The organism is Streptomyces sp. NPDC058045, assembly GCF_042885635.1.
Lineage (GTDB): Bacteria > Actinomycetota > Actinomycetes > Streptomycetales > Streptomycetaceae > Streptomyces.
Genome location: NZ_JBHVRR010000001.1, coordinates 234,411 through 291,274, shown reverse-complemented (window position 1 = coordinate 291,274; position 56,864 = coordinate 234,411). Strand labels below are relative to the sequence as shown.

General features: G+C 71.4%; 54 protein-coding genes, 1 pseudogene and 1 riboswitch (2 of these 56 cut by a window edge). Of the genes and pseudogenes, 38 read left to right on the top strand and 17 right to left on the bottom strand.

All coding sequences use genetic code 11. From position 1 onward, the window contains the following. A protein-coding gene (gene nfi / locus ACFVST_RS01375) for a deoxyribonuclease V (RefSeq protein WP_390145651.1) crosses the window boundary here: on the top strand, positions 1–106 show its 3' portion. 626 nt of this gene lie to the left of the window's left edge; the window shows 106 of its 732 coding nt (coding positions 627–732); its start codon lies off the left edge, out of view; its stop codon occupies positions 104–106. A 44-nt stretch (positions 107–150) separates the two neighbouring features. On the opposite strand, the gene ACFVST_RS01370 is transcribed toward nfi, so the two are convergent. The 4 genes from ACFVST_RS01370 to ACFVST_RS01355 all read right to left on the bottom strand — a co-directional run bounded on the left by ACFVST_RS01370 (position 151) and on the right by ACFVST_RS01355 (position 3,112). Beyond that, complete coding sequence (locus ACFVST_RS01370) at positions 151–504, bottom strand: hypothetical protein (RefSeq protein WP_390145649.1); 354 nt, start codon at positions 502–504, stop codon at positions 151–153. Further along, positions 504–1,181 carry a DUF6232 family protein gene (locus ACFVST_RS01365; RefSeq protein ID WP_390145647.1) on the bottom strand — a complete coding sequence of 226 codons (678 nt, stop codon included), beginning with the start codon at positions 1,179–1,181 and terminating at the stop codon, positions 504–506. The genes ACFVST_RS01370 and ACFVST_RS01365 overlap by 1 nt, the downstream gene beginning before the upstream one ends. Before the next feature lie 104 nt (positions 1,182–1,285). After that, positions 1,286–2,512, bottom strand: a complete 1,227-nt coding sequence (locus tag ACFVST_RS01360) for a saccharopine dehydrogenase family protein (protein ID WP_390145646.1) — start codon at positions 2,510–2,512, stop codon at positions 1,286–1,288. 150 nt (positions 2,513–2,662) lie between these two features. Continuing rightward, positions 2,663–3,112 carry a DUF523 domain-containing protein gene (locus tag ACFVST_RS01355; RefSeq protein WP_390145644.1) on the bottom strand — a complete coding sequence of 150 codons (450 nt, stop codon included), beginning with the start codon at positions 3,110–3,112 and terminating at the stop codon, positions 2,663–2,665. 181 nt (positions 3,113–3,293) lie between these two features. Between ACFVST_RS01355 and ACFVST_RS01350 the strand changes: the two genes are divergently transcribed. The 4 genes from ACFVST_RS01350 (at position 3,294) to ACFVST_RS01335 (ending at position 9,205) form a co-directional block, all read left to right on the top strand. Then, entirely contained in the window at positions 3,294–4,487 is a 1,194-nt protein-coding gene (locus ACFVST_RS01350; protein ID WP_390145642.1) for a CaiB/BaiF CoA transferase family protein, read from the top strand. A 60-nt stretch (positions 4,488–4,547) separates the two neighbouring features. Further along, positions 4,548–5,690, top strand: coding sequence for an acyl-CoA dehydrogenase family protein (locus ACFVST_RS01345; RefSeq protein WP_390145726.1), 1,143 nt, complete (start codon positions 4,548–4,550; stop codon positions 5,688–5,690). Between the two features lie 87 nt (positions 5,691–5,777). Next, positions 5,778–6,992, top strand: coding sequence for an acetyl-CoA C-acetyltransferase (locus tag ACFVST_RS01340; protein WP_390145639.1), 1,215 nt, complete (start codon positions 5,778–5,780; stop codon positions 6,990–6,992). A 41-nt stretch (positions 6,993–7,033) separates the two neighbouring features. Then, on the top strand, positions 7,034–9,205 hold the full coding sequence (locus tag ACFVST_RS01335) for a 3-hydroxyacyl-CoA dehydrogenase NAD-binding domain-containing protein (protein ID WP_390145637.1): 2,172 nt from the start codon (positions 7,034–7,036) through the stop codon (positions 9,203–9,205). Positions 9,206–9,285: 80 nt separating this feature from the next. Here the strand turns inward: ACFVST_RS01335 and ACFVST_RS01330 are convergent, their stop codons facing one another. Continuing rightward, a complete protein-coding gene (locus ACFVST_RS01330; protein ID WP_390145635.1) occupies positions 9,286–10,017 on the bottom strand; it encodes a MerR family transcriptional regulator in 732 nt (243 codons plus the stop codon). Between the two features lie 153 nt (positions 10,018–10,170). Between ACFVST_RS01330 and ACFVST_RS01325 the strand changes: the two genes are divergently transcribed. Further along, entirely contained in the window at positions 10,171–11,100 is a 930-nt protein-coding gene (locus ACFVST_RS01325) for an oxygenase MpaB family protein (protein WP_390145633.1), read from the top strand. A 16-nt stretch (positions 11,101–11,116) separates the two neighbouring features. On the opposite strand, the gene ACFVST_RS01320 is transcribed toward ACFVST_RS01325, so the two are convergent. The 4 genes from ACFVST_RS01320 to ACFVST_RS01305 all read right to left on the bottom strand — a co-directional run bounded on the left by ACFVST_RS01320 (position 11,117) and on the right by ACFVST_RS01305 (position 15,807). Then, positions 11,117–12,067 (bottom strand): FAD-dependent oxidoreductase, encoded by a 951-nt coding sequence (locus ACFVST_RS01320; protein WP_390145631.1) that lies wholly within the window; start codon positions 12,065–12,067, stop codon positions 11,117–11,119. Between the two features lie 88 nt (positions 12,068–12,155). Beyond that, positions 12,156–14,630, bottom strand: a complete 2,475-nt coding sequence (locus tag ACFVST_RS01315) for a Tex family protein (protein ID WP_390145630.1) — start codon at positions 14,628–14,630, stop codon at positions 12,156–12,158. Positions 14,631–14,814: 184 nt separating this feature from the next. Beyond that, positions 14,815–14,952 (bottom strand): hypothetical protein, encoded by a 138-nt coding sequence (locus ACFVST_RS01310; protein WP_390145628.1) that lies wholly within the window; start codon positions 14,950–14,952, stop codon positions 14,815–14,817. Between the two features lie 63 nt (positions 14,953–15,015). Continuing rightward, the gene (locus ACFVST_RS01305; protein ID WP_390145627.1) at positions 15,016–15,807 is read right to left on the bottom strand and encodes an enoyl-CoA hydratase/isomerase family protein; all 792 of its coding nucleotides are present in this window, start codon (positions 15,805–15,807) and stop codon (positions 15,016–15,018) included. Positions 15,808–16,055: 248 nt separating this feature from the next. Between ACFVST_RS01305 and ACFVST_RS01300 the strand changes: the two genes are divergently transcribed. Beyond that, complete coding sequence (locus ACFVST_RS01300; RefSeq protein WP_390145625.1) at positions 16,056–16,628, top strand: ATP-binding protein; 573 nt, start codon at positions 16,056–16,058, stop codon at positions 16,626–16,628. Here ACFVST_RS01300 and idi read toward each other — a convergent pair. Then, positions 16,594–17,187, bottom strand: coding sequence for an isopentenyl-diphosphate Delta-isomerase (idi, locus tag ACFVST_RS01295; protein ID WP_390145623.1), 594 nt, complete (start codon positions 17,185–17,187; stop codon positions 16,594–16,596). The two genes, ACFVST_RS01300 and idi, sit on opposite strands and share 35 nt — an antisense overlap. 186 nt (positions 17,188–17,373) lie before the next feature. Next, a complete protein-coding gene (gene galE / locus ACFVST_RS01290; RefSeq protein WP_390145621.1) occupies positions 17,374–18,420 on the bottom strand; it encodes a UDP-glucose 4-epimerase GalE in 1,047 nt (348 codons plus the stop codon). 328 nt (positions 18,421–18,748) lie between these two features. Between galE and ACFVST_RS01285 the strand changes: the two genes are divergently transcribed. From ACFVST_RS01285 to ACFVST_RS01205, 17 genes are all read left to right on the top strand, one after another. Next, on the top strand, positions 18,749–20,632 hold the full coding sequence (locus ACFVST_RS01285; RefSeq protein ID WP_390145724.1) for a DUF5941 domain-containing protein: 1,884 nt from the start codon (positions 18,749–18,751) through the stop codon (positions 20,630–20,632). After that, complete coding sequence (locus tag ACFVST_RS01280) at positions 20,629–21,381, top strand: sugar phosphate nucleotidyltransferase (RefSeq protein WP_390145620.1); 753 nt, start codon at positions 20,629–20,631, stop codon at positions 21,379–21,381. Before ACFVST_RS01285 ends, ACFVST_RS01280 begins: the two co-directional genes overlap by 4 nt. Then, entirely contained in the window at positions 21,369–22,430 is a 1,062-nt protein-coding gene (locus tag ACFVST_RS01275; RefSeq protein ID WP_390145618.1) for an iron-containing alcohol dehydrogenase family protein, read from the top strand. Before ACFVST_RS01280 ends, ACFVST_RS01275 begins: the two co-directional genes overlap by 13 nt. Positions 22,431–22,588: 158 nt before the next feature. Next, positions 22,589–23,443 (top strand): glycosyltransferase family 2 protein, encoded by an 855-nt coding sequence (locus ACFVST_RS01270; RefSeq protein WP_390145722.1) that lies wholly within the window; start codon positions 22,589–22,591, stop codon positions 23,441–23,443. 95 nt (positions 23,444–23,538) lie between these two features. Next, positions 23,539–24,468, top strand: coding sequence for an ABC transporter permease (locus ACFVST_RS01265; RefSeq protein WP_390145616.1), 930 nt, complete (start codon positions 23,539–23,541; stop codon positions 24,466–24,468). After that, positions 24,461–25,261, top strand: coding sequence for an ABC transporter ATP-binding protein (locus tag ACFVST_RS01260; protein WP_390145614.1), 801 nt, complete (start codon positions 24,461–24,463; stop codon positions 25,259–25,261). Before ACFVST_RS01265 ends, ACFVST_RS01260 begins: the two co-directional genes overlap by 8 nt. Before the next feature lie 371 nt (positions 25,262–25,632). Then, on the top strand, positions 25,633–26,550 hold the full coding sequence (gene hpnC / locus ACFVST_RS01255) for a squalene synthase HpnC (RefSeq protein WP_390145612.1): 918 nt from the start codon (positions 25,633–25,635) through the stop codon (positions 26,548–26,550). Next, positions 26,547–27,497, top strand: coding sequence for a presqualene diphosphate synthase HpnD (gene hpnD / locus ACFVST_RS01250; RefSeq protein WP_390145610.1), 951 nt, complete (start codon positions 26,547–26,549; stop codon positions 27,495–27,497). Before hpnC ends, hpnD begins: the two co-directional genes overlap by 4 nt. A 130-nt stretch (positions 27,498–27,627) precedes the next feature. Continuing rightward, positions 27,628–29,043, top strand: a complete 1,416-nt coding sequence (hpnE, locus tag ACFVST_RS01245) for a hydroxysqualene dehydroxylase HpnE (RefSeq protein ID WP_390145608.1) — start codon at positions 27,628–27,630, stop codon at positions 29,041–29,043. Next, positions 29,040–30,191, top strand: a complete 1,152-nt coding sequence (locus ACFVST_RS01240; protein ID WP_390145606.1) for a polyprenyl synthetase family protein — start codon at positions 29,040–29,042, stop codon at positions 30,189–30,191. Before hpnE ends, ACFVST_RS01240 begins: the two co-directional genes overlap by 4 nt. A gap of 132 nt (positions 30,192–30,323) precedes the next feature. Next, positions 30,324–32,324, top strand: a complete 2,001-nt coding sequence (shc, locus tag ACFVST_RS01235; RefSeq protein WP_390145604.1) for a squalene--hopene cyclase — start codon at positions 30,324–30,326, stop codon at positions 32,322–32,324. Beyond that, positions 32,324–32,977, top strand: a complete 654-nt coding sequence (locus ACFVST_RS01230; RefSeq protein WP_390145602.1) for a 1-hydroxy-2-methyl-2-butenyl 4-diphosphate reductase — start codon at positions 32,324–32,326, stop codon at positions 32,975–32,977. The genes shc and ACFVST_RS01230 overlap by 1 nt, the downstream gene beginning before the upstream one ends. A gap of 5 nt (positions 32,978–32,982) precedes the next feature. Continuing rightward, the gene (gene hpnH, locus ACFVST_RS01225; protein ID WP_390145600.1) at positions 32,983–34,002 is read left to right on the top strand and encodes an adenosyl-hopene transferase HpnH; all 1,020 of its coding nucleotides are present in this window, start codon (positions 32,983–32,985) and stop codon (positions 34,000–34,002) included. A 171-nt stretch (positions 34,003–34,173) separates the two neighbouring features. After that, positions 34,174–35,040 carry a 1-deoxy-D-xylulose-5-phosphate synthase N-terminal domain-containing protein gene (locus ACFVST_RS01220; RefSeq protein WP_390145598.1) on the top strand — a complete coding sequence of 289 codons (867 nt, stop codon included), beginning with the start codon at positions 34,174–34,176 and terminating at the stop codon, positions 35,038–35,040. Then, complete coding sequence (locus ACFVST_RS01215) at positions 35,037–36,473, top strand: aspartate aminotransferase family protein (protein WP_390145596.1); 1,437 nt, start codon at positions 35,037–35,039, stop codon at positions 36,471–36,473. The genes ACFVST_RS01220 and ACFVST_RS01215 overlap by 4 nt, the downstream gene beginning before the upstream one ends. 71 nt (positions 36,474–36,544) lie before the next feature. Further along, entirely contained in the window at positions 36,545–37,207 is a 663-nt protein-coding gene (locus tag ACFVST_RS01210; protein ID WP_390145593.1) for a helix-turn-helix domain-containing protein, read from the top strand. Further along, positions 37,204–37,383 carry a DUF6126 family protein gene (locus tag ACFVST_RS01205; RefSeq protein ID WP_390145591.1) on the top strand — a complete coding sequence of 60 codons (180 nt, stop codon included), beginning with the start codon at positions 37,204–37,206 and terminating at the stop codon, positions 37,381–37,383. The genes ACFVST_RS01210 and ACFVST_RS01205 overlap by 4 nt, the downstream gene beginning before the upstream one ends. 16 nt (positions 37,384–37,399) lie before the next feature. Here the strand turns inward: ACFVST_RS01205 and ACFVST_RS01200 are convergent, their stop codons facing one another. Then, the gene (locus ACFVST_RS01200) at positions 37,400–38,197 is read right to left on the bottom strand and encodes a tyrosine-protein phosphatase (protein ID WP_390145589.1); all 798 of its coding nucleotides are present in this window, start codon (positions 38,195–38,197) and stop codon (positions 37,400–37,402) included. A 466-nt stretch (positions 38,198–38,663) separates the two neighbouring features. Next, a riboswitch (cyclic di-AMP (ydaO/yuaA leader) is annotated at positions 38,664–38,845 on the top strand. Positions 38,846–38,848: 3 nt separating this feature from the next. Between ACFVST_RS01200 and ACFVST_RS01195 the strand changes: the two genes are divergently transcribed. Both ACFVST_RS01195 and ACFVST_RS01190 read left to right on the top strand, forming a co-directional pair. Next, positions 38,849–39,712: a M23 family metallopeptidase gene (locus tag ACFVST_RS01195; protein WP_390145587.1), complete on the top strand. Its 864-nt coding sequence runs from the start codon at positions 38,849–38,851 to the stop codon at positions 39,710–39,712. A gap of 98 nt (positions 39,713–39,810) precedes the next feature. Then, positions 39,811–40,611, top strand: coding sequence for an SGNH/GDSL hydrolase family protein (locus ACFVST_RS01190; protein ID WP_390145585.1), 801 nt, complete (start codon positions 39,811–39,813; stop codon positions 40,609–40,611). Between the two features lie 365 nt (positions 40,612–40,976). On the opposite strand, the gene ACFVST_RS01185 is transcribed toward ACFVST_RS01190, so the two are convergent. Together ACFVST_RS01185 and ACFVST_RS01180 are read right to left on the bottom strand one after the other, a co-directional pair. Continuing rightward, positions 40,977–41,564 (bottom strand): dihydrofolate reductase family protein, encoded by a 588-nt coding sequence (locus ACFVST_RS01185; RefSeq protein ID WP_390145583.1) that lies wholly within the window; start codon positions 41,562–41,564, stop codon positions 40,977–40,979. Between the two features lie 336 nt (positions 41,565–41,900). Then, positions 41,901–42,491, bottom strand: coding sequence for a carboxymuconolactone decarboxylase family protein (locus ACFVST_RS01180; protein ID WP_390145581.1), 591 nt, complete (start codon positions 42,489–42,491; stop codon positions 41,901–41,903). 230 nt (positions 42,492–42,721) lie between these two features. Between ACFVST_RS01180 and ACFVST_RS01175 the strand changes: the two genes are divergently transcribed. Beyond that, on the top strand, positions 42,722–43,915 hold the full coding sequence (locus ACFVST_RS01175) for an MBL fold metallo-hydrolase (protein WP_390145579.1): 1,194 nt from the start codon (positions 42,722–42,724) through the stop codon (positions 43,913–43,915). 217 nt (positions 43,916–44,132) lie between these two features. Here the strand turns inward: ACFVST_RS01175 and ACFVST_RS01170 are convergent, their stop codons facing one another. After that, positions 44,133–44,771, bottom strand: a complete 639-nt coding sequence (locus ACFVST_RS01170) for a GntR family transcriptional regulator (protein WP_390145577.1) — start codon at positions 44,769–44,771, stop codon at positions 44,133–44,135. A gap of 316 nt (positions 44,772–45,087) precedes the next feature. Between ACFVST_RS01170 and ACFVST_RS01165 the strand changes: the two genes are divergently transcribed. The 10 genes and pseudogenes from ACFVST_RS01165 to ACFVST_RS01120 all read left to right on the top strand — a co-directional run bounded on the left by ACFVST_RS01165 (position 45,088) and on the right by ACFVST_RS01120 (position 54,370). Continuing rightward, complete coding sequence (locus ACFVST_RS01165; RefSeq protein ID WP_390145576.1) at positions 45,088–46,239, top strand: ABC transporter ATP-binding protein; 1,152 nt, start codon at positions 45,088–45,090, stop codon at positions 46,237–46,239. Beyond that, positions 46,236–46,637: a cupin domain-containing protein gene (locus tag ACFVST_RS01160; RefSeq protein WP_390145574.1), complete on the top strand. Its 402-nt coding sequence runs from the start codon at positions 46,236–46,238 to the stop codon at positions 46,635–46,637. Before ACFVST_RS01165 ends, ACFVST_RS01160 begins: the two co-directional genes overlap by 4 nt. Before the next feature lie 46 nt (positions 46,638–46,683). Continuing rightward, the gene (locus tag ACFVST_RS01155) at positions 46,684–47,844 is read left to right on the top strand and encodes a PotD/PotF family extracellular solute-binding protein (RefSeq protein WP_390145572.1); all 1,161 of its coding nucleotides are present in this window, start codon (positions 46,684–46,686) and stop codon (positions 47,842–47,844) included. Beyond that, on the top strand, positions 47,828–48,898 hold the full coding sequence (locus ACFVST_RS01150) for an ABC transporter permease (RefSeq protein WP_390145570.1): 1,071 nt from the start codon (positions 47,828–47,830) through the stop codon (positions 48,896–48,898). The genes ACFVST_RS01155 and ACFVST_RS01150 overlap by 17 nt, the downstream gene beginning before the upstream one ends. After that, the gene (locus ACFVST_RS01145) at positions 48,888–49,745 is read left to right on the top strand and encodes an ABC transporter permease (RefSeq protein ID WP_390145568.1); all 858 of its coding nucleotides are present in this window, start codon (positions 48,888–48,890) and stop codon (positions 49,743–49,745) included. Before ACFVST_RS01150 ends, ACFVST_RS01145 begins: the two co-directional genes overlap by 11 nt. A 289-nt stretch (positions 49,746–50,034) precedes the next feature. Continuing rightward, positions 50,035–50,175 (top strand): annotated as a pseudogene (locus tag ACFVST_RS01140) (IS5/IS1182 family transposase); the annotation flags it as partial. Positions 50,176–50,394: 219 nt separating this feature from the next. Continuing rightward, positions 50,395–51,807 carry an MFS transporter gene (locus ACFVST_RS01135; RefSeq protein WP_390145566.1) on the top strand — a complete coding sequence of 471 codons (1,413 nt, stop codon included), beginning with the start codon at positions 50,395–50,397 and terminating at the stop codon, positions 51,805–51,807. Between the two features lie 30 nt (positions 51,808–51,837). Further along, on the top strand, positions 51,838–53,247 hold the full coding sequence (locus ACFVST_RS01130) for an FAD-dependent oxidoreductase (RefSeq protein WP_390145564.1): 1,410 nt from the start codon (positions 51,838–51,840) through the stop codon (positions 53,245–53,247). Between the two features lie 29 nt (positions 53,248–53,276). Continuing rightward, on the top strand, positions 53,277–54,038 hold the full coding sequence (locus tag ACFVST_RS01125; RefSeq protein ID WP_390145562.1) for an SDR family NAD(P)-dependent oxidoreductase: 762 nt from the start codon (positions 53,277–53,279) through the stop codon (positions 54,036–54,038). A gap of 62 nt (positions 54,039–54,100) precedes the next feature. Next, entirely contained in the window at positions 54,101–54,370 is a 270-nt protein-coding gene (locus ACFVST_RS01120; protein ID WP_390145728.1) for a hypothetical protein, read from the top strand. Positions 54,371–54,373: 3 nt separating this feature from the next. On the opposite strand, the gene ACFVST_RS01115 is transcribed toward ACFVST_RS01120, so the two are convergent. Continuing rightward, on the bottom strand, positions 54,374–55,018 hold the full coding sequence (locus ACFVST_RS01115) for a hypothetical protein (protein WP_390145560.1): 645 nt from the start codon (positions 55,016–55,018) through the stop codon (positions 54,374–54,376). A gap of 163 nt (positions 55,019–55,181) precedes the next feature. Beyond that, positions 55,182–55,964, bottom strand: a complete 783-nt coding sequence (locus ACFVST_RS01110) for an IclR family transcriptional regulator (protein ID WP_390145558.1) — start codon at positions 55,962–55,964, stop codon at positions 55,182–55,184. A 144-nt stretch (positions 55,965–56,108) separates the two neighbouring features. Between ACFVST_RS01110 and hutH the strand changes: the two genes are divergently transcribed. Next, a protein-coding gene (gene hutH, locus ACFVST_RS01105) for a histidine ammonia-lyase (protein ID WP_390145556.1) crosses the window boundary here: on the top strand, positions 56,109–56,864 show its beginning. The gene runs 780 nt beyond the window's last position; only the first 756 of its 1,536 coding nucleotides appear in the window; the start codon lies at positions 56,109–56,111; its stop codon lies beyond the right edge, outside the window.

The following is a 56,864-nucleotide window of genomic DNA, read 5'->3' as shown; positions in this document are numbered from 1 at the left end:
CCGCGCCCACACCCTGGCCCTCACACCCCGCTACCGCCTGCCCGAGACCACCCGCCGCGCCGACGCCCTCTGCCGCGCCACCCTGAAGACCACCGCCGAAGCCTGACGGGGAACTGGCGCGGCCTCAACACAGCCTGGACCAGGGGCCGTTCAGTGGCCGCCGAGCAGGCCCAGTACCCGGTTGACGGCCTCGACGACGGGCGGGCCGAGGGTGTTCGCGGCGGAGGCGGTCCTGGCGACGGCGTCCAGCGCTCGGCGCAGCACGGGTTGCGGGACATCGGCGCCGGGGCGCAGCGCGGGCAGCGCGTCGTCCAGGGTGTCCGATTCGGACCGGGGGACCTCGCCGCGCAACTCGCCCACCAGGGCGCGGAGTTCGTGCAGGGCCTGCTGCAACTCCGGGGCGGGCGACTGGACTTGGGTGCCGCGTTTGTCGATGCCGGTGTTGCCGCTGCCGTGCATCGTGACGTGGTCGCCGTAGTAGTGGTGCTGACCGCCGTCGCCCATCAACTCGCCATCCCCACATTGCCGTTGCCGTACATGTTCACGTTGTCACCGAAGTAGTAGTTCTTGGGGCTGTACAGGATGCTCTCGACTCGCATGGTGAACTCGGCCTCTGGATTCTCGATCGCGTCGGCGATCTGCTGGGCGAGGCGCCGGAGTTGGGCGGGCTCGGGGCTGGTCACCACGGCGGTGGAGAGGCCGTTGGTGTCGACCGCGAGTACGAAGTGGGTGGGCGCGCTGAGTACCGTGAGCAGGTCCGCCACGAAGTAGATCAGGGCCGCGCCCCCGGCGACCGCGACCAGGACGGTGATCTGGGAGCCGACGTTCTCACCGGACCGCTCCACCGTCGAGCCCACCAGCGCGAGGAACGCGGCGCCCAGCAGGAGGAACAGCAGCCGCTTGAAGAAGCGGATGGTGGCGTCCTTACGGCGGGGACGGAGGGTGGAGGTGTACACCCGCGCGACGTTCTGCAACGGGTAGTAGGCGCCGCCGACCCAGAGCAGGCGCTTGCCGACCCGCAGTTCGAGCCCGATGATCGGCTCGCTCGCCGGGGGCGCGGGCACGTCCGGGCGCGGCTTGGCGACCGGGGGCACGCGCGGCGGTGGGGGAGTGGTCGGCGGTGGTCCGGCGGGAGTGGGCGGGGTGTTCCCCGGAGGGTCCGCGGGCCCGGTCTGCGTCACCTGAGCTCCCTTCGGCGAAAGTCCTGCGCCCCGGCAGACTAACCGTCAGAAACCCTGCTGCATAAGGGAGTTCAGGCCAAAGTCGGGCGGGTCGGGGGTGACGTTCACCGGTGGGCGGCGACGCGGAAGGTGATGCCGGCGGAGCGGAGGCGGGTGGTGAGGGCGTCGCCCATCGCGGTGGCGGGGGTGACCTGGCCCGCGGTGTCGGGGAGGTCGTCCAGGGCCGTGCTGAGTGCCGCCTCGGCGAGGATCTTCGCCGTCTCGCCGTAGCCCGGGTCGCCGCCGGACACCTCGGTGAACACCCGGCGTCCGCCGCCCTCCCCGACGAAGCGGACCGAGAACCAACTGCGGGCCCGGCGCCCCTCGTTGGGCCCCTCTCCGGGGGCGAGCCGGCCGGAGATACCGCGGCGTACCGGAGGGATCTGGGCGGCGGTGACCAGGGCGCCCACCGCGGCCACCCAGCCGACCGCGACCGGCAGTCGGCGTACCGCGGCGTAGTGGCGGTAGCGGAAGTCGGGGCCGTAGCGTTCCAGGGCGCGGGCCGACTGGCGTACCACCTCGGGGTCGACGGTGGGCAGCGGCAGGGCCCAGGCGCCGACCTCCGGGGCGTAACGGGGCGTGGGCGGTGCGGTGTTGACGCGGCGGTGCACCAGCCGGGGTTCGTGGCGGCGGCGGTCGCGTGCGGCGGCCAGGGTCTGGCGTCCGCGGGAGGCGGCGGTGAGCGCGGAGGCGAGGGTGCCGCCGGAGAAGGTGGCGCCGACCCGGACGAAGCCGTCCACCCGCAGCGGCACGTCCGGCGGCAACTGCCGCACGGTGTACAGCACTCCGAGGTCGTGCGGCACCGAGTCGAAGCCGCAGCAGTGCACCAGCCGGGCCCCCGTCTCCCGGGCCCGCGCGTCGTGCCGTACATACATCAGGTCGACGAACTCCGGCTCACCGGCCAGGTCGAGGTAGTCCGTACCGGCCTCGGCGCAGGCGGCTACGAGGGCCTGGCCGTGGTGGATGTAGGGGCCGGCGCAGTTCACCACCACCCTTGCGCTGCGGGCGAGTTCGGCGAGCGCGGCGGGGTCGTCGGCCTCGGCGGTGAGGAGGGGGAGGTCGGCGGTGTGGGGGTGGCCGGGCGCGAGGCGTTCCGCCCGCAGCCGCTCCAGCCGGGGGAGGCCGCGGCCGGCGAGCGCCCAGCGCAGGTCCCGCGGCGCGTGCGCGGCGAGGTACTCCGCGGTGAGCGCACCGACGAACCCGGTAGCCCCGTAGAGCACCACGTCGTACTCCCGCGCCGAACCGCCCGTGCCCGCGGTGTCCGTCCCCTGTGTGCCGTCCCGCCTGCTCATGCCGACCGTCCTTCCGGTACCGCGCCGTCGGTGGCCGAGGCTGGCGTGGGGCAGCGCATGGGGATGAGCGGGCGCGTGAGCCGGGTGGGGGAGTCCGCGCCGGCGCTGCCGAAGCCCCCGACGGGGCCGGGGAGTTGGGGCGGGTGTCCGTCAAACCCCGGGCGCCGCCGTGACCGTGATGCCGTGGCGTTCGAGGAGCGCCGCGGTGATGCCGTCGCCGGGGCGCAGGGTGCCGTCGAAGGTGCCGTCGTGGATCTCGCCGCGGCCGCAGGACGGGCTGCGCGGCATCAGGACCGCCTCGGTGCAGCCGCCACGCTGAGCCGCCGCCAGTGCGCGCCGCGCCCCTTCGACGAACTCCGCCGTCACATCCTCCCCGGTGTCCGTCACCACCCGGGCCGTGCCGTCCAGGACGTCATGCCCGTCGCCGCCGACGATCTCCGCGGGGCGCCGGGGCGTGGCCAGACCTCCGGCGACCTCGGGGCAGAAGGGCAAGGCTCTGCGGTCGCCGATCGCCTCCGCCAGTTCCGGTACCGCCTTGTCGCGGCCGTCGTAGCGGCACGGAACGCCCCGCAGGCAGGCGCTGACCAGGATGGAGTCCATACCGGCCAGGGTAGCGGGGCGGGGTGTGCCGGGCGGGCGGTCCCGGGAGCCCGGTGGGCGGCCCGGTATCGGGGGCCGCCAGGCCTTGTGCGAACTGGAACGTGTTCTTAACATCACCAGTGTTACAGCACTGGTGTCACATACAGGCCCGGCACGGGCGCCGCGACCCCCGGGGGACCAGATGACGAACACGGACAGGGCGGCCGGGACGGACAGGACGGCCACCCGCCGCGCGGAACCGGAACCGCCGCACGCCGGTCCGCTCACCGGTGTGCGGGTCGTGGAGCTGGCCGGTATCGGCCCCGGCCCGTTCGCCGCGATGCTGCTGGCCGACCTCGGCGCCGACGTGGTCCGGGTCGATCGCCCCGGCGGCCCCGGCCTCGGCATCGATCCGCGGTACGACGTCACCAACCGCAACAAGCGCTCGGTGCTGCTCGACCTCAAGTCCCCCGAGGGCCCGGGCCGGCTGCTCGATCTGGCCGAGCGGGCGGACGTACTGATCGAGGGCTACCGCCCGGGTGTCGCCGAACGGCTCGGTGTGGGGCCCGAGTTGTGCCTCGCCCGCAATCCGCGGCTGGTGTACGGGCGGATGACCGGCTGGGGCCAGGACGGTCCGCTCGCCGAGCGCGCCGGGCACGACATCGGCTATATCGCGGTGACCGGCGCCCTCGGCATGATCGGCACCCCCGGCACCCCGCCGCCTCCCCCCGCCAACCTCCTCGGGGACTACGCGGGCGGCTCCCTCTATCTCGTCGTCGGAGTGCTCGCCGCCCTGCACCACGCCCGTGCCACCGGTACCGGGCAGGTGGTGGACGCGGCCATCGTGGACGGCACCGCGCATCTGTCCTCGATGATCCACGGGATGCTCGCGGCCGGCGCCTGGCAGGACCGCCGCGGCGCCAACCTCTTCGACGGCGGCAGCCCGTTCTACGGCTGCTACCGCACCGCGGACGGCGGCCATATGGCGGTCGGGGCGCTGGAGGAGCAGTTCTACCGGGAGTTCTGCGAGCTGCTGGGGCTGGACGAGTCGGCGCCGCCGCGGGAGGACATCGGCCGCTGGCCCGAGCTGCGGCAGGCCGTCGCGGACCGCTTCGCCACCCGGACCCGGGACGAGTGGGCGGAGGTCTTCGCCGACTCGGACGCCTGTGTGGCGCCGGTGCTCTCGCTGCGGGAGGCGCCCGCCCACCCGCATCTCGCGGCCCGCGGCACCTTCACCGAACACGGCGGCCTCACCCAGCCCGCCCCCGCCCCCCGCTTCTCCGCCACCCCCACCGCCGTACGCACCCCGCCCGCCCAGCCGGGAGACGGTACCGCCGACGTCGTACGGGACTGGGGCCTGCCCGACTGGCCCGCGGCCGGTACCCCCGCGCCCTGACGGTCCGCGACGCGCCCCGAACCGCCGCCCATCCCACGAAGGACACCACGCCCGATGCCCATGGACCGCAGGATCTTCACCGCGGAGCACGACGCCTTCCGCGAGACCGTGCGCACCTACCTTGCCAAGGAGGTGCTGCCGTACTACGAGCAGTGGGAGAAGGACGGCATCGTCTCCCGCGCGGCCTGGCTCGCCGCCGGCCGGCAGGGCCTCCTCGGGCTCGCCGTCCCCGAGGAGTACGGCGGCGGCGGGAATCCCGACTTCCGCTACAGCGCTGTCCTGGCCGAGGAGTTCACCCGCGCCGGCGCCCCCGGCTTCGCCATCGGACTGCACAACGACATCATCGGCCCCTATCTGACCTCCCTCACCACCGAGGAGCAGAAACGGCGCTGGCTGCCCGGCTTCTGCTCCGGCGAGACCATCACCGCCATCGCCATGACCGAACCCGGCGCCGGCTCCGACCTCCAGGGCATCCGCACCAGGGCCGAGGACCGCGGCGACCACTGGCTGCTCAACGGCGCCAAGACCTTCATCTCCAACGGCATCCTCGCCGACCTCGTCGTGGTGGTGGCCCGCACCACCCCCGAGGGCGGCGCGCACGGCCTGTCCCTGCTGGTCGTGGAGCGCGGAACGCCCGGCTTCGAACGCGGCCGCAACCTCGGCAAGATCGGCCAGAAGTCCCAGGACACCGCCGAACTGTCCTTCACCGATGTGCGCGTCCCCAAGGAGAACCTGCTCGGGGAGCTCAACGGCGCCTTCGGTCATCTGATGACCAACCTCGCGCAGGAGCGGATCGCCATCGCCGTAGCCGGGATCGCCGCCGCCGAGCACCTGCTGGAGATCACCATCCGCTACGTCAAGGAGCGCGAGGCCTTCGGCCGGCCGCTCGCCAAGCACCAGCACATACGCTTCGAGATCGCCGAGCTGGCCACCGAGTGCGCCGTCACCCGAAGCTTCCTGGACCGCTGCATCGAGGACCACGCCGAAGGCCGCCTGAACGCGGTGCACGCCTCGATGGCCAAGTGGTGGGCCACCGAACTCCAGAAGCGCGCCGCCGACCGCTGCCTGCAGTTGCACGGCGGATACGGGTACATGAACGAGTATCCGGTCGCGAAGGCCTTCACCGACGGCCGCGTCCAGACCATCTACGGAGGCACGACCGAGATCATGAAGGAGATCATCGGCCGTTCCCTGCTCGCCTGACCGCGGCCCCCGGCGCCCACCCGCCGCCGCCCGCCCGGCCCCGGGCCGCCCCACATACACGCCCCACCATCACGAAAGGCACCGACAGTGAGCACCGAAGCGTATGTGTACGACGCGATCCGCACCCCGCGCGGCCGCGGCAAGGCCAACGGGTCCCTGCACGGCACCAAGCCCATCGACCTGGTCGTCGGCCTCATCCACGAACTGCGCGAGCGGTTCCCCGACCTCGACCCGGCCGCCGTGGACGACATCGTGCTGGGCGTGGTCAGCCCCGTCGGCGACCAGGGCTCCGACATCGCCCGGATCGCGGCCATCGCCGCCGGCCTGCCCGACACCGTGGCCGGCGTCCAGGAGAACCGCTTCTGTGCGTCCGGTCTGGAAGCCGTCAACCTGGCCGCGGCCAAGGTGCGTTCGGGCTGGGAGGACCTGGTGTTCGCGGGCGGCGTGGAGTCCATGTCGCGGGTGCCGATGGCCTCCGACGGCGGCGCCTGGTTCGCCGACCCGATGACCGGCTTCGAGACCGGCTTCGCCCCGCAGGGCATCGGCGCCGACCTGATCGCCACCGTGGAGGGCTTCACCCGCCGCGACGTGGACGAGTACGCCGCCCTCTCCCAGGAGCGCGCCGCCCAGGCCTGGAAGGAGGGCCGCTTCGACCGCTCCGTGGTGCCGGTGCGCGACCGCAGCGGCCTCACCGTCCTCGACCGGGACGAGCATCTGCGGCCCGGCACCACCGCCGACTCGCTGGCCTCCCTCAAGCCGTCCTTCGCCGACATCGGCGAACTCGGCGGCTTCGACGCCGTCGCGCTGCAGAAGTACCACTGGGTCGAGCGCATCGACCACGTCCACCACGCGGGCAACTCCTCCGGCATCGTGGACGGCGCCTCCCTGGTGGCGATCGGCTCCCGCGAGACCGGCGAGCGCTACGGGCTGCGGCCGCGGGCCCGGATCGTGTCCGCCGCCGTATCCGGTTCCGAGCCGACCATCATGCTGACCGGGCCCGCGCCCGCCACCCGCAAGGCCCTCGCCAAGGCCGGGCTCACCATCGAGGACATCGACCTGGTGGAGATCAACGAGGCCTTCGCCGCGGTCGTCCTGCGCTTCGTCCGCGACATGGGCCTCAGCCTCGACAAGGTCAACGTCAACGGCGGCGCCATCGCCCTCGGCCACCCGCTCGGCGCGACCGGCGCGATGATCCTCGGCACCCTCGTCGACGAACTGGAGCGCCAGGACAAGCGCTACGGACTGGCCACCCTCTGCGTCGGCGGCGGTATGGGCATCGCCACCATCGTCGAACGCCTCTGACCGCCCCGCCCCCGGCACACCCCTCTTACGGAGCCTTAGCCATGACCGAGAGCACCACCATCCGCTGGGAGCAGGACGGCACCGGAGTCGTCACCCTCGTCCTGGACGACCCCGGCCAGTCCGCCAACACCATGAACCAGGCCTTCAAGGCCTCCCTCACCGCCATCGCCGACCGCCTCGAAGCGGAACGCGACACCATCCGCGGCGTGATCGTCACCTCCGCCAAGAAGACCTTCTTCGCCGGTGGCGACCTGCGCGAACTCGTCGCCGTCACCCCCGAGAACGCCCAGCAGGCCTTCGAGACCGGCGTCGGCATCAAGCGCGATCTGCGCAGGATCGAGACCCTCGGCAAGCCGGTCGTCGCCGCCCTCAACGGCGCGGCCCTGGGCGGCGGTTACGAGATCGCGCTCGCCTGCCACCACCGCGTCGCCCTGGACACCCCCGGCTCCAAGATCGGCCTCCCGGAGGTCACCCTCGGCCTGCTCCCCGGCGGCGGCGGAGTGGTACGCACCGTACGGCTGCTCGGCATCGCCGACGCGCTGCTGAAGGTGCTGCTCCAGGGCAACCAGTACAACCCGCGGCGCGCCCTGGAGAACGGGCTGGTGCACGAGGTGGCCGGCACCCCGGAGGAGATGCTGGCGCAGGCGCGGGCCTTCATCGACGCCAACCCCGAGTCGCAGCAGCCCTGGGACCGCCCCGGCTACCGCATCCCCGGCGGCACCCCGGCCACCCCCAAGTTCGCCGCCAACCTGCCGGCCTTCCCCGCCAACCTGAAGAAGCAGACCGGCGGCGCCCCCTATCCGGCGCCCCGCAACATCCTCGCGGCCGCGGTCGAGGGCTCCCAGGTCGACTTCGAGACCGCCGCCACCATCGAGGCGCGCTACTTCACCGAGTTGGTCACCGGCCAGATCTCCAAGAACATGACCCAGGCCTTCTTCTTCGACCTCCAGGCGGTCAACTCCGGTGCCAGCCGCCCCAAGGAGATCGAGCGGCGCACGGTCCGCAAGGCGGCGGTGCTCGGCGCCGGGATGATGGGCGCCGCCATCGCGTACACCTGCGCCCTCGCCGGGATCGACGTCGTCCTCAAGGACGTCACCGAGGAGGCCGCCGCCAAGGGCCTGGGCTACTCGGAGCAGCTCTGCGAGAAGGCCGTGGCCCGCGGGCGCACCACCCGGGAGAAGGCCGACGCGCTGCTCGCCCGGATCACCGCCACCGCGGACCCGGCCGCGCTCACCGGCTGCGACGCGGTGATCGAGGCCGTCTTCGAGGACGCCTCCCTCAAGCACAAGGTGTTCCAGGAGATCCAGCACCTGGTCGAGCCTGACGCACTGCTCTGCTCCAACACCTCCACCCTGCCCATCACCCTGCTCGCCGAAGGCGTGGAACGGCAGCGGGACTTCATCGGGCTGCACTTCTTCTCACCCGTCGACAAGATGCCCCTGGTGGAGATCATCAAGGGCGAGCACACCGGCGACGAGGCCCTGGCCCGCGCCTTCGACCTGGTGCGGCAGATCAACAAGACGCCCATCGTGGTCAACGACTCCCGCGGCTTCTTCACCTCCCGCGTCATCGGCCACTTCATCAACGAGGGCGTGGCGATGGTCGGCGAGGGCATCGAGCCCGCCTCCGTGGAACAGGCCGCCGCCCAGGCCGGCTACCCGGCGAAGGTCCTCTCCCTGATGGACGAGCTGACCCTCACCCTGCCGCGGAAGATCCGCCTGGAGACCATGCGGGCCGTCGAGGAGTCCGGCGGCACCTGGACCCCGCACCCCGCGGAGCGGGTCCTGGACCGGATGATCGACGAGTTCGGCCGCCCCGGCCGCAGCGGCGGCGCCGGCTTCTACGAGTACGGCGAGGACGGCAAGCGGACCCGGCTGTGGCCCGGCCTCCGGGAGCACTTCACGGTCCCCGGCACCGAGATCCCGTTCCGCGACATGCAGGAGCGGATGCTCTTCGCGGAAGCGCTGGACACGGTACGGCTGCTGGAGGAAGGCGTCCTGGCCTCCGTCGCCGACGCCAACATCGGCTCCCTCCTCGGCATCGGCTTCCCCGGCTGGACCGGCGGCGTCCTCCAGTACATCAACGGCTACGAGGGCGGACTCCCCGGCTTCGTAGCCCGCGCCCGGGAACTGTCCGACCGCTACGGCGACCGCTTCCAGCCCCCCGCACTGCTGCTGGCCAAGACGGAGGCGGGGGAGACCTTCCACGACTGACGCCGGCGACGGCTGCTGACCGCCGCTGACGGCTGCTGACGGCTGCGCGAGGAGTGAGCACTGCTCTCCTGAAGCGGGGCTCACTCCTTGCGGAGCCACTCGCGTACTTCCTCGCGCAGTGAGCGCTGGAAGGCGGTGGCCAGGGCCTGGACCACCAGGGGCTGCATATGGGCGGAGAGCGAGCGCACCTCGTCGACCCGGCCCGGCCCCGCCCCGTCGCCCGTGCCCGGTTCGCCCACCGCGTCCCGGAACAGCCGGGACAGTTCGGCCGCCGCCTGCCGGGCGTGGTCCAGCAGCACCCCGCGGGCCGCGAGTATCGCCTCGTGCGCCAGCGGCACGTCCAGCAGTTCGAGGCCGAGCCGGAGCAGCCCCAGATCCACCCGGTGGGTGCCCTCGGTGTCGCCGGGGGCCAGCACACCCATCGCGGCCAGCCGCTCCAGACCCTCTGCGGACAGCTTCCGCCCGGCCCGCTCGGACAGCGCCGCCGTGCTCTCCTGCACCGAGGAGTCCGGCGCCCAGGACGCCACCACGGCCCGGTGCAGGGCGAGTTCACGCGCGTCGAGGCCGGGCGGCAACTGCTCCAGATAGCGTTCGATGGCGGCCAGTGTCATGCCCTGCTGCCGCAACTCCTCGATGAGGGCGAGCCGCCCCAGATGCTCCTCCCCGTAGCGCCCCACCCGGCGGGGACCGATCTCCGGCGGCGGCAGCAGACCGCGGGTGCTGTAGAAGCGGATGGTGCGTACGGTCACCCCGGCGCGTGCGGCCAGCTCATCGACGGTGAGCGTCGGCTGAGGGGTGGTGCCCGTCGTCATGAGGCTCCTCGCTTCCACGGTGGTGTCCGGTGCAACAGTATTGCTGTCGCACCGACACTGTGAAAGACACCGCCCACCCCCTGCACCCCCGCCCCGCCCCCGCTCACCTGCCCCGCCCGTCCCGCGCATACTGAGACGCAGGAGGTGGGCGCGGTGGCACAGGCCGAGAGCGGCGGAGGACTTCCGGGGCGCACCGGGGAGGCGGAGCCCCTGCCACCGGAGCCCGGCGGCATCCTCTGGGACTCCGCGGGCGACATCCGGATGCTGCTCGCCCTGCCCGCCGCCCTCACCCTCCAGGTCGCCCACCCCGCCGTCGGCGCGGGCGTCGCCGAGCACTCCGTGTACCGCACCGACCCCTGGGGCCGCGGCGCCCGCTCCCTGCGCTCCGTCCTGCTCTGGGTGTACGGCGGACCGGCCGCCGCCGAGGAGGGCCGCCGGCTGCGCGCCCTGCACCGCACCATCAGCGGCACCGACACCCGCGGCCGCCCCTACCGCGCCCTCACCCCCGCCACCTACGCCTGGGTGCACGCCACCGGCTTCCCCGTCTTCCACCACTGCCGCCGCTATCTCTACGGGCGCCCCTACACACCCGAGGAGGAACGCCGGGTCTACGCGGAGTGGCTCCAGGTGGGCCGCGTACTGGGGCTGCGGGAGGGCGATATGCCGGGCAGCGTCGAGGAGTTCTGGCCCTACTACCGCCGGATGCTGCCCGAGCTGGAGGCGACGCCCGTCGTCCGCGACCTGGTCGACGCCGGGCTTCCGGTGCCGCCCCCGGACCGCGGGCCGCGGGCGCTGCTGCTGCCGCTGCGCGCCCTCTGGCCGCTGCTGCGACGGCCGGCCGGCCACTTCCGCCGCTTCATCATCCTCGGCCTGCTCCCACCCGACGCCCGCACCACCCTCGGCCTCCCCTGGACCCCGCGCCAGGAACGCCGCCTCCGCCACCTCAGCCGCTGCCTCACCCTCCTGGTACCCCGGCTCCCGGAACGCCTCCGCTACCTCCCCGCCGCCCGCCGCGCCCGCACCGCCCACCGGGCGACGTCCACCGGCGACGCCCCCAACCGCCCCCGGACTGCGGGGACTTGACCGTCGGCCGCACCCCTCAGACCGCCTCCACCACCAGCCGTGTCGCCTCCCGTGCGCAGCCCCAGGAGACGGTGACGCCCGCGCCGCCGTGGCCGTAGTGGTGGACCAAGGCCCGGCCGTCGGGCCGTACTTCGCGTTCCAGGCGGACCGCGGGCCGGGCGGGGCGCAGGCCCACCCGGTGGCCCAGGATTCGGGCGTCCGCCAGCTCCGGCCGTACCCGGGCGCAGCGTGCCACGATCTCCGCGGCGGTCCGCTCGTCCGGCTCCGGCCGGTACACGTCCTCCTCGGCGGTGCCGCCCAGCAGCAGCCGTCCGGGCTGCGGGAAGAAGTACGTGGTGGCCGCGCCGGCCGAATCGGCGTCCGCGTACCAGGTGTCGACGCCCGGATTCTCCACCAGCACCACCTGCCCCCGCACCGGCCGCACCGACTCGTCCGGCACCAGCCAACGGGCCCCGATACCCGAGCAGTTGACCACCGTGGGCGCCTCGGCCAGGGCCTCGTCCAGGCTGTCCAGCGTCCGCCGGAGCACGGTGCCCCCGGCCGCCCGCAGCCGGTCCTCCAGCCAGGCCAGATACACCGGCATGTCCACCAGCGGCAGCCGTGCCCACAGACCGCCGCCCGGACACTCCGCCGCGGTGGCCGCCCGCAGCTCCCGCACCTCGGCCGCCCACCGGCCCAACCTCGACAGCCGGGCCCCGGCATGGACGCCCGGCACCAGCCGCACCCCGGTCGCCCCCGGATCCGCCGCCAGCTCCTCGAAGACCCGCAGCGACTCCACCGCCCAGCCGCCGACCTTCGCCTCCGGTTCGATCCGGTACGGCCACCACAGGGCGCCGGCCACCGAGGACGTCGTCCCGCCCGGCGGCTCCCGCGTCCACACCGCGACCCGGCGCCCGCGCTCCGCCAACTCCACAGCGGTGGTCAGCCCGATGACGCCACCGCCCACCACGATCACCTCAGCGTCCATCAGCGGACCGTAACCCGCCGGGCACCCCAAACGGGAGACGGCCGAGGGGCGGACCCCGTGACAGAGCCCGCCCCTCATCCTCCTCGGCTCAGCGGCCGCCGCCCCGCTTCGGGTCGACCAGCCCCGCGCGGCGCAGGGCGTCGGCCATGGCGCTGTTCGCCGGGGCCGGGGCCGGACGCCCGCCACCGCCGCCCGCACCACCGCGTCCGCCCTGACGCTGGCGGCCGCCACCCTGGCCCTGCCGCCCTTGCTGCTGCCGTCCCTGCTGGCGTTGCTGCCGCTGCTGAGGCGGACGGCCGCCGCCGCGACCGGACCCGCCCTGCTCGGCGCCGCCGTCCTGCCCGGACGCGGCCTCGTCGTCCAGCCGCAGCGTCAGCGAGATCCGCTTCCGCGGGATGTCCACATCGAGGACCTTCACACGGACGATGTCGCCCGGCTTCGCCACATCCCGTGGGTCCTTGACGAACGTCCTGGACATGGCGGAGACATGCACCAGCCCGTCCTGGTGCACCCCGATGTCCACGAAGGCGCCGAACGCGGCCACATTGGTGACCACACCCTCCAGCACCATCCCCGGCTCCAGGTCCGACAGCTTCTCCACGCCCTCCCGGAAGCTCGCCGTACGGAACGCGGGGCGCGGGTCGCGGCCCGGCTTCTCCAGCTCGCGGAGGATGTCGGTGACCGTGGGCAGCCCGAAGGTGTCGTCCACGAAGTCCTCCGGGCGCAGCGAGCGGAGGGCGCCGGTGCTGCCGATGAGGCCCGCCACATCACCCCCGGCGCTCCCGGCCATCCTCCGCACCACTGGATACGCCTCGGGGTGCACGCTGGAGGCGTCCAGCGGGTCGTCCCCGCCGCGGATCCGCAGAAAGCCCGCGCACTGCTCGTACGCCTTGGGACCGAGGCGGGAGACGTCCTTGAGGGCCCGGCGGGAGCGGAACGGGCCGTTGCCGTCGCGGTGCGCCACGATGTTCTCGGCGAGGCCGGAGCCGATACCGGAGACCCGGGCCAGCAGCGGCGCGGAGGCCGTGTTGACGTCCACCCCGACGCCGTTGACGCAGTCCTCGACCACCGCGTCCAGCGACCGGGACAGCTTCACCTCGGACAGGTCGTGCTGGTACTGGCCGACCCCGATGGACTTGGGGTCGATCTTCACCAGCTCGGCCAGCGGGTCCTGGAGCCGCCGGGCGATGGACACCGCGCCGCGCAGCGACACATCCATGTCCGGCAGCTCCTGCGAGGCGAACGCGGACGCCGAGTACACCGAGGCGCCCGCCTCCGACACCATCACCTTGGTCAGCTTCAACTCCGGGTGCTTCGCCAGCAGTTCACCGGCCAGCTTGTCGGTCTCCCGGGAGGCGGTGCCGTTGCCGATGGCGATCAGCTCCACCGCGTGCTCCTTCGCCAGCGCGGCGAGCCTGGCGATCGCCTCGTCCCAGCGGTTCTGCGGCACATGCGGGTGGATCACATCCGTCGCCACCACCTTGCCGGTGGCGTCCACCACCGCGACCTTCACCCCGGTACGGAAACCGGGGTCGAGGCCGAGGGTGGCGCGGGTACCGGCCGGCGCCGCCAGCAGCAGATCCCGCAGATTCGCCGCGAAGACCCGCACCGCCTCGTCCTCGGCAGCCGTACGCAGCCGCAGCCGCAGATCGATCCCGAGGTGCACCAGGATCCGGGTGCGCCAGGCCCAGCGCACCGTCTCCGCCAGCCAGCGGTCCCCGGGGCGGCCGCGGTCGGCGATACCGAAGCGCGCGGCGACCGCCGCCTCGTACCCGGAGGGCTCGGCCGGGGTGCCGTCCGCGGTGGGCTCCTCCGGCTCCAGGACCAGGTCGAGCACCTCTTCCTTCTCGCCGCGCAGCATGGCGAGCACCCGGTGCGAGGGCAGCTCGGTGAACGCCTCGGCGAAGTCGAAGTAGTCGGCGAACTTGGCGCCCGCCTCCTCCTTGCCGTCCCGGACCCGGGCCGCCAGCCGGCCCCTGGTCCACATCCGCTCCCGCAGCTCCCCGATCAGATCCGCGTCCTCGGAGAAGCGCTCGGTGAGCACCGCACGTGCCCCGTCCAGCGCGGCCTGCGCGTCCGGCACGCCCTTCTCCGCGTCGACGAAGGCGGCCGCCGCGGCCTGCGGATCCACCGAGGGATCGGTCAACAGGCCGTCGGCCAGCGGCTCCAGACCCGCCTCGCGGGCGATCTGCGCCTTGGTGCGCCGCTTGGGCTTGAACGGCAGATAGATGTCCTCCAGCCGCGCCTTGGTCGCCGCGCCCCGGATCTGCGCCTCCAACTCCTCGGTGAGCTTGCCCTGCTCACGCACCGAGTCCAGTACGGCGCCACGCCGTTCCTCCAGCTCGCGCAAATACCGCAGCCGCTCCTCAAGCGTGCGCAGTTGCGCGTCGTCGAGCATCTCGGTGGCTTCCTTGCGGTACCGGGCGATGAACGGCACCGTAGAACCGCCGTCGAGCAGCTCCACGGCGGCCTTCACCTGCCGCTCCCGTACGCCGAGCTCCTCGGCGATCCTGCCTTCGATGGACCCGGCCTCGGACGACCTGGATGCCAGGGGTGTTGTCACTCCCGTACCGCCTTCTCCACTGGGTTGCGCGGCAATTGTGGCAGGCGGCACCGACAGCGCGGGTCAGCCGGGCCCCCGGGGCGCGCCCCCGCACGCCCTCAGCGCTTGCCCACGATGCCCCTCGGGAAGGCACCCGCCGCCACCACGAGGCCTCACCAGTTCACGGGGCGGCGCGGGCGGCGAGCTAGGCCGCGGACGGGTCCTCGATACCGATCGCCGCCAGTTCCGCGCCGAGTTCGGGCGCGAAGTAGTGCGCGGAGTGCAGGGCGTTGAGCGGCGCAGGGCACCGCCGGACGGTGCGCTCGGGGCGAGGGTCGCTCACCGGCGACACGTTACTGACGGGCGGTACGCCGGAAAGGGCGGCCCTGGTGGGCCGGTTGACGTGTCAGGGGGCCGGGTCGTGGGACGGGGCCCAGGTAAAGCGGGGGGTGCGGCGCTCCAGGAACGCGGTGACGCCCTCCTCCCGTTCACCGCTCAGCCGGGCCTGCCGCTCCCAGTGCGGCGCCCGGTCCGCCCGCCCGGCGGTGAACTCCTTCGCCGCGGCCTGTGTCAGTTGCGACCGCGCCGCCAGGACAGAGGTGAACTCCGTTACCCGCGCGCCGAGTTCGTCCCCCGGCAGCACCTCGTCCACCAGCCCGGTACGCAAAGCCCGCTGAGCCGACACCAACTCCCCTGAGAACAGCAGGTACTTGGCGGTCGCCGGACCCACCAGCGCGGTCAACCGAGCCGTGGAGGAAGCCGAGTAGACGATGCCGAGCTTGGCCGGGGTCACCCCGAAGAGCGCGTCCTCGGCGGCGAACCGCAGATCGCAGGCGGCCGCGAGCTGGCAGCCGCCGCCCACACAGTGCCCCCGCACCACCGCCAGCGTCGGCTTGGGGAACGCGGCCAGTGCCTCCTCCGCGAGCACCGACAGGAGTTGCGGATCGCGGGCGCCGGGTGGTGCGTCCGGCGGGGAGTCCGGCACCGAGCGCAGGGTGGAGATATCGGCACCGGCGCAGAAGGTGCCGCCCTCGCCGGTGAGCACCAGGATGCGGACCTCGTCGTCGGCGGCCAGCCGGTCCAGCAGCGGCGGCACCGAGCGCCACATCGCGGTGGTCATGGCGTTCCGCTTGGCGGGGTGGCGGATCACGACGGTGGCGACACCGTCCGCGACGGTGTCCAGCAGCTCGGGCTCCATGCGCCGGATGCTATCCGCCGCCCTTCGGTGCCCGACGCCCGGCGGGACGGACCGGCGCACCGGGGGGCGTGCGCCACCCGCGTACCGGCGCCCGGCACGACAAGCCGATGAGCGCCGTACGACCCTGATGCCACCCCAAGTGGTCGCAGCCCCAAGGTGATCTGTCAGCAACGGTCGGCAATCACCGAATAACCGGATAGTTCTGGTCAGTTGTCCGGTGTGCCCGTATGCATCCCCACACTCGTCATGTGGTGACAATCGAGCGCAAGGGCGGAAACCGGACGATGGACAGCGGAGGGTGGGGAAGTCTTGCACACCCGCAGGACACCGGCGGGGCACCGCCGGGACCGGCGGCACCCCTGCCGTACGAGGGGGTCTGGCGCTTCACCGCCCCCGCCGCCGACTCCTCCGTACCGCAGGCCCGGCACGCCGTCCGCGATCTGCTGGCCCGCCAGCGGGTGCCCGCCGCGGACGAGGTCGTACAGGGCCTGCTCCTGATCGTCTCCGAGCTGGTCACCAACGCGGTACGCCATGCCGCGCTGCTCTCCCCGATGCTGGCGGTGGAGGTCGGCGTGGGCGCCGAGTGGGTGCGGGTGTCGGTGGAGGACGACCACCCCTACCGGCCGTCCGCGCTGGAGGCCGACTCGGGGCAGACCGGCGGCCGCGGCCTGCTGCTGGTCCGGGAGATCACCCGGGAGGCGGGCGGGGCCTGCGACGTGGAACATACCGCGGGCGGCGGGAAGATCATCTGGGCGGCGCTGCCGCTGGACCCGGCCGCCGCCGGACTCACCAGCCCGCGGCCGGACCTGTCAGCTCCCTGACCGCGGGGCGCACCGCGTCGAGCACCGTCGGGAACCACGCCGAGAACGGATCCCGGCTGTGCCGCTCGGCCAGCTCCGCCGCCGACACGAAGGCGGTCGCCCCGATCTCCTCGGGATCGGCCCGCAGCTCCTGCTGCACCAGCCCGACGAAGAGGTGGTTGTACTCCTGCTCCACCAGGCCCGACTCCGGATCCGGGTGGTTGTAGCGCACCGTGCCCGCCTCCGCGAGCAGCGAGGGCGAGACCCCCAGCTCCTCGTAGGTGCGCCGGGCCGCCGCGGCGAACGGCGCCTCACCCGGGTACGGGTGCCCGCAGCAGGTGTTGGACCACACACCGGGGGAGTGGTACTTGCCGAGGGCGCGCTGCTGGAGCAGCAGCCGGCCCTGCTCGTCGAAGAGGAAGACGGAGAAGGCGCGGTGGAGCAGGCCGGGCGGCTGGTGGGCCTTGAGCTTCTCCTCGGTGCCGATCGTCTTGCCGTCCTCGTCGACCAGCTCCAGCAGGATCGCGCCGGAGGTGCCGTTCGACGAGAGGTTCTCCGCGGTGGCAGGTGTGGTCGGCATACCCATCCTTCGATTCGGTCTCGAAATCCCCAGTCTGCCGCACCGGGACGGCCCGCAGCAGGCTGTCCGGACCGCATGTCCCGCCCACGGCGGGGTCCATCCGATCATGCCCTCGCCGGGCCCCGGGACACGGCGGGGTAGCGCACCTGGGGGCGCACAGGGGTGCGGGGGTGCACACCGGCGCGTTCACCGCTGTGCCCCCTGTCCCCCCTCCTCGGCGCTCGGTGCCGTCCCGGTGCTGTCCCGGTGCAACTGCCAGCCCTGCCAGGCGGATTGGACCATCTCGCGCACCCCGCGCCGTGCCGTCCAGCCGAGTTCGGCCTCGGCCAGGGCCGCCGAGGCCACCGCCCGGGGCGCGTCCCCGGGGCGCCGCGGATCGACCAGCGGAGCCCGCCCGTCCCCGGTCACCTCGCCGATCAGGGTGATCAACTCCCGTACCGAGACGCCCTCTCCGCGGCCGATGTTGACGGTGAGATCGCGGCCGTCCTCCGGGACGGCGTCCGCCGCGGCGAGGCGGTGGGCCGCGGCGAGGTGGGCCTCGGCGAGGTCCGCGACATGGATGTAGTCGCGGATACAGGTGCCGTCCGGAGTCGGGTAGTCGTCGCCGAAGATCCGGGGGGCCTCGCCGCGGGTGAGGCGGTCGAAGACCATCGGGATGATGTTGAAGACCCCGGTGTCGGAGAGCGAAGGCTCCGCGGCACCGGCCACGTTGAAGTACCGCAGACACACGGTGTCCAGCCCGTGCGCCCGCCCGGCCGCCCGCACCAGCCACTCACCGGCCAGCTTCGTCTCCCCGTACGGCGACATCGGCAGGCACGGCGTCCGTTCGGTGATCACACCGTCCGGGATCTCCTCCGGAGGGGGGTTGCCGTAGACGGCGGCCGACGAGGAGAAGGCGAGGCGCCGCACGCCGGCCTCGGTCATCGCCGCCAGCAGGGTGTTGAGCCCGCCGAGGTTCTCCGCGTAGTACCGCAGCGGCTCGGTCACGGACTCGCCGACCTGCTTGCGGGCTGCGAGATGCACCACACCGGTCACCCGGTGCTCGGCCAGCACCCGGCGGACGAGCCGCGGATCGGTGGTGGAGCCGGTGACGAGCGGCACCTGCTCCGGCAGCCGGGACGGCACCCCGGACGACAGGTCGTCCAGCACCACCACCCGCTCGCCGGCGCCGTGCATGGCGTGCGCCACATGTGCCCCGATGTATCCGGCCCCGCCGGTGATCAGCCACGTCATGGCGGACCACCCTATGCCGGATCCCGGACGCGGTCCCGGGCCGGCCTCCGGTCCGTGCCACCCCAGGCCGCCCCGCCTCCGCCGACGGGACGCGGTTTGGTCCGGGGGCCACGATCCGCAATGATGATCACCGGCCGGACCAGGCCCGCGGAAGCGGACCGTGAACGGGTGGTGAACGGCTCCCTCCGGCTATCCGATAATGTCTGCCGACATGCCGCCGCCCGGCCATGCCGGGCCGGCCGGGGCCCCAGCGCACCTTCGGACCGGGGCCGCCCGCCTTCGCACCGCCGGCGTCCGCACCCGCCGGCACACCAGGGAGTGAGTTCGTCTGTCGACCGCCATCCTCACCGGCCAGCCGGCTCCCGGATCGCCGCTAGAGGCCGATCTGCGGGCGCTCGGCTTCGACGTCCGGCCGGCCAGTGACGCCGCAGAGGCCGAGACGCTGCTCGCCGAGGTACCGGCCGGCCGGCGGGTGGCCCTGGTCGACGCCCGCCTGGTGGGGCACCGGCACGCCCTGCGGCTGGGCCTGACCGACCCCCGCTTCGAGGCGGCCGCCGTCCCCGGCGCCGTCACCGCCCGCCCCGCCGCCCGCCCCGCACTGGCCCGCGCCCTGCACGAAGCGGCCGCCGACCCCGCCGACCCCGCCGACCCGGCCCCCGCCGAGGCCCGCACCGCGGTCCGCGCCCCCGTCGCCGGGCTCGCCGACCGGACCGCGGACGCCCTCACCGAAGCGGGCACCGCAGTGCACCGCCCGGAGTTGGGCTCCCTGGTGGCCGCCGTCCCGGCCGACCCGCAGGCCGCCGCCGAGGCCCGGCAGGCGGTCGCCGCCGTGGACGACGAGGCGGTCAGGCTGCGCAGCGCCGTCAAGGCCCGCGACGGCTTCTTCACCACCTTCTGCATCAGCCCCTACTCCCGCTACCTCGCCCGCTGGTGCGCCCGCCGCGGCCTCACCCCCAACCAGGTCACCACCGCCTCGCTGCTCACCGCGCTGATCGCCGCGGGCTGCGCGGCCACCGGCACCCGCCCCGGCTTCGTCGCGGCCGGCGTCCTGCTCCTCCTCTCCTTCGTACTGGACTGCACCGACGGCCAACTGGCCCGCTACTCCCTCCAGTACTCCACCCTCGGCGCCTGGCTCGACGCCACCTTCGACCGCGCCAAGGAGTACGCCTACTACGCGGGCCTGGCACTCGGTGCGGCCCGCGGCGGTGACGACGTATGGGCGCTCGCGCTGGGCGCGATGGTCCTCCAGAGCTGCCGCCACGTGGTCGACTTCTCCTACACCGAGGCCTACGTCAACAACGCGCCCGCCAGCGGCAACACCAGCCCCACCGCCGCTCTCTCGGACCGGTTGGACAGCCTCGGCTGGACGGTGTGGCTGCGCCGCATGATCGTGCTGCCGATCGGTGAACGCTGGGCGCTGATAGCGGTGTTGACCGCCGCCACCACCCCCCGGATCACCCTGGTGGTGCTGCTCGTCGGCTGCGCGCTGGCCGCCTGCTACACCACGGCGGGCCGGTTGCTGCGCTCCCTCAGCGCGGCCGCCCGGCGCACGCCCCGCACCGACCGCGCCGCCGCCGCGCTCGCCGACCTCGCCGACGGCGGCCTGATCGCCGACTCCTTCGGCCAGGCCCTCGCCCCCGTCGCCCGCCGCCTGCCGCGCCGCCTCTCCGACTTCACGGCACCCGCCGTCGCCCTCCTGGGCGCCGCCCTGGTCACCGCCGTCAGCGCGGCCTGCGACTACGGGAGTTGGTGGCCGGTGGTCGCCGCCTGCGGCTACTGCGGGGCGGCCGGACTGGCCACCGCACGGCCCCTCAAGGGCGCCCTGGACTGGCTGGTCCCGCCCTTCTTCCGGGCCGCCGAGTACGGCACCGTACTGATCCTCGCCGCCCGCGCCGGGGTGAACGGAGCACTGCCCGCGGGCTTCGGGCTGGTGGCCGCCGTCGCCTACCATCACTACGACACCGTCTACCGCATCCGCGGCGACGCCGGTGCCCCTCCGAAGCGGCTGGTCCGGCTCATCGGCGGACACGAGGGCCGCGTGCTGCTCGTCACCGTGCTGGCCGGACTGCTGGCCGCCCCCGATTTCCCGCTCGCGCTCACGGTGTTCGCCGTGGCCGCGGCCGTGGTGGTGCTCTTCGAGAGCATCCGCTTCTGGGTGTCCGCCCACCAGGGCGGCGCACCCGCCGTACACGACGAAGGAGAACCCGCATGATCGGCCTCGTGCTGGCGGCCGGCGCCGGACGGCGTCTGCGTCCCTACACCGACAGCCTCCCCAAGGCACTGGTGCCGGTCGGTCCCGAGGGCATAGAGGACGGCCCGACCGTACTCGACCTCACCCTGGGCAACTTCGCCGAGATCGGCCTCACCGAGGCCGCGGTCATCGTCGGCTACCGCAAGGAGGCCGTCTACGAGCGCAAGGACGCCCTGGAGGCCAAGTACGGCCTCAAGCTGACCCTGATCGACAACGACAAGGCCGAGGAGTGGAACAACGCCTACTCCCTGTGGTGCGGCCGGGACGCGCTGAAGGACGGCGTGATCCTCGCCAACGGCGACACCGTGCACCCGGTCTCCGTGGAGCGCAGCCTGCTCGCCGCCCGCGGTGACGGCAAGCGCATCATCCTCGCCCTGGACACCGTGAAGCAGCTCGCCGACGAGGAGATGAAGGTCGTCGTGGAGCCCGGGAAGGGCGTCCGGAAGATCACCAAGCTGATGGACCCGGCCGAGGCCACCGGCGAGTACATCGGCGTCACCCTCATCGAGGGCGAGGCCGCCGCCGACCTGGCCGACGCCCTGAAGACCACCTTCGAGCGGGACCCCCAGCTCTACTACGAGGACGGCTACCAGGAGCTGGTCAACCGCGGCTTCACCATCGACGTGGCCCCCATCGGCGACGTGCCGTGGGTCGAGATCGACAACCACGACGACCTCGCCAGGGGACGGGAGATCACATGCCGGTACTGACACGGCTGATCCCCTCGCCGATCGCCGTCGACATCCGGCCCGGCGCCCTCGACGATCTCGGCACGGTCCTCGCCGACCAGCGGATCTCCCAGTCGGGCCGGCTGGCCGTCGCCATCAGCGGCGGCTCCGGCGCCCGCCTCCGCGACCGCATCGCCCCCGCCCTCCCCGGCGCCAGCTGGTACGAGGTCGGCGGCGGCAGCCTGGACGACGCGATCAACCTCGCCGACGCCATGAAGTCAGGGCGCTACGACGCGGTGGTGGGCCTCGGCGGCGGCAAGATCATCGACTGTGCGAAGTTCGCCGCCGCCCGACTCGGCCTGCCGCTGGTCGCGGTGGCGACCAACCTCGCCCACGACGGCCTCTGCTCCCCGGTCGCCACCCTCGACAACGACGCGGGCCGCGGCTCGTACGGGGTGCCCAACCCGATCGCGGTGGTCATCGACCTCGATGTGATCCGCGAGGCCCCGATCCGCTACGTCCGCTCCGGCATCGGGGACGCCGTCTCCAACATCTCCTGCGTCGCCGACTGGGAGTTGTCGCACCGCGAGACCGGCGAGCAGATCGACGGCCTGGCCGCCGCGATGGCCCGCCAGGCCGGGGAGGCCGTACTGCGGCACCCCGGCGGCGTCGGTGACGACGGCTTCCTCCAAGTGCTCGCCGAGGGCCTGGTGATGACCGGTATCTCCATGTCCGTCGCCGGTGACTCGCGGCCCGCCTCCGGCGCCTGCCACGAGATCAACCACGCCTTCGACCTGCTGCACCCGCGCCGCGCCGCCAGCCACGGCGAACAGGTCGGCATCGGGGCTGCGTTCGCCATGCATCTGCGCGGCGCCCGGGACGAGGCGGTGCACATGGCGGAGGTGCTGCGACGGCACGGGCTGCCGGTGCTGCCGGACGAGATCGGCTTCAGCCGGGAGGAGTTCACCGAGGTGGTGGCGTTCGCGCCGGAGACCCGCCCCGGCCGCTACACCATCCTCGAACACCTGGCGCTGTCGAGGGACCAGATCAGGGACGCATACGCCGACTATGCAAAGGCCATCGGCAGTTGAACCGCAGCCGGCCGCGCACCCCACCCGGGCGCGCGGCCGGGCCCGGTGCGCAGACGCGGAAGCGAGGCAGACACGTGAACAGGGCTGAGAAGGCCGCACCCGCCGCCCCGGCCGGCGAGGCCACCCGGCCGCTGAAGGTCGGCGCGGTCGTCATCACCATGGGCACCCGCCCCGACGAACTGCGCGCCCTGCTGGAGTCGGTGGCCGCCCAGGAGGGCGATCCGGTCGAGGTCGTCGTCGTCGGCAACGGCTCCCCGGTCCCCGACGTCCCCGACGGCGTGCGCACCGTGGAACTCCCCGAGAACCTCGGCATCCCCGGCGGCCGCAACGTCGGCATAGCGGCCTTCCGCAGCGCCACCGGAGACGGCTACGACGCCGACATCCTGCTCTTCCTCGATGACGACGGGCTGCTGGAGCGGCACGACACCGCCGAGTTGTGCCGGCAGGCGTTCACCGACGACCCGCACCTCGGCATCGTCAGCTTCCGTATCGCCGACCCGGACACCGGCGTCACCCAGCGCCGGCACGTACCGCGGCTGCGCGCCGCCGACCCGATGCGCTCCTCCCGCGTCACCACCTTCCTCGGCGGCGCCAACGCGGTACGCACCGACGTCTTCGCCCAAGTCGGCGATCTCCCCGGGGACTTCTTCTACGCGCACGAGGAGACCGACCTGGCCTGGCGCGCCCTGGACGCCGGCTGGCTCATCGACTACCGCGCCGACATGGTCCTGCTGCACCCGACCACCGCCCCCTCCAGGCACGCCGTCTACCACCGCATGGTGGCCCGCAACCGCGTCTGGCTGGCCCGGCGGAATCTGCCCGCCCCGCTGGTCCCGGTCTACCTCGGGGTGTGGCTGCTGCTGACGCTGGCCCGCCGCCCCTCGGGCCCGGCGCTGAGGGCCTGGTTCGGCGGCTTCCGGGAGGGCTGGACCACGTCCTGCGGTCCCCGGCGCCCCATGCGGTGGCGTACGGTGTGGCGCCTGACCCGCCTCGGCCGCCCTCCCGTGATCTGACAGAGTCGGGTCTGAGACCATCGGGCCGTACCACGGTCCCTTGCTCCCGCCTGTGCCCGGACCGGGTCGCAGGAAGAAGACGAAGGTTCCCAGTTGTGAGTGAGACTACGCATGGCGGTGGCGTCGCGGTGAGCCCGCCCCCGTCCCCCGACGACGGGCTCGGCGCCGCCGAACTGGCCGCCAAGTACGGGCTGTCCGTCAGCGGAGCCCGTCCCGGCCTGGTCGAGTACGTGCGCCAGTTGTGGGGGCGCCGGCACTTCATCCTGGCTTTCTCGCAGGCGAAGCTGACCGCCCAGTACAGCCAGGCCAAGCTGGGCCAGGTCTGGCAGGTGGCCACCCCGCTGCTGAACGCCTTCGTCTACTACCTCATCTTCGGTCTGATCCTCCAGGTCAGCCGGGGCATGAGCCGGGACGTCTACATCCCGTTCCTGGTCACCGGCGTCTTCGTGTTCACCTTCACCCAGAGCTCGGTGATGGCGGGCGTACGGGCCATCTCCGGGAACCTCGGCCTGGTCCGAGCGCTGCACTTCCCGCGGGCCGCGCTGCCGGTCTCGTTCGCGCTCCAGCAGCTCCAGCAGTTGCTGTTCTCGATGATCGTGCTGTTCGTGGTCGCGGTGACCTTCGGCAGCTACCCCAGCCTGTCCTGGCTGCTGATCATCCCGACGCTGATACTCCAGTTCTGCTTCAACATGGGCCTGGCGCTGGTCATGGCCCGCCTCGGCAGCAAGACACCGGACCTGGCGCAGTTGATGCCGTTCATCATGCGCACCTGGATGTACGCCTCCGGCGTCATGTTCTCCATCAAGCACATGCTCGCCAAGCGCCCGGAGTGGATCGCCGATGTCCTCCAACTCAACCCGGCCGCGGTCTACATGGACCTGATGCGCTTCGCCCTCATCGACGGCTACGGCAGCGGCAATCTCCCGCCGCACATCTGGGCGGTGGCCCTGGGCTGGGCGGTCGTCGCCGCGGTCGGCGGTTTCGTGTTCTTCTGGAAGGCCGAGGAGCGGTACGGACGTGGCTGAACCGAGCAACGGGACCACCGTCCCCTCCGGCATCCCCACCGTCATCGCGGACGAGCTGCACATCGTCTACCGCGTCAACGGCACCCGCGGCGGCAAGGGCACCGCCACCGCCGCCCTCAGCCGGATCATGGGCCGCGGCAAGGACGACGAGGCCCGTGGCGTCCGCAAGGTGCACGCGGTCAGAGGCGTCTCCTTCACCGCGTACCGCGGCGAGGCGATCGGACTGATCGGCTCCAACGGCTCCGGCAAGTCGACCCTGCTGCGCGCCATCGCCGGACTGCTGCCCGCCGAGCGCGGCAAGGTCTACACCGACGGCCAGCCCTCCCTGCTGGGGGTGAACGCGGCCCTGATGAACGACCTGACGGGGGAGCGGAACGTCATCCTCGGCGGCCTGGCCATGGGGATGTCACGGGAGCAGGTCAAGAGCCGCTACCAGGACATCGTGGACTTCTCCGGCATCAACGAGAAGGGCGACTTCATCACCCTGCCGATGCGGACGTACTCCTCGGGCATGGCGGCCCGGCTGCGGTTCTCCATCGCGGCGGCCAAGGACCACGACGTACTGATGATCGACGAGGCGCTCGCCACTGGGGACCGCAAGTTCCAGAAGCGGTCCGAGGCCCGGATCAGGGAGCTGCGCAAGGAGGCCGGCACGGTCTTCCTGGTCAGCCACAACAACAAGTCGATCCGCGACACCTGCGACCGCGTCCTCTGGCTGGAACGCGGCGAGCTGCGCATGGACGGCGCCACCGACGCGGTCCTCAAGGAGTACGAGAAGTTCACCAGCAAGTAGCGGCCCCGCCCGGCGCCCGTACCCCTTTCGGGCGCCCCTGCCGCTCCCGGCGGAACGCGCCGACTCCCTCTCAACTCCGTTGCCCGCCAGGAACGTTGACGATGCCGGGGACGTTGACGTGGTGTGCGGAAAGGCCCCGTCGGGTTTTGGTGCGTTGTACAACGTAAGCTGTGCCGATGCGGTATCGCGCCGACTGGGGCGGATGTGCCGGACGTCTCGACCCGGGGCCGCTCCGGCGTGCACAGAACTGGACGGCGTGTCCGAAATGGGATGTATTGGGTAGCGGTGTAGAACGGGAGATGTGACGGCAATGGCTACGGGATATCCCCGCCCCCACGGTGCTCAGGCCGTCCCGCACCGGGCAGGGCGCGGTGACTGAGGCCGAGGAGAAGCAGGAGCGCACCGACCCCGCGGTGCGCGACACGCTCGGCAAGGCCGCGGGTGAGAACTTCCCCGTGGCCCCCTTCTTCCTGCCCCGCGCCTGGCGCACCGGCCTGATGGCCGTCTACGGCTTCGCCCGCCTCGTCGACGACATCGGCGACGGCGACCTCACCCCCGGCGGCGCCGACGCCGCCCACCTCGGCGTCCCCCCGGATCTCGCCGGCGACCGGCTCGCCCTGCTCGACGCCCTGGAGGCCGACCTACGGCGCGTCTTCGCCCCCGCCGAGGACGGCCCGCGCCACCCCCTGCTGCGGCGCCTCGCCCCCACCGTCCACCGGCACGACCTCACCCCCGAGCCCTTCCTCGGTCTGATCGCCGCCAACCGCCAGGACCAGTCCATCAGCCGCTACGAGACCTACGACGACCTGCTGGCGTACTGCGAACTCTCCGCCAACCCCGTCGGCCGCCTCGTCCTCGCCATCACCGGCACCGCCACCCCCGAGCGGATCCGCCGCTCCGACGCCGTCTGCACCGGCCTCCAGATCGTGGAGCACCTTCAGGACGTCACCGAGGACCTCGGCCGGGACCGCGTCTACCTGCCCGCCGAGGACCTGAAGCGCTTCCACGTCGACGAGCGGGACCTCGCGGCCTCCACCACCGGTGCCTCGGTGCGCGCCCTGATCGCCTTCGAGGCGGAGCGCGCCCGCGGCCTGCTGGATGAGGGCACCCCCCTCGTGGGCAGCGTCCACGGCAGGCTGAGGCTGCTGCTGGCCGGATTCGTGGGCGGCGGCCGGGCCGCGCTCCACGCCATCACCGAGGCCACCTACGACGTTCTGCCCGGACCACCGAAGCCGACCAGGAGAAGGCTGCTGCGCGAGGCGGCGGCAACGCTCCGAGGAGAGGGGTGACCCCGACCGTGGAGCCGGACCAGCACCTGCCCGCACCGGTACTCGCCGCATACAGCTACTGCGAGGCCGTCACCGGACAGCAGGCACGCAACTTCGCCTACGGGATCAGGCTGCTCCCGACCCCGAAGCGCCGCGCCATGTGCGCGCTGTACGCGTTCTCCCGGCGCGTGGACGACATCGGCGACGGCGATCTGCCGCCCGGCACCAAGGCGCTGCGTCTGGACGGCACCCGCGAGTTGCTCGGCCGGATCCGCGAGGGCCGGATCGACCAGGACGACACTGACCCGGTGGCCGTCGCCCTCACCCACGCCGCCGCGGAGTTCCCCATCCCGCTCGGCGGCCTGGACGAACTCATCGACGGCGTCCAGATGGACGTCCACGGCGAGACCTACGAGACCTGGGACGACCTCAAGCGGTACTGCCGCTGCGTGGCCGGCGCCATCGGCCGCCTCTCCCTCGGCGTCTTCGGCACCGAGCCCGGCGCCCAACAGGCCGACCGCGCCCCCGAGTACGCCGACACCCTGGGCCTCGCCCTCCAACTCACCAACATCCTGCGCGACGTACGCGAGGACGCCGAGGACGGGCGTACCTATCTGCCCGCCGACGACCTCGGCAAATTCGGCTGCACCGCCGGCTTCCGCGGGCCGACGCCGCCGGCCGGCGCCGACTTCGCCGGGCTGGTCCACTTCGAGGTGCGGCGGGCCCGCGCCTTCTTCGCCGAGGGCTACCGGCTGCTGCCCATGCTGGACCGGCGCAGCGGTGCCTGCGTCGCCGCCATGGCCGGGATCTACCGCCGCCTCCTGGACCGCATCGAACGCGACCCCGAAGCCGTACTCCGCGGCCGGGTCTCGCTGCCCGGCCGGGAGAAGGCGTATGTCGCGGTACGCGGCCTGTCCGGGTTCGACACCCGGCACGTCAGCCGGCAGACCGTCAGGAGGCGTGCCTGATGCATCCCCCGGACGATCCGGCCCGCCGCCCCGGCACCCGGTCAACCCCCGGTGCCTGTGCCGCGTCCTGCTCGGTGACGGGCGGCACCATGGCCGGTCCGTCGGCAGGTCCGGGGAAGAGGGAGGGCGCATGACCGGCACCAGCATGGGGTCGGACGGTTCCGACTCCGCGGCCGGGGGCAGAAAGCAGGCCGTGGTCGTCGGCGGTGGTCTCGCCGGTGTCACCGCGGCCCTCAGCCTCGCCGACGCCGGAGTGCGGGTCACCCTCGTGGAGGGCAGGCCCAGGCTCGGCGGCCTCGCCTTCTCCTTCCGCCGCGGCGACCTCACCGTCGACAACGGCCAGCATGTCTTTCTGCGTTGCTGCACCGCCTACCGCTGGTTCCTCGACCGGCTGGACGCCACCGCGCTCGCGCCCCTGCAGAAGCGGCTCGACGTACCCGTCCTGGACGCGGACCGTCCCGAAGGGCGCCGGCTCGGCCGGATCAGGCGCACCGGGCTGCCCGTACCGCTGCACCTGGCGCGCGATCTCGCCGTCTATCCGCACCTCTCGCTGGCCGAGCGGGCACAGGTGGGCCGGGCCGCGCTCGCCCTCGGGCGGCTGGACCCGGCCGATCCCGCGCTGGACGGGCAGGACTTCGGGACCTGGCTGCACCGGCACGGACAGAGCCCGCGTGCCGTCCGGGCGCTCTGGGACCTGGTCGCGGTCGCCACCCTCAACTCCACCGCGGGCGACTGCTCGTTGGGGCTGGCCGCCATGGTCTTCAGGACGGGACTGCTCTCCGAGCCGGGCGCCGCCGACATCGGCTGGGCCCACGTCCCGCTCGGCGACATCCACGACACCCTGGCCCGCAAGGCACTCGACTCGGCGGGCGTGCGCACCCTGCTCCGTACCCGGGTCAGGTCGATCTCCCCGCTGGGCGGCGGCTCGTGGCGGGTGGAGGTGCCCGGGGAGCAACTCGACGCGGGGACCGTGGTCCTGGCCACCGCGCAGGCCGAGACGCACGCCCTGCTCCCGGACGGCGCCCTGGACGAACCGGACCGGCTCCTCGGCATCCGCACCGCCCCCATCCTCAATGTGCATGTCGTCTACGACCGGACGGTGCTGCGGCGGCCCTTCTTCGCCGCGCTCGGCTCGCCCGTGCAGTGGGTCTTCGACCGTACCCGCGCCGCCGGGCTCACCGAGGGCCAGTACCTCGCGCTGTCCCAGTCGGCCGCCCAGGACCTCATCGACCGGCCGGTGTCCGAGCTGCGGGCCCGCTTCCTGCCGGAGCTGAAGCGGCTGCTGCCGCTGACCCACGAGGCGCGGGTACGGGACTTCTTCGTGACCCGGGAGCGGACCGCGACGTTCGCCCCGGCCCCGGGCGTCGGACGGCTCCGCCCCGGCGCCCGTACCAAGGCTCCCGGCCTCTACCTGGCCGGGGCGTGGACCGCCACCGGCTGGCCCGCGACCATGGAGGGCGCCGTGCGCAGCGGGGTGAGCGCTGCCGGGGCCGCGCTCACCGCCCTGGGCCGTTCCCGCGACCATCTCTTCGAGGAGGCGGCATGACGCTCGATCTCCATGGGGCAGGTCCCCGCACTTCCGGCACCGCCGGCACCGAAACCGAAGGAGAGACCGTGGCCCCTGTGCCCACTGCGCCCCCTGGCGACCCCGCCACCGACCGGGCGGTGGACGTGACCGCCCTGCTGGAGCGCGGCCGCACCCTGACCACCCCCGAACTGCGGGCCGCGGTCGACCGGCTCGCGCCCCCGATGGACACCGTCGCCGCCTACCACTTCGGCTGGATCGACGCCCACGGCAATCCGGCCGACGGCGACGGCGGCAAGGCCGTCCGCCCGGCGCTGGCCGTGCTTTCGGCCCAAGTCGGCGGCGCCGCACCCGAGTTGGGGGTGCCCGGCGCGGTCGCCGTGGAGCTGGTGCACAACTTCTCGCTGCTGCACGACGACCTGATGGACGGTGACGAACAGCGCCGGCACCGGGACACCGTGTGGAAGGTGCACGGCCCCGCCCAGGCCATCCTGGTCGGCGACGCCCTCTTCGCACTGGCCAACGAGGTGCTGCTGGAGCTGGGCACCGTGGAGGCCGGCCGGGCCGCCCGCCGCCTCACCGTCGCCACCCGGGCCCTCATCGACGGGCAGGCGCAGGACATCTCCTTCGAGCACCGCGAGCGGGTCACCGTCGAGGAATGCCTGGAGATGGAGGGCAACAAAACCGGCGCCCTGCTCGCCTGCGCCGTCTCCATCGGTGCCGTGCTCGGCGGCGCCGACGACACCACCGCCGACCACCTCGCCCGGTACGGCTACCACCTCGGCCTCGCCTTCCAGGCCGTGGACGACCTGCTCGGCATCTGGGGCGACCCCGGCTCCACCGGCAAGCAGACCTGGAGCGACCTGCGCCAGCGGAAGAAGTCCCTGCCGGTGGTGGCGGCGCTCGCGGCCGGCGGCCCGGCCTCCGAGAAGCTCGCCGAGCTCCTCGCCGCCGACGCCAAGAGCAGCGACTTCGACAGCTTCTCCGAGGAGGAGTTCGCCACCCGCGCCGCCCTGATCGAGGAGGCGGGCGGCCGTACCTGGACATCGGAGGAGGCGAGGCGGCAGCACACCACCGCGATCCGGGCCCTGGACCCCGTGGACATGCCGGACGAGGTGCGCGCCCAACTCGTGGCGCTCGCCGACTTCGTGGTCGTCCGCCAGAGATAGGCATCCTCGGCCGGACGCCGGGGCCCGACGGGGGCGGGCCCCACCACCCGTAGCGAGTCGCCGGCCGGTGTCCTTGGCACCGGACACCGGCCGACGGCGGACCCAGCAGACGCAATCACTGAAGGGGAAGCCATGACAGCGACGACCGACGGAAGCACCGGAGCGGTATCGCCCCGCGCTGCCTCGGCCACCGAGACCCCCGCCCCCGCCACCGTGGCAGCCGTCACGGAATCGGGCCCCCGGGACGCCGCGCACCGCGCCATACAGCGCGCCACCGACTTCCTGCTCTCCCTGCAGGACGACCAGGGCTGGTGGAAGGGCGATCTCGACACCAATGTGACGATGGACGCCGAGGACCTCCTGCTGCGGCAGTTCCTCGGCATCCAGGACGAGGACACCACCCGCGCGGCCGCGCTGTTCATCCGCGGCGAGCAGCGCGAGGACGGCGCCTGGGCCACCTTCCACGGCGGACCCGGCGAACTCTCCACCACCATCGAGGGATACGTCGCGCTGCGGCTCGCCGGCGACAGCCCCGACGCCCCGCACATGGCGCGGGCCTCGGCGTGGATCCGGGAGCGGGGCGGTATCGCCGCCAGCCGCGTCTTCACCCGCATCTGGCTGGCCCTCTTCGGCTGGTGGAAGTGGGACGACCTGCCCGAACTCCCCCCGGAACTCCTCTACTTCCCGAAGTGGTTCCCCCTCAACATCTACGACTTCGGCTGCTGGGCACGGCAGACCATCGTGCCCCTCACCATCGTCTCCGCGAAGCGGCCGGTGCGCCCCGCGCCGTTCCCGCTGGACGAGCTGCACACCGACCCCGCCGACCCCAACCCAGCCAAGTCCCTTGCCCCGGTGAACAGTTGGGACGGTGTCTTCCAGCGGCTCGACAAGGCGCTGCACCTCTACCACGGCTTCGCCCCGGGCCCGCTGCGCCGGGCCGCGATGAACAGCGCCGCCCGCTGGATCGTCGAACGGCAGGAAAACGACGGCTGCTGGGGCGGCATCCAACCGCCCGCCGTGTACTCGGTGATCGCCCTGCACCTCTGCGGCTACGACCTCGAACACCCCGTACTCCGGGCCGGGTTGGAGTCGCTGGACCGGTTCGCGGTGTGGCGGGAGGACGGGTCCCGGATGATCGAGGCCTGCCAGTCGCCGGTATGGGACACCTGCCTCGCCACCATCGCGCTGGCCGACGCCGGACTCCCCGCCGACCACCCGCAGTTGGTGAAGGCCGCCGACTGGATGCTCGGCGAGCAGGTGGTGCGGCCCGGCGACTGGTCGGTGCGCCGGCCCGGACTCACCCCGGGCGGTTGGGCGTTCGAGTTCCACAACGACAACTACCCCGACATGGACGACACCGCGGAGGTCGCGCTCGCCCTGCGCCGGGTCCGCCACCCCGACCCGGAGCGCGTCGACCGGGCCGTGCGGCGCGGCGTCACCTGGAACCTGGGGATGCAGTCCAAGGACGGTGCCTGGGGCGCGTTCGACGTGGACAACACCAGCACCTTGCCCAACCGGCTGCCGTTCTGCGACTTCGGCGAGGTCATCGACCCGCCCTCGGCCGATGTCACCGCGCATGTGGTGGAGATGCTCGCCGTGGAGGGCCGCGCCGCCGACCCCCGCACCCGCCGCGGCATCGAGTGGCTGCTCGCCGAACAGGAGGCGAACGGCGCCTGGTTCGGCCGCTGGGGCGTCAACTACGTATACGGCACTGGGTCGGTGGTGCCGGCGCTGCGGGCGGCGGGGCTGCCCGCGTCCCATCCGGCGATCCGGCGCGCGGTGGCCTGGCTGGAGTCGGTGCAGAACGATGACGGCGGCTGGGGCGAGGACCTGCGCTCCTACCGGAACGCCGGGGAGTGGGCCGGCCGCGGCGCCTCCACCGCCTCCCAGACCGGCTGGGCCCTGATGGCGCTGCTGGCCGCGGGGGAGCGGGAGTCGGAGGCGGTGGAGCGCGGCATCGCCCGGCTCGCCGACACTCAGCGCGAGGACGGCTCCTGGGACGAGCCGTACTTCACCGGCACCGGCTTCCCCTGGGACTTCTCCATCAACTACCACCTGTACCGGCAGGTGTTCCCCCTCACCGCGCTGGGCCGGTACTTCAACGGAGAGCCGTTCTCCGTGAAGGGGAGCTGATGGCCCAGCCGTCGTCCGGCTCCGGAAGCGGGGTCCCGCTGCTCGTCGCCTGCGCCCTGGGCATCGAGCGACTGGCCCTGCGGTCCGGCGCCCGCGGCGACACCCCCGGCCCTGTGACCGTGCTGCGTACGGGCATGGGGCCGCGGGCGGCCGAGCGTGCGGTGGGACGTGCGCTCGGCGGGCCGCGGCTGGCGGAGGCGGCCGTGGTCGCCACCGGTTTCTGCGCCGGGCTTGCCCCCGGAATGCACCCCGGGGATCTGGTCGTCGCGGACGAGACCCGGGACGCCGCGGGGCGCACCGGCTGCTGCGACACCGGGCTGCTGGTGAAGGAACTGGCGCGGGCGCTGCCCGGCCGCACCGTGCACACCGGGCCGCTGACCGGGTCCGATCATGTGGTGCGCGGCCAGGAGCGGGCCGAGCTGAGGGCGGCGGGTGCGATCGCGGTGGACATGGAGTCCGCCGCCACCCTGCGTGCCGCCGTCGCCGTGGGACCGCGCCCGGTTGCGGCCGTACGGGTGATCGTGGACGCTCCAGAACACGAACTTGTCAGAATCAGCACGCTTCGCGGTGGAATGACTGCATTCCGTGTTCTGCGTGCCGTGTTCCCAGCTTTCTCTGAATGGCACCGAAACATCCTGCTCCCCCGGAGGTGAGTCAGATGGCCATGCCACTGCGTCAGTCCATCAAGGTGGCGACCTACCTTGCCGAACAGAAGGTCCGCAAGCGCGACAAGTTCCCGCTGATCGTCGAGTTGGAGCCGCTCTTCGCGTGCAATCTGAAGTGCGAGGGCTGCGGCAAGATCCAGCACCCGGCGGGTGTGCTCAAGCAGCGGATGCCGGTGGCGCAGGCCGTCGGCGCGGTCCTCGAATCGGGGGCGCCGATGGTGTCGATCGCCGGCGGCGAACCCCTGATGCACCCTCAGATCGACGAAATCGTGCGGCAGTTGGTGGCAAAGCGCAAGTACGTCTTCCTGTGCACCAACGCGATGCTGATGCGCAAGAAGATGGACAAGTTCGAGCCCTCCCCGTACTTCGCGTTCGCCGTGCACATCGACGGGCTGCGGGAGCGGCACGACGAGTCGGTGGCGAAGGAGGGCGTCTTCGACGAGGCGGTGGAGGCCATCAAGGAGGCCAAGCGGCGCGGCTTCCGCGTCACCACCAACTCCACCTTCTTCAACACCGACACCCCGCAGACCATCATCGAGGTGCTCAACTTCCTCAACGACGACCTCAAGGTGGACGAGATGATGATCTCGCCCGCCTACGCCTACGAGAAGGCCCCCGACCAGGAGCACTTCCTCGGCGTTACCCAGACCCGCGAACTGTTCAAGAAGGCCTTCGCGGGCGGCAACCGGCGGCGCTGGCGGCTCAACCACTCGCCCCTCTTCCTGGACTTCCTGGAGGGCCGGGTGGACTTCCCGTGCACCGCCTGGGCGATCCCCAACTACTCCCTCTTCGGCTGGCAGCGGCCCTGCTACCTGATGAGCGACGGCTACGTACCCACGTACCGGGAGCTGATCGAGGAGACCGACTGGGACGCCTACGGCCGCGGGAAGGACCCGCGCTGCGACAACTGCATGGCGCACTGCGGCTACGAACCCACGGCGGTCCTGGCCACCATGGGTTCCCTGAAGGAGTCGCTGCGCGCGGCCCGCGACACCGTGTCCGGGAACCGGTGAGGCGGTGAGCGGTGGAGAACCGGTCCCACCTGGCCTGCCGTACCTGACTGCGCGCCCCCTCGCGGGGTGCCGCAGCGGTCGGCGGGCCGGGGTGGGGCCGGTGGCGGTGGGTGGGGACGCGCCGCCGTCGTCAGCCGGACAGCAGGCACACAGGACCAAGGGGGCCCGACCATGACCATCCTCGAAGGCATCCGGGGACCGCACGACCTGAAGGCGCTGCCCGCCGAGAGACTCGATCAACTCGCCCTGGAAATCCGGGAGTTCCTGGTGCAGGCGGTCGCCAGAACCGGCGGCCACCTCGGACCCAACCTCGGCGTGGTGGAACTCACCCTCGCCCTGCACCGGGTGTTCGACTCGCCACGGGACCGCCTCCTCTGGGACACCGGCCACCAGTCGTACGTACACAAGCTTCTGGTGACCGGTACCGACGGGGCCTCGCACAACGGGATGTGGGACATGTCGGTGCTCCAGTGCGTGCCCGGGCTGCGGATCGCGGCGCCGCGGGAGGCGGAGCAACTGCGGGCCCAGCTACGGGAGTCGGTCGCCGTGGACGACGCGCCGACGCTGCTGCGGTTCCCGAAGGAGACGGTGGGGCCCGAGATCCCGGCGGTGGACCGGATCGGCGGCCTCGACGTACTGCACCGCGCTGAACGGCCGCGGGTGCTGCTGGTCGCGGTGGGCGTGATGGCGACGGTGTGCCTCAAGGCCGCGGAGCTGCTGGAGGCGCGCGGTATCGGCTGCACCGTGGTCGACCCGCGCTGGGTGAAACCGGTCGATCCGGCACTCCCGCCGCTTGCCGCGGACCACCGGCTGGTCGCCGTCGTCGAGGACAACTCCCGGGCCGGCGGTGTCGGCGCGGCCGTCGCGCTCGCCCTCGGTGATGCCGAAGTGGACGTACCGGTACGGCAGTTCGGCATCCCGGAGCAGTTTCTCGCGCACGCCAGACGCAGTGAGATGCTGGCCGACATCGGACTCACTCCGGTGGAGATCGCCGGGCGGATCGGTGCCGCCCTCGCAGCCAAGGAGACACCCCGATGAGCAGCCCGTCCACCCCCGCGGCAGCCGGTGCCGCCCACCCCGGGGAGCCGGGTGCCTGGGGCTTCGACCTGGGCCGCCTGCTCGCCGAACGCGGCGCCGAACGCTACGAGTTGCACGCCAGGCACCTCAACCACCAACTGCCGCGGATGCTGCACACCATCGGCTTCGACAAGGTCTACGAGCGGGCCGAGGGCGCCCACTTCTGGGATGCCGAGGGCAACGACTACCTCGACATGCTGGCCGGTTTCGGTGTGATGGGCCTCGGCCGCCACCACCCCGTCGTCCGCCAGGCCCTGCACGATGTGCTGGACGCCTCCCTCGCGGACCTCACCCGCTTCGACTGCCAGCCGCTGCCCGGCCTGCTCGCCGAGCAACTCCTCACCCACAGCCCGCACTTGGACCGGGTGTTCTTCGGCAACAGCGGCACCGAGGCGGTGGAGACCGCGCTGAAGTTCGCCCGCCGCGCCACCGGCCGCCCCAGGATCCTGTACTGCGAGCACTCCTTCCACGGGCTGACCGCCGGCTCCCTCTCCGTCAACGGCGAGTCCGGCTTCCGCGACGGCTTCGCCCCGCTGCTGCCGGACACCGCGGTGCCCCTGGGTGATCTCGACGCGCTGGAACGGGAGTTGGCCCGGGGCGATGTGGCCGCGCTGATCGTGGAACCCATCCAGGGCAAGGGGGTGCACGCCGCGCCGCCCGGCTATCTGAAGGCCGCCCAGGAGATGCTGCACCGCCGGCGGGCCCTGCTCATCGCCGACGAGGTGCAGACTGGCCTCGGCCGCACCGGCGACTTCTACGCCTACCAGCACGAGCCGGGGGTGGAACCGGATCTGGTGTGCGTCGCCAAATCGCTCTCCGGCGGATACGTACCGGTCAGCGCCACCCTCGGCAAGGACTGGATCTTCAAGAAGGTGTACGCGTCGATGGACCGGGTCCTGGTCCACTCGGCGAGCTTCGGCGCCAACGCACAGGCCATGGCCGCCGGGCTGGCCGTCCTCGCGGTGATGGAGGACGAGCACACCGTGGCGCACGCCCGCGCCACCGGCGACCTCCTCAGAACCAGGCTCGCCGCCCTGGTCGACCGCTATGAGCTGCTGAGCGATGTACGCGGCCGGGGGCTGATGGTGGGCATCGAGTTCGGGCGCCCCAAGTCCCTGAAGCTGCGCAGCCGTTGGGCCATGTTGCAGGCCGCGCGCAAGGGCCTGTTCGCGCAGATGGTGGTGGTGCCGCTGCTCCAGAAGCACCGCATCCTGACCCAGGTTTCCGGCGACCACCTGGAGGTGATCAAGCTCATCCCGCCGCTGGTGCTCACCGAGCAGGACGTGGACCGCTTCGTCGCCGCCTTCACCGCGGTGATGGACGACGCCCACGGGAGTGGCCTGATGTGGGACTTCGGCAGGACACTGGTGACCCAGGCCATCGCCCACCGCTGAGCGGACCCAAGCTCTTTTGCCTCTCGGGCAAGTTATTTGCCTGGGAGGCATTGCTCTGGCTCAATCGAACTATGAGCGCATCCGATCCGGAGCCGCCCGGCCCCGCAGCCCCGGAGCCGACCGGTCCCACCGCAGCCGAACTGACCGCCGTAGCACCCCAGTTGCGCGAGCTGCGCCGCCGCGCCGGACTCACCCTGGAGGCCGCCGCCCGCGACGCCGGACTCTCGCCCGCCCACCTCTCCCGGCTGGAGACCGGCCGCCGTCAGCCCTCCCTGCCGATGCTCCTCGCCCTGGCCCGGGTCTACGCCACCACCGTGGCCGACCTCCTCGGCGAGACACCCGCCGACCCCCGCTCGGTGATCCGCTCCGCCGACATGGAGCCGAACACCGCGGGCGGCTGGACCTACCTCCAGGCCAGTGCGCCCGGCCGCGCCATGCAGGCCTTGCGGGTACGGGTGCCGTACGGCAGCCAGGGCGACATCGTGCGAGTGCACCCGGGGGAGGAGTGGCTGTACGTACTGCGCGGGCGGCTGCGGCTCAGGCTGGGCGACAGCACCCGCCTCCTCGGGCCGGGCGACAGCGCCCACTTCGACTCGCTCACCCCGCACCGGATCGCCGCCGCCGACGAGGACGGCCTCGAACTGCTCTTCCTGCACACGCTGTTGCAGAGCCCGGCCGCCGCACTCTGCCTCGGCCCGGCCGCCGGCCACACCGCCCCGGGAGGCACCCCGTGAACCCACCGGTCCACCCGGAGGACGACCCCACCCCCCAGGCCCCGGTGCGGCGGATGGTTCCCGAGGACAAACTGCCCCGCTCCATCTGGATCCGGCTGGTGGTGTACGTGGTCGTGGTGCACGGCCTGGCGGCGTTCCTGTACCTGCTCTTCAAGCTGGGCGCGGAGTCCGGATAGCGGTAGGTGTGGGCGGTCAGTCCAGCAGCCGGGCGCGCAACCGCTCCCGCACCTCGGCGGTCAGCCCCAGGCCCTCGGTGAGATAGGCCTCGGTCCCGCCCCAGGTGGACTCGATGGTGTCGAAGGCCGCCGCCAGATACTCGGCGCGGGCGTCGAAGAGCGGGCTGAGCAGCTCCATCACCTCGTCGGAGGTGCCGCCCGGGGCGTTGCCGGCGCGGTGCACCCGGTACCGGCGGTGCCGCGCGTTGGACTCCAGGTAGTCGGCCTCGACCGCGTCCCGTTCCACACCCACCGCGAGCAGGGTGACGGCGACGGTCACCCCGGCCCGGTCCTTGCCGGCCGCGCAGTGCATCAGCGCCGGCACACTGTCCTCGGCGAGCGACCGCAGCACCCGCCCCAACTCGTCGGTGCGGTCGGTGATCAGCACCCGGTACGAGTCGATCATGCGCTGGGCGGCGCGGCCCTCGGCGAGCAGGGCACGGAGCTGGTCCAGGTCGCCGTGGCGCACCATCTTCCAGAACTCGGCGCCGTCCGCGGGGTCGTTGAGCGGAATGCTCACATTGCGTACGCCGTCGATCTCCACATCCAGACCGTCCAGGGCGCGGTCGGCGGAATTACGGAAATCGAAGACGGTGTGCAGTCCCAGGGTGCGCAGGAATTCGGTGTCCGCCTTGGTGGCGTGCGCGAGATGGCCGCTGCGGAAGAGCCGTCCCGGGTGCACCTGCCGGCCGTCGGTGGTGGGCAGCCCGCCCACATCGCGGAAATTGCGCACACCGTCAAGTCGGGGTTCGGTCGAGGGGACCTGCTGCGTCACGTGGGCTCCTCCCGTTCGGCCACCGGCTCCGCTCGCCGATGGGCACGAAGTCCCGACCCTACGGCATGGGGCGGCGGTACAGCATGGGTCGCACATCATGGGCTGCGAGTCGATCTGTTCCGGTCTGCCGTATATAAGGCCATATAGAGGCGCGTTGAGGAAACCGGGCGATTGCCATCACATCGGAAGTGTCACCACTCGCCCCAAGTCGCCCTGGAATGCCGGGTTATGAGGCGCGAGAGGGTGAGCAGGATCATAGTGGTGACGGTGGGTGGTGGTGGCCGGAAGGGAGGCGGGTGGGTAAGAGGGCGGGAAGTGGCGGGCGTTGAGAACGTTCCCGCAATTCCGGAAGATCAACGGTCCACGGAGCGTGACCGCATTCTCCGTAAAGGATCTGGGAAAAGCATTCCGCCCGCGCATTCCGTGCTTGTCGCCGCCACGTGCATTCGCCTACGGTCGCGCTCACTCCGGACGGACGCCGAATCCTGCCACCGTCCGGAATCCAACCGACCCACTGCCGGCAGGAGCGGGGGACCCGACAGGTACCACGCCGTCCCGGACGGCTAGGGGTGAAGCCGCTACGAGAAGGCGGCCGGGCATCTCCAGTCCGAACCCGACAGCTCACCTCGCAGGCGCCGGAGAGGACCCGCCATGCCCGCGAAGGGTAGACACCGCCGTACCCGCACGACCTTCCTGTCCCGCTCGCTGACCGTGGCCGGTACCGGGGGCGCCGCGCTCGCGCTGCCGCTGCTGGGTGCCCCCGCGGCGCACGCCGCCCCCGGCCAGTCCGCCAAGCCCGCCCAGGCCCCGGCGCAGACCCGGGCCGCGACGGGGACCGCGTCCGCCGCCACCTACACCGTGCAGGCCGGGGACTGCCTGGCGCGGATCGCGAAGGCGCAGCAAGTCGACGGCGGCTGGCGGCAGTTGTACCGGGACAACCGCGGCGCCATCGGCTCGGACCCGTCGCTGATCCACCCCGGTCTCCGACTCACCCTCGGCAAGCCCGGCGCGGCGAAGGCCGCACCCGAGACCGCCGCCGAGACCGCACCCCGGAGTGCCGCCCCCAAGGCCGCCGCCCCCAAGCCCGCCGCCGCGTCCGCCTCCGCCGGCGGTTATGCGCTGCCCGTGGCCGGTGCCACCGTCGGCACCCCGTACCACCAGGCCGGCGGGATGTGGTCCAGCGGCTACCACACCGGTACCGACTTCGTGGTGCCCACCGGCACCGGGGTGCGCGCCGTCGCCGCGGGCACCGTCGTCTCCGCCGGGTGGGGCGGCGCCTACGGCAACCAGGTCGTCGTCCGGCACGACGACGGCAGGTACTCGCAGTACGCGCATCTGTCCCAACTGGCCGTCGCCGCAGGGCAACAGGTGTCCGGCGGGACGCCGATCGGGCTCTCCGGCGCCACCGGCAACGTCACCGGACCGCATCTGCACTTCGAGATCCGCACCGGCCCGGACTACGGCTCCGATGTCGACCCGGTCGCCTATCTGCGCTCGCACGGCCTGACCATCTGATCCCGGGCACGGCGGACGGCCGGGTGGCGTATCTCACCCACCGTCAACGCCTGGCTACGGTGGCGTAGGTCACTGGTCGCGGTGAAGGATGTCGTCACGTGGCAGAGCCGACATCCTTCACCAGTGACGCGATCCGGTCCTTCGCTGCCCTCGGCGACAGCTTCACGGAGGGCGTCGGGGACCCGGGCCGCGACGGGCACTTCGTCGGCTGGGCCGACCGCCTCGCCGTCCTCCTCGACGACCGCGTGCCCGAACACAGCTTCCGCTACGCCAACCTCGCCGTACGCGGCAAACTCCTCGACCAGATCGTCGCCGACCAGGTGCCGCGGGCCCGGGAACTCGCCCCCGACCTGGTGACGTTCTGCGCCGGCGGCAACGACATCATCCGCCCCGGCACCGACCCGGACGACGTGGCCGAACGCTTCGAGCGCGCGGTGGCCGACCTCAGTTCCGCAGTCGGCACCGTGATGGTCACCACCGGCTTCGACACCCGCGATGTGCCCGTGCTCAAGCGGCTCCGCGGCAAGATCGCCACCTACAACGGGCATGTCCGCGCCGTCGCCGACCGCTACGGCTGCCCGGTGCTCGACCTGTGGTCCCTCAAGACCGTCCAGGACCGCCGCGCCTGGGACGGCGACCGGCTGCACCTCTCACCCGAGGGCCACACCCGGGTCGCCCTCCGCGCCGCGCAGGTCCTCGGCCTGGAGGTGCCCGCCGACCCGGACCAGCCGTGGCCCCCGGAACCGCCGCGCGGCACCCTCGACCTGCGGCGCGACGACATCCACTGGGCCCGCGAGTACCTGGTGCCCTGGATCGGACGCCGCCTCCGCGGCGAATCCTCCGGCGACCACATCGAGGCCAAACGCCCGGACCTGCTGCCGATCCAGGACACGGAGTAGGTACCGAGCAGGTACGGCGGGCCTGGGTCGTGTCCGGCGGAACATATGGCTTTCTGGCGGGTCGGTCGCTGGCCGGTGTCGACTCGGCCCCCTGCACCCGCCCACCAGTACGCGGCCGCCGCCGCCCGCAAGTCCCGGCCGCGGTTCCCGAAAGAAGGTACGACGCCCCGGCACCACCGCCCCGAGGGGGACTCGGGCGGTCCCCGGTGGCGGAGTTCGGCCAAGTCATTGCGGACCTGACGCTCGGCCGTCGTCGGCGGGGCGCCTGCCCAAACGGGGTCCACCCGAGGTTCCTTCGAGGTCCCCGAGGTCGGGGGACGGGGGCGCGAGGGCGGCGGGGACAGCCTGGGTGGGGCTGCGGAAACTCAGTTCCCGCCGTCCCCCACAGCGTCGGCAAGCCCGCGCCGCGACTGCTCCCGCACACGGAAGCGGAGCGTGGTGACGGCGCCCGACTGGGTGTTGCCGAACGGTTCCAGCTCGACCCTGCCGAGGCTCGGGGGCGAGAAGCGGACACCGTCCCCGAGGAGCACCGGCAGCACGTACACCAGGATCTCGTCGACGAGCCCGTGCCGCAGGCACTGGGCGGCCACGTCGGCACCGAGGATCTCCAGGTTCCTGCCGCCCGCGGCGCGGCGTGCCGTGGCGACGGCCTCCTCAAGTCCACAGGTGAGAAAGGTGACCGCAGGGTCCGGCTCCTCCGGCGGCCGGTGGGTGAGGACGAACTGGGCGCCCCCGTCGTAGCCGGTGCCCTCGTCGGCCATCCGTCGCGCGACCTCGTAGGTGCCGCGGCCGATGAGCATGGCCCCCGTGGCCGCCATGACCTCCGGGACGTCGTCCGGGGTCAGATATTCGGCGATCCAGTCCATCGCATGTCCACGGCCGGCGATGAAACCGTCCAGCGACATGGCCCGGTTCACGACCACTCTTCCGGTGCCGGTGCTGATCTCGCTCATACGTCTTCCCAAGGAGAGTGGAGGCCGGAAGCCGCATCATAGGCCGCCCGGGACGGGCAACGGCCTTACCGGACACCCTCGTTGCTCAGGCGGTCTGTACCCACGGGGCGATGCCCTGGCCCGGCCCGCATCCGCCTGCACCACCGACACCACCGACACCACCGACACCACCGACACCACCGACCCTCGCCCTCGAACCGGTCGACGTTCCCGAACCCGACGGTGAGCCAGGTTCTGCCGGGGCGCCGTCCCCGCAGGAGGCCGAGTCGACGCCGACCACCGACCAGTCGATCCGGCCCGCGAGGTCGGCGTCGGCCCGGACAGCCCGCACACGACCTAGGTCGGCGTGCCCCCGGTCGCGGTGGTGGCGGTGGTGTGCTGCTGCGGTACCGCGCAGGTTTCCTTGAAGCCCTGGCTGGTGAGGCCCAGGGCCGCGTTGGTGCGGGAGCGCAGGTTCTCCACCGAGATCATCATCGTCAGCTCCACGAACGCGGGCTCGCCGAGCCGGTCCAGCAGGCGGGCGGCGAGCTCGTCGTCGACGGTGGGCGGGGTCGCGGTGACGGCCTCCGCGTACTCCAGCACATCCCGCTCCAGCGGGGTGTACACCTCGCTCTCCCGCCACTGCGGTACGGCCTCCACCTTCTCCCGGGCAACGCCCCGGGAGACGCTCTCCCAGTAGCCGAAGTCCATGCACCAGGAGCAGCCGATCGAGGCCGCGGTGGCCATCTCGGCCAGCGACTTCAGCGTCGGGTCGAGCCGCTTCCAGCGCGCCAGCGACTGCTCGAAGCGCAGATAGCTCCACAGCACCCGCGGCTGGTGCGCCAGCGCCTTGCCCGGGTCGAGCACCTTGCCGTAGGTGCGCTTCGAGTACCACTCCATGAGGCGGAAGAAAGCGGTACGGGGCGGATCCAGGGAGATCCTGGCCATGGGAGACACCTCCGATGAGTTGCGTACACCGGGCGCCCGTCGCGACGTCCGACACCGGTTATGACGGAGTGGCCCCGGCGGGATGTGACATCGGCCGGGCATCCGCGGGCGGCCGTTCCGCGTCCTCCCCGGTGTCACACCCGCATCACATAATGGAACGACCGCATGACCACTCCATGGCATGAGTACCCCGCCTGCGTGAGTATCCCGCCGAGACCAGGAGGCGCCCCGTGACCGATATCCGATCCCTCAGCTCAGGACTGCGTTCGCTGAGGCCGGTCGCCTTCGGCGCGGAGCCCACCGGTGCCCGGCTCGCCCGTATCCGCAGCTCACCGCAGTTCGCCGACGGCTCCTTCCGTAATCCGGTGGGCGCCAGGGCCCGGCCCTCGGGCGGTACCGCGCTCAAGCTCGCCGGCACCTACCTCAGCAAGGAGGACCGGGCCCGCCGCGCCCCGCAGGGCACCATCCCCGTCCACCCCACCACCCTCCGAGACCTGGCCACCCCGCCCGCCACCGGTCTGCGGCTGACGTGGATGGGGCACTCCAGTGTGCTCGCCGAGATCGACGGCGCCCGCATCCTCTTCGACCCGGTGTGGGGTGAGCGCTGCTCTCCGTTCGCCTTCGCCGGGCCGCGCCGGCTGCACCCCGCGCCGGTGCCCCTCACCGCCCTCGACCCGATCGACGTGGTGGTCATCTCCCACGACCACTACGACCACCTGGATCTGCCCACCATCCGCGCCCTGGCCGGTACCGGCACCCTCTTCGCGGTGCCGCTCGGCGTCGGCGCCCACCTGGAGTTCTGGGGCGTCGCCCCGGAGAGGGTGCGCGAGCTGGACTGGCACGAGTCCACCGAGATCGCCGGCCTCACTCTGACCGCCACCCCCGCCCGCCACTTCTGCGGCCGCGGCCTGCGCAACGATCAGCACACCCTGTGGGCGTCCTGGTCCGTCACCGGCCCCGAGCACCGCGTCTTCCACAGCGGCGACACCGGCTACTTCCCCGGCTTCCGCGACATCGGGGCCCAGTACGGCCCGTTCGACGCCACGATGATCCAGATCGGCGCGTACAGCGAGTACTGGCCCGACATCCATATGACCCCCGAAGAGGGCCTCCGCGCCCACCTCGATCTCCAGGGCGGTGACCCGGCGGGCGCGCTGCTGCCGATTCACTGGGGGACTTTCAATCTCGCCCCGCACCCGTGGGCGGAGCCGGGGGAGTGGACGAGGGACGTGGCCGAGGAGGCGGGCCAGGCAGCGGCGTTCCCCCGGGCCGGCGAGCCGTTCGAGCCCGCGGGGGAGTTGCCGGCGGAGCCGTGGTGGCGCGCGGTCTCCGGTCCGATCGCGCGTCCGTGGCGTCGCCCCCGACCTGCTGACGACGTTGCCGAGCCGCGCAGCGACGATCTCAACCTCACGAGCGAGAGGTGACGTTGAGACAACACCTTCCTGGGGGTGCCTCTGTGGTCTCGGCATGGGCAGCGGTCGATCAGAGCTAACTGCTCGATGCCCTGGGCGAGTTGGGCCCCGCCTACGCTGGTGCCGGCCACCGTGATGGACCAGGAGAGCGCCGATCTCGCGACGGGCTCCCGCATCTGCTCTTGGTCGACCTCTGCACCTGACAGGCCCTGTGGGCGCGTCGGGACGGCTACATCACGCCCCGGATGTCGCGGGAGGACTGGTCAAGGTGGGCGCGGATGTGGTGCTGGGCGGCCTCGGGGTCGCGGGAGGCGATGGCCTCGGCGATCTCGCTGTGGTGCTGGGCGCTGGTGACGCTGGGGCCGAGGCGGTCGCGGCAGTAGTACCAGAGCCGAAGATTGAGGTTGAGGTACTGGTTCAGCGCGGTTTCCAGGAACGGGTTGTGGGTCGCGCGGTAGAGGGTGCGGTGGAAGGCCGCGTCGAGTTCGTTGACCTTGGCGGGCCGGGTCTCGGTGCGCAGCGCGTCGGCGTGGCGCCGTAGTTCCTGCCGCTCCTTGTCGCCGGCCCGTACGGCGGCGAGTTCGGCCGCGAGGGCTTCCAGAGCGCCCCGTATCTCCGAGAGCCACAGTTCGTCGGCGAGGTTCACCTCGGTGGCGAAGGTGCCGCGGCGGGGGTAGACGACCACCAGGTGTTCCAGAGCGAGCCGCTTCACCGCGTCGCGGATCGGGGTGAGCCCGAAGCCCAGTTCGCGTGAGAGTGCGGACTCGTCCAGCGGTGACCCCGGTGCGACGGCCAGCGTGATGAGGCGGTCCCGGAGCAGCTCATAGGCGGCTTGCTTGGCCGAGACCGGCTCGCTCACACCCCTCATCGATCGCTCTCCGTCCTCCGGCGCCCGACTGACCGGTCCCAACCATACTGAACCGAACTGACATTTCAGTCCTCCGGCTCCACTTGACGGCCAGAAGGATACACCAGGCGTCAACAAGCCCCGGACGCAGGCCTTGACACCCCGGAGTGGATTCCATTACTAATCGGGCTACTGAAATTTCAGTTCGCATCGAAGTGCAATGTCCGAAGGGCTCACGATGTGGTCAACCAAGTCGGTTCCGGCAGGCGCAGGCCCGTACCGTCCCCCTACCGGGGACGCGGAGCGGCGGACGGCCGCCTCGGTCACACTCACCGACGTGGTGTGTGCCTACGGCGACGTGCAGGCCGTACGCGGTATCACCCTCGATGTCGAGGCCGGTGAGTTCTTCACCCTGCTCGGCCCCAGCGGCTGCGGCAAGTCGACGACCCTGCGGGCCATCGGCGGTTTCACCCGCCCCAGCGGCGGCCGGATCGCCCTCGACGGACAGGACGTGACCGCGACCCCGCCCGCACGCCGCTCCACCAACTACGTCTTCCAGAACTACGCCCTCTTCCCGCACCTCACCGTCCAGGACAACGTCGAGTACGGGCTGCGGCGCCGGAAGGTACCGGCCGGTGAGCGGCGGCAGCGGGCGGAGGAGGAGCTGCGGCGGGTCGGGATGCTGGAGCTGCGCGGGCGCCGCCCGGCCCAGCTGTCCGGCGGGCAGCAGCAACGGGTGGCGCTGGCACGGGCGTTGGCCAACCGGCCGCGGGTCCTGCTGCTCGACGAGCCGCTGTCGGCCCTGGACTTCACCATGCGCAAGCAGTTGCGCGAAGAACTGAAGACGATCCAGCGCGACGTCGGGACGACGTCCGTCTTCGTCACCCATGACCAGGACGAGGCGCTGAGCATGTCCGACCGGATCGCCGTCATGAACGACGGCCTGGTCGAGCAGGTGGGCACCCCCGAGGAGATCTACGCACGCCCCGCCACGCTGTTCGTCGCCCGGTTCGTCGGCAGCACCAATCTGCTTCCCGGCCGGATCATCGGCGCCGGTCCCGACAGCCGTACGGTCTCGCTCGATCTCGGAGCGAGGGTCGAGGTCCGGGGGGCCGCGAGCGGGGCGGTGGGCGACCGCTGCCACCTGATGGTGCGGCCCGCGGCGGTGACCGTCACGGACACCGGCCCGGACGACGGCTCCGGCCGCCCCGCCGTAGCGGCGCACCTGGAGCACGCGACCTATGTGGGCGACCACTACGAGCTGCGCTACCGCCATACGGACGGGACCGGCCTGTCCGCGCACGTCCGGGCGCTGCCCGCGGTCGACGGGCCCGTGCACCACCTCACCTGGGAGCCCGGGGCGGCCCATCTGATCCTGGCCGCCGAGGCGGCCGGCACCCCACGGCCCGGCGGTACGTCCCCGGGCCCGAGCACACCGGCGGGCGGCGCGGTGGACGCGCCGCACACCACAACAGAGAAGAGGCCATGATGCCGCAGGACCACGAGCAGAACACCACCAACGCCGAGCAGGGCAGCGGTGTGCGGGTCATAAGGATCGACGACCCGGCGGTCCAGTGGGAGGACTACGGTGATCTGCCCGGTGACCGCACTCCGGGCAACCCCGTCGGGCGCCACGCCAACGTGTTCCGTTCCGCGGACGGCCGGGTCACCGTCGGACTGTGGACGCGGGATGCCGACTTCGGTGACCTGCTCGGCACCGGCCAGTGCTTCGACTTCGTCATCGAGGGCGATGTCACGGTCACCGACGACCAGGGCACCGAGCACCACGCCGGCTCCGGCGACCTGCTGATGTACTCGGAGAGCGACACCGGCACCTGGGCCCAGCCCGGCCCGATCAGGAAGATCTTCGTCCACGTCCGCGACTGAAGCCGGGCCGGGTACGCGCCCCCATCACGTGAGGAGACCACTCAAGGTGCCCACGCTGAACAGATCACAGAGCCGTCGGCGCTTCCTCCACCTGATGGGGGTGCTGGGCGCGGCCGGAGCCGGTGCCACTCTCCCGGGCTGCTCTCCCGCCGCACGGCCGTCGGACAAGGCGGCGCCCATCGCCGCCGGTATCAGCCCGCACGGGAAACTCGCCTGGGCGGCGAACTCGGGGGAGGTGGACCCCAAGGACATCACCCGCTTCCAGCGGGACGTCCCGGTACGGGTGGACTACCGCGAAGTCATCGCCGACGCCGACCAGTTCTTCGCCAGCGTCAAACCGCAACTGATGACGGGGCTGCCGATCGGGTACGACCTGATCTGCCTCAGCAGCCAGTATGTGGCGGCCTACGCCGAGCACGACTGGCTCATCAAACCCGATCCGGCGGCCCTGCCCCACGTCACCCGCAACCTCATCCCCGAACTTGCCCAGGTCGCCCACCGTGACCTGGCCATCCCCTTCGACTACGCGCCGCTCGGGGTGGCGTACAGCAGGAAGCACCTGCCCGGCGGGCTCGACTCGTGGGCGGACCTCCTGGCTCCGTCCCTGCACGGCAGGGTCGGCCTCTACTCCACCCCGAGCCCGAACGTCGCCGCCTGGGGGCTCTACCTCAAGGACCGCGGCACGATCGACCACCTGCCCGCGCAGATGACCATCGAGGAGGCGCTGGAGGTGGTCGCCTTCCTCAAGCCGCATGTGCGCAGCGGGCAACTCCTCACCTCCCAGGGGGAGAACGCGGTGCAGAAACTCGCCGGAGGAGACCTCGCCATCGCCATCGCACCCCCGGTGAACGTGGCACAGGTGGATCCCCGCAAGATCGGTTTCGCCGTGCCCAGGGAGGGCGCCCCGGCCTACATCGACCGGCTCGCCATCCCCCGGGGCGCCGCCAACCCCCGTGCCGCCGAGGCACTGATCGACTGGTGGTACGAGCCGGCGCACGCGGCGAGCTTCTGCCGGTACACCCTGCAGTACCCGTATGCGAAGGGCACTCAGGAGGAACTGGCCAAGCTGGACCCGAAGTTGGCGAAGAGCCCGCTGATCTTTCCCCCGGCCGACGTACGTAAGCGGCTGTTTCCCTACCCGGCGCCGTGGAGCGACCGGGAGCGTGCCCGACTGGCGAAGGCGTGGACCGATGTCATCAGCGGATAGCCCACTCTCCCTCGGTCCGGCGGTGCGCCGGCGCGGCCGGCCCTTCGCCCTCCGGCGGGCGGTGGCGCCCTGGCTGCTCATCCTGCCGGCCGTGCTCTGGCTGCTCGCGTTCCTCGCCGTGCCGCTGGCGTATGTGCTGCGGATGTCGTTCAGTACGGACACCCTCAGTGTCACCGCGACGGGCTGGGCGCTGGACGCGTACCGCGACGCTGTCGGTTCGCATCTGGTCAACCTGGAGAACTCGCTGCTGATCGGCGCCCTCGCCACCGTGATCGCCTTTCTAGTCGGGGTGCCCGTGGCGTACGGGATCTCCTTCTTCGGCGGGCGCTGGCGGTCCGCGCTCGTCTTCCTGGCCGCGGCCCCCTTCCTGACCAGCTATCTGATCCGGGTCATCTCCTGGCAGACGCTGCTGGGTGCGAACGGCCCGCTGCTGGCGCTGCTGCGGGGGCTCGGCCTGGTACCGGAGCGGTTCGCCGTGCTGGGCACACCGTTCGCTGTGGTGGCGGGGCTGGCGTACCAGCTCATCCCGTTCGTGCTGCTGCCGATGTACGCGGCGTTCAACCGGGTGGACCGGGGGCTGTGCGACGCCGCCGACGATCTGTACTCGACCCGCTGCGGGGCCACGGGCGCGTGGATCGGCGGGGGAGCGGGGCTGGTGCTGGGGGCGGTGGCGGCCTTCACCCTGGCCGGGCGCAGCTTCCAACCAGCTCTCCCCGCCGTGGTGTTGATCCTGGGCACGGGGGTGGTCGCCGCAGTGGTGGGCGCGAGTATGACGGAGCGTTTCGTCCATGTCGTCCTGCCGCTGAGCCGCAGCGGACTCGTCGCGTCGGTGGTGCTGACCTTCATCCCGGCGATGGGTGACTATGTGAACGCCGCCATGCTGGGCAATGTGCACACCCAGATGATGGGCAACATCATCCAGACCAAGTACCTGGTGGAAATGGACTACGCCGGTGCGGCAGCGGTGTCGTCGCTGCTGCTGGCCATCACCCTCGCGGTGCTCGGCCTCTATCTGCGGTCGGCCCGCGGTACGGAGGTACTCGATGTCGTCTGAGCGTCACCGCCCCGAGGGAGTCGCGGTACGCGTCTTCGTGGCCGGGGCCATGCTGTTCCTGTTCGCGCCGGTACTCGTCATGATCGTGTTCTCGTTCAACGACCCCGGCGGGCGGTTCAACTACGAACTCCACCACTTCTCGCTCGCGGCGTGGCGGCATCCGCTGGATGTCCCGCAGCTCGGGCTGGCATTGCGCAACAGCCTTGTGGTGGCGGCGAGTTCGACGGCCATCGCCGCCGTCCTCGGCACTCCGATCGGCTATGTGCTGGGACGGCGCCGCTTTCCCGGGCGGGGTGCGGCGGCGGCGCTGACGTTCGTTCCGCTGGCCACACCCGAGGTGGTGCTCGGTGCCGGGCTGCTCACCCTGTTCGTGGCCACGGCGACGACCGAGCCACTGCGGACCATCACCGGCGGGCTGCTGTTCCCGCTGGGGCTGCCCACCGTAATCGCCGCCCATGTCACCCTCGGCGTCAGTTTCGTCATCATCAACGTGCGTTCACGGGTGGTCGGCGCGAGTCCGGTACTGGAGGAGGCAGCCCGTGACCTGGGGGCGTCCGCGGCCACCGCTTTCCGCACCGTGTGGCTGCCGGTGATCTGGCCGGGCATCGCCTCCGGCGCTCTGCTGGCCTTCGCCATCTCCCTGGACGACTTCGTGCTGACCAACTTCACCGGCGGCGGCACCGTCATGTTCCCCACCTGGGTCTACGGCCTGGTCCGCCGCGAACTGCCGCCTCAGGTGGCCGTGGTCGGCGTACTGATCTTCCTCGTCGCCCTGGGGGCCGCGCTGGGTGCGGTACTTCTCGGGGCCCGCGGCCGGAGACGTCTCACACCGGGGGGCGAGGTCTGACCCGCTGCGGACGACGGGCCGGGAGCCGAGGACGAGCGGGTGAAGCGTTTGGACGTCGTAGACGCTCCCGGCGGACACTCCGACGGCCATGGGCAGCCCCTGCGCGCCGGTCGGAACGTGCAGTTACTGCCCGCTTGGCCTCGGTCGACCGGATTCGCTGCCGACAGGGATCCGATCTCGTCCAGCATCACGCGGTGCGGCTGACGCCACACTCCGGATGCGGTCCAGGCGGAGAACCTCCGGTGAGCCGTCGCCGACGGCACCCCGAAGGGCGGTGGGAGATGACGCCAAAGTCCGTGCCCGCGTCAAGCACGCCTTGACCCGCATGAAGACCTGGAAGATCCTCCGGGGCTGCCGTCTCAAAGGCGACGACGGCCACCACACCGTGCTCGGCATCACACGCCTGCACAACCTCGCGCCTGTTGGGTGACACAGGAACAAGCAGGTCACCCAGCCCTGCCAGAGATCATTTACGGGACAGCCCTTAAGGCAATAACGCCTGGTCAAATACCTTTTGTGGTCGGTCGCTCGAAGAGCGTCGACCAACTTGATTCGACAATGGTGTTGTGTAACTCACGGTTGGTACTTAGACTCCGTGCAGCTCGAACATTGAGCGCTTAAATACCTCCCCTGAGGGATCGAGAGTCCTATGCAGCCTCAGCCTGTCCCCGATTCGACTGGTCGATCACCGCGCGAGGCCCGCCATGCAGTTCGCGGGGCATTCTTCGGGTTCTTCGTCGACAACTACGACATCTACCTGCCGGTAATCGCACTGGCGCCGGCGCTGGTCTACTTCGTGCCAAAAGACCTTCCGGCATCCACCACTGCGTTGATCACATCGTGGATCTTCGTAGCAACGCTCATCGGCAGGCCAATCGGTTCGCTCGTATTCGGCGTCATCGCCGACACCATTGGTCGACGCAGGGCGACCATCATCGCCGCGTCCGGCTTCTCCGTGATCACGCTGCTCATCGCACTGCTGCCCGGTCATTCCACCTGGGGCATCGGTGCTGTCGTCGCTCTGGTGGCCTTGAGATTCGTTGACGGCGTCTTCCTCGGCGGGGAGTATTCCGGGGCCAACACTCTCGCCATGGAGCAGAGCGCGAAAGCGAAGCGGGGCGTGAACGGTGGTCTCATTCAGTCCGGTTCGACGCTTTCCTTCGTCGTCGCGAGCCTGATCACTCTTGTGATCCTGAAGATCGCTCCGGCCGGCGCACCTGATTCGGCGTACGCGGTCTGGGGGTGGCGGATCCCATTCCTCTTTGGTGCAGCGGTCTCGTTCGGCTTCCTCGTCTACTACATCCGAAACGTCAAAGAATCGAATGTATGGAACGCGGAGAAGAAGTCGAATCCGGTGCGCGGCCTGCTGAAGGGCGACGCCCGCCGCAGCATCCTTCAACTGTTCGTCATGATGACGGGAATGTGGCTTCTCCTGTTCAGCGTGACTGCGGTGATGCCAGGTCACTTGCGGGAGTCGGCCGATCTGGACAATGAGGCATCGACCTGGGTCCTCGTCATACTCTTCACGGTGATGACCGCGGTCTTCATCGGTGGCGGTCACCTGGGTCAGTTGCTCGGTCGCAGGACGTACCTCTTGGGTTCGATCACGGCCGCCGCACTCGTGGGCGCACCGGCGTACTACGCCATTACGCAGGGAGCCGCGACATCATTCACGTCCGCTGCCGCACTCGCGGTGCTCACAGGATGCGTCATCGTCGCACCATGGGCTGTTGTGACTCCGTACATCAGTGAGAGATTCCAGACCGAGTCGAGGGCTACCGGGTTCGGACTCGGGTACAGCATGTCGGTCATCATTCCGGGGTTCTACGCGACTTATCAACTGTGGCTGGGTTCCGTTGTTCCTGAGAAGACGACCATCGTCGTCCTGGTGGTGATCGGGTGTGTTCTCGCCTTCGTCGGAGCCTTCATCGGACCGGAGACCAAGACCATCGACTTCGACCACGACCTGCACGATCAATCGACCAGCACCTCGCCGGAACAGATGGGGACCGCCAATGGTGCCGGCGAGATGTCGGCGAACCCCGTCGACGAGAAGCTGTAGGCAACGGATAGCAACGAGACGGGTGTGACTGTGAATCGAGAAGACGGACGAGCTCCCCACATCATCGTCGTCGGCGCGGGTATGGGCGGTCTGACCGTTGCCGCGACTGCGCTGGCAGAGGGTGCTGACGTGACGGTGCTGGAGAAGAGCGGACGAGCTGGTGGTTCCGCCGCTCTCGCGAACGGAATGCTCATCACATACGCTGACCTGGAACGCCTCGAGCGAGAGGCCATGGGCGGATTCCCCGCCCTCCAGGAGGTTGTCCACTCCACCCTTCCAGCCGCTGCGGAATGGCTTGGCCGGCTGGGCGTCGAGTTGCAGCGCATACCCACGTTGATGGAGCGTTACCACGGCTGGTCCTTCGCTCCGTCGCAGTTCATCCGTGCCACTCTTGCGGAGATCGCCCGACTCGGTGGGCAGCTTCTTCTGAGCACTCCGATGACGAGTCTGATCGTTGAGAACGGCCGGGTCTGCGGAGTCGAAGTGGTGGACGACGACGGGGTAGAGCGTCCCATCGTCGGCGACGCTGTGGTATTGGCGACCGGTGGATTCCAGGGAAACCCTGAACTCCTCGCGCGCTATGCAGGTCTGGACGCGAATGATGTGTCCCACAGGTCGAATCCTTGGAGCACGGGCGACGGCCTCTCTGCTGCGCTTGCGACCGGTGCCGCGACAAGCGCAGGCATGGGCGGTTTCTACGGTCACGCGATGCCTGCACCGCCCGCCCGACACACCGTGGGCGAGTTCGCGGATCTCGCCCAGTATTACGGAAGTGGATCGGTGGCGATCAATATGCGCGGCCGTCGATTCATCGACGAGACTCGCGGCACGTTCGAGGAGAACGTCAATCATGCCCTCAGCAAACAGTCGGGAGGACTGGGCTTCTACATCTTTGACGCGGCCTTCGGAGAGCATTCGAGCCCAGATCCGTTGTTCTCGCCGCCGAACCTGGTCGCGAAACGCGCAGAGAAGGCCGGTGGCACCGTCCTTCGGGCTGACAGTCTCGCTGAGTTGGCGTCGCAGATCGCTGGGCTTGGTGTCCCGGAGGATGAAGTCCTGCGAACAATTCAGAGTGTCGCGGATGCGGCGAGTAGCGGTGACTACAGCCGCCTTCCCATCCCGCGATCGGGACCCGGTACGAGCCTGTTGACGGGTCCGTTCACTGCCGTGCATGTGCGCGCCTCGATCACGTCCACTACCGGTGGACTACGTGTCGACGACGAGATGCGTGTCGTTCGAAGCGCGGCAAGCTCGGCTCCGACTTCTCGCTACTGGATCACCGACCCCCGGGACTTCAGTGAGCAGGTTGTCGATGGTCTTTACGCGGTCGGGTCTGATCTCGGTGGCGTCAGTTGCGGTGGATATGCCGGCGGCTTGGCCACAGCGCTGACAACTGGGCGGGCTGCGGCATTCGCGGTGTGCGCCAACATCATTCGGTAGTCGTGTTCATGAGAGGAATCAGGCGATAGATGGGTACCGAAATTGATTTGACGAACCGTCGAGCGATAGTCACTGGAGGTGCGAGTGGACTGGGTCTCGCCACCGTTGAGAGGTTCTTGTCGTCGGGCGCGACAGTCGCTGTCTGGGACAGATCGCCGGCGGCATTGGAAAAGTTGCAGGACTCCGTGTCGAACCCGGAGCAGCTCAGCGGTTTCGAGGTCGACGTCGCAGACCGGTCGAGCGTCAGGGTCGCCGCGCAGAGGTCGATCGAGTGGCTCGGTGGTCTCGATATCCTGGTGAACTCAGCTGGGGTTGCTCTGGGCAGGGTCCGCATCGAGGAGTACCCGTTCGAGGCTTGGGACAAGGAGATCGGGGTGAACCTGACCGGTACCTTCAATGTCTGCCGCCAACTTGTTCCTGCACTCGTCGAGAACGGCTACGGTCGCATCGTCAACGTCGCCTCGGTGTCGGCAAAGGACGGAAACCCGAACCAGTGCGGCTATGTGGCCAGCAAAGGTGGAGTCATAGCGCTGACCAAATCGATGGCCGCTGAGCTCGCCGACCGAGGCGTCCTGGTCAATTCGATTACTCCGACGGCATTCGACACACCGATGTTCCGTGCATGGGAGTCGGCAGGGGACCGAGCCGTCGAGATTCGCAACAAGATCCCTCTCGGGCGACTGGGACTACCAGGCGAAGTTGCCGCGATGATCACCTGGATGTGCTCGGACGAGTGCTCATTCACAACCGGGCAAGCCTTCGACATTAGTGGAGGCCGCGCAAGCTACTGAGGGCTGTCCAGTAAATGATCTCTGACAGGGCTGGGTGACCTGCTTGTGCCGAGCACGGTGTGGTGGCGGTCGTCGCCCTTGAGACGGCCTGGCCCGGGTTCGTGGCGGTGCGGGTTGACCTGGCCGGTGCCGCGGTACCAGACGGCACCCAGCCCCTGACCACAGCCGGCATCGCCCACAAGAAGATCCGCCCCTACCGGCCCCAGACCAACGGCAAGGTCGAACGCTTCACCGCACCCGCCTCTACGATGGGCCTGCCTGTGCTACGTCGCCCGCCGCTGGACCGTGGTGATCGGCCCCGGCGAGATGGGCAACCGCTTTGCGACGCCTGACGGTCAGCCGCCACTACCGTCATCGGTCGCGCGCTTGCGGTGGCGGTCAGGGTCGTAGATCGCGGTGAGAAACGGCGTGACTCCCAGGGCATGGAAGCCGTACGCAAGCTGCTGGTACCAAGCTCGTTCGTTCTCAAGCTCCTTGGACACCTGAACGGGTACGCTGCCGGTGTGGTCGCCCGTCGATACCATGACCACGAACGACGTGCCTTCGTCTGCTGGGTTGGACGTATTGGCGATCACGGTGAAGTCCCAGGTCGCCGCGCCGGGGACGTTCGAGCCGGCATCCAGGCGCCGGAGGACGAACGTCGGCTGCCGCAGCAGAATTCCGGACTGTGCCCGGATCGCCATCGTCCCCTGCTCCACGATCCGCCAGGGTGGCTCAGGGCCCGTGTGATGGACGTCGGAAAAGAGCTGGTTCCGCAGTTGCGAGTACTCAGCGGCCGTATGCGCCAAGGCTCTTGTGTCCTGGGCCAGTTGACGTGTGGTGTCGCAACTGTCGATCAGAAAGGCCAGTGAGTTCACTCTGCCCCGGACCCATGGCTTGAGGAAGCGCTCAAGCGCACCCAGTCGGTAGGCATCCTCGGCGGACTCAGCAACCAACAGCGCGCCACGCGCCAAAGCCCGATACCCGTCTCCGAGATCCATCCGGCCCTTCCCCCCTTGGACGACAACCAGCTCACTGTATCGATCAACACGCAGCCGTCCTCACTCGCGCCTGAGAGCCCGAGGAACCAGTGGCGAACCGCGAGCGGCGCCAGGAGGACCAGTGCGGTCCTGCGACGGGTGCTCAAGCCGGGCGGGCACCGGGTCAACGGCGGGGCCGGTGGCTCTCGGGGACCCCTCCCACCCGTCGGGTCAACTCCCTTGCCGTCTGGGCGACATGGCCCGCGATGCGGAGGCGTTCGGCCTCGTCCGCGGAGTCTCCGGGGAAGGTGACGGACACCCCGGCGATCGGGTGCGCCTGGTGGTCGAGTACCGGTGCCGCGACGGATGACAGGCCCGGGGTGATCTCGCCCTCCTCCGTGGCGTATCCGCGTCGCCGTACCTGGGTCAGCAGGCCCCGCAGTGCCGTCAGTGAGGCGGGGCCCACCTCGTGCCGCAGGACGAAGGCCGACCGGTCGGGGAAGAGGGCGCGTACCTGGGGCGCCGGCAGCAGGGCCAGTATCGCGCGGCCGCTCGCGGTGAGGTGGGCGGGCAGGCGGACGCCGACCTCGCTGACCAGCGGGGCGCGGCCGGGGGCGCGTTCCTCGATGACGTAGATGACCTCCCGGCCGTGCAGCACCGCGAGGTTGGCGTTGTGGCCGGTGCGGTCGACGAGGGTGGCCAGCGGGACCCGGGCCAGCCGCTGGAAGGGGGCCTGGCGGGCGTACCCCGAGGCCAGTTCGAAGGCGCTGACGCCGAGGCCGTAGCGCCGCTCCTCCGGCAGGTGCACCACAAAGCCGTCCGCGGCGAGGGTGTCCAGCAGGTGGTAGGTGGTGGACCGGGGCAGCCCCACATCGCGGCTGATGGCGGCCGCGGGTACCGGCGCCGCCTGCCGCGCCAGATAGCGCAGCACGGCCAGCACCTGTGCCGCCGCCGGGACGACACTCACCGGAGGGGCCCGTGGGCGGGGGGACGGAAGGGGCTCATGCGGTGAGCGTAGCGGGGGAAGGGGCAAACGGAACGTCTGGGATACCAGACAGAACCGGTCGCCGAGGTCTCGTAACCTGCTGCCTGCCTGCGGCTTTATTGGAGTATGACTGTTGTTGTCGGTGTCGGCGCCCTCGCTGCCGAAGAAGTCGTGTCCGTCGCCCGCCTCGGTGCCGAGGTGGCCCTCGCCCCCGAGGCGCTCAAGGAGATCGCCCGCAGCCGCGAGGTCATCCGGGCCCTCGCCGACGACACCAAGCCGCACTACGGGGTGTCCACCGGTTTCGGTGCCCTCGCCACCCGTCACATCCCCACCGAGCTGCGCGCCCAGCTCCAGCGCAGCCTGGTCCGCTCGCACGCCGCCGGTTCCGGCCCCGAGGTGGAGCGTGAGGTGGTCCGCGCGCTGATGCTGCTGCGCCTGTCCACCCTCGCCACCGGCCGTACCGGCGTACGCCCCGAGACCGCCGAGGCCTATGCCGCGCTGCTCAACGCGGGCATCACACCGATCGTCCACGAGTACGGCTCCCTCGGCTGCTCCGGGGACCTCGCGCCGCTGGCGCACTGCGCGCTCGCCGTGCTGGGCGAGGGCGAGGTCCGCACCGCCGACGGCAGCCGCCGCCCCGCCGCCGAGGCGCTCGCCGAGGCCGGGATCACCCCCGTGGTGCTGGAGGAGAAGGAGGGCCTGGCCCTCATCAACGGCACCGACGGAATGCTCGGGATGCTGCTGCTCGCCGCCCACGATCTGCGCCGACTGCTGCGTACCGCGGACATCGCCGCCGCGATGAGCGTCGAGGGCCAGCTCGGTACCGAGTCCGTTTTCGCCGCCGACCTCATGGCGCTGCGCCCGCACCCGGGCCAGGCCGAC

Excerpts from the sequence above, each read along its gene's own strand:
- ACFVST_RS01370 (WP_390145649.1), bottom strand. The coding sequence starts at position 504 with ATGGGCGACGGCGGTCAGCACCACTACTACGGCGACCACGTCACGATG.
- ACFVST_RS01360 (WP_390145646.1), bottom strand. The coding sequence starts at position 2,512 with ATGAGCAGGCGGGACGGCACACAGGGGACGGACACCGCGGGCACGGGC.
- ACFVST_RS01355 (WP_390145644.1), bottom strand. The coding sequence starts at position 3,112 with ATGGACTCCATCCTGGTCAGCGCCTGCCTGCGGGGCGTTCCGTGCCGC.
- ACFVST_RS01350 (WP_390145642.1), top strand. The coding sequence starts at position 3,294 with ATGACGAACACGGACAGGGCGGCCGGGACGGACAGGACGGCCACCCGC.
- ACFVST_RS01345 (WP_390145726.1), top strand. The coding sequence starts at position 4,548 with ATGGACCGCAGGATCTTCACCGCGGAGCACGACGCCTTCCGCGAGACC.
- ACFVST_RS01335 (WP_390145637.1), top strand. The coding sequence starts at position 7,034 with ATGACCGAGAGCACCACCATCCGCTGGGAGCAGGACGGCACCGGAGTC.
- ACFVST_RS01330 (WP_390145635.1), bottom strand. The coding sequence starts at position 10,017 with ATGACGACGGGCACCACCCCTCAGCCGACGCTCACCGTCGATGAGCTG.
- ACFVST_RS01320 (WP_390145631.1), bottom strand. The coding sequence starts at position 12,067 with ATGGACGCTGAGGTGATCGTGGTGGGCGGTGGCGTCATCGGGCTGACC.
- ACFVST_RS01305 (WP_390145627.1), bottom strand. The coding sequence starts at position 15,807 with ATGGAGCCCGAGCTGCTGGACACCGTCGCGGACGGTGTCGCCACCGTC.
- idi (WP_390145623.1), bottom strand. The coding sequence starts at position 17,187 with ATGCCGACCACACCTGCCACCGCGGAGAACCTCTCGTCGAACGGCACC.
- galE (WP_390145621.1), bottom strand. The coding sequence starts at position 18,420 with ATGACGTGGCTGATCACCGGCGGGGCCGGATACATCGGGGCACATGTG.
- ACFVST_RS01280 (WP_390145620.1), top strand. The coding sequence starts at position 20,629 with ATGATCGGCCTCGTGCTGGCGGCCGGCGCCGGACGGCGTCTGCGTCCC.
- ACFVST_RS01275 (WP_390145618.1), top strand. The coding sequence starts at position 21,369 with ATGCCGGTACTGACACGGCTGATCCCCTCGCCGATCGCCGTCGACATC.
- ACFVST_RS01270 (WP_390145722.1), top strand. The coding sequence starts at position 22,589 with ATGGGCACCCGCCCCGACGAACTGCGCGCCCTGCTGGAGTCGGTGGCC.
- hpnE (WP_390145608.1), top strand. The coding sequence starts at position 27,628 with ATGACCGGCACCAGCATGGGGTCGGACGGTTCCGACTCCGCGGCCGGG.
- ACFVST_RS01240 (WP_390145606.1), top strand. The coding sequence starts at position 29,040 with ATGACGCTCGATCTCCATGGGGCAGGTCCCCGCACTTCCGGCACCGCC.
- shc (WP_390145604.1), top strand. The coding sequence starts at position 30,324 with ATGACAGCGACGACCGACGGAAGCACCGGAGCGGTATCGCCCCGCGCT.
- ACFVST_RS01230 (WP_390145602.1), top strand. The coding sequence starts at position 32,324 with ATGGCCCAGCCGTCGTCCGGCTCCGGAAGCGGGGTCCCGCTGCTCGTC.
- hpnH (WP_390145600.1), top strand. The coding sequence starts at position 32,983 with ATGGCCATGCCACTGCGTCAGTCCATCAAGGTGGCGACCTACCTTGCC.
- ACFVST_RS01220 (WP_390145598.1), top strand. The coding sequence starts at position 34,174 with ATGACCATCCTCGAAGGCATCCGGGGACCGCACGACCTGAAGGCGCTG.
- ACFVST_RS01215 (WP_390145596.1), top strand. The coding sequence starts at position 35,037 with ATGAGCAGCCCGTCCACCCCCGCGGCAGCCGGTGCCGCCCACCCCGGG.
- ACFVST_RS01210 (WP_390145593.1), top strand. The coding sequence starts at position 36,545 with ATGAGCGCATCCGATCCGGAGCCGCCCGGCCCCGCAGCCCCGGAGCCG.
- ACFVST_RS01195 (WP_390145587.1), top strand. The coding sequence starts at position 38,849 with ATGCCCGCGAAGGGTAGACACCGCCGTACCCGCACGACCTTCCTGTCC.
- ACFVST_RS01185 (WP_390145583.1), bottom strand. The coding sequence starts at position 41,564 with ATGAGCGAGATCAGCACCGGCACCGGAAGAGTGGTCGTGAACCGGGCC.
- ACFVST_RS01180 (WP_390145581.1), bottom strand. The coding sequence starts at position 42,491 with ATGGCCAGGATCTCCCTGGATCCGCCCCGTACCGCTTTCTTCCGCCTC.
- ACFVST_RS01170 (WP_390145577.1), bottom strand. The coding sequence starts at position 44,771 with ATGAGGGGTGTGAGCGAGCCGGTCTCGGCCAAGCAAGCCGCCTATGAG.
- ACFVST_RS01160 (WP_390145574.1), top strand. The coding sequence starts at position 46,236 with ATGATGCCGCAGGACCACGAGCAGAACACCACCAACGCCGAGCAGGGC.
- ACFVST_RS01150 (WP_390145570.1), top strand. The coding sequence starts at position 47,828 with ATGTCATCAGCGGATAGCCCACTCTCCCTCGGTCCGGCGGTGCGCCGG.
- ACFVST_RS01145 (WP_390145568.1), top strand. The coding sequence starts at position 48,888 with ATGTCGTCTGAGCGTCACCGCCCCGAGGGAGTCGCGGTACGCGTCTTC.
- ACFVST_RS01135 (WP_390145566.1), top strand. The coding sequence starts at position 50,395 with ATGCAGCCTCAGCCTGTCCCCGATTCGACTGGTCGATCACCGCGCGAG.
- ACFVST_RS01125 (WP_390145562.1), top strand. The coding sequence starts at position 53,277 with ATGGGTACCGAAATTGATTTGACGAACCGTCGAGCGATAGTCACTGGA.
- ACFVST_RS01115 (WP_390145560.1), bottom strand. The coding sequence starts at position 55,018 with ATGGATCTCGGAGACGGGTATCGGGCTTTGGCGCGTGGCGCGCTGTTG.